At 70.9% G+C, this 57,671-nt stretch carries 49 protein-coding genes and 1 tRNA gene (2 of these 50 cut by a window edge); 15 read left to right on the top strand and 35 right to left on the bottom strand.

Annotated elements, in window-relative coordinates:
* The 12 genes from N5875_RS31150 to N5875_RS31095 all read right to left on the bottom strand — a co-directional run.
* Positions 1-509: the beginning of a cytochrome P450 gene (locus N5875_RS31150; RefSeq protein ID WP_338497505.1), read on the bottom strand. Its footprint begins 832 nt before the window's first position; only the first 509 of its 1,341 coding nucleotides appear in the window; it begins with the start codon at positions 507-509; the stop codon falls past the left edge of the window.
* 275 nt (positions 510-784) lie between these two features.
* Entirely contained in the window at positions 785-3,613 is a 2,829-nt protein-coding gene (locus N5875_RS31145) for a DEAD/DEAH box helicase (protein WP_318206891.1), read from the bottom strand.
* 120 nt (positions 3,614-3,733) lie between these two features.
* A complete protein-coding gene (gene tatC / locus N5875_RS31140) occupies positions 3,734-4,636 on the bottom strand; it encodes a twin-arginine translocase subunit TatC (protein WP_318207365.1) in 903 nt (300 codons plus the stop codon).
* Between the two features lie 105 nt (positions 4,637-4,741).
* The gene (tatA, locus tag N5875_RS31135; protein WP_318206892.1) at positions 4,742-5,035 is read right to left on the bottom strand and encodes a Sec-independent protein translocase subunit TatA; all 294 of its coding nucleotides are present in this window, start codon (positions 5,033-5,035) and stop codon (positions 4,742-4,744) included.
* Positions 5,036-5,221: 186 nt separating this feature from the next.
* Positions 5,222-5,419, bottom strand: coding sequence for a hypothetical protein (locus tag N5875_RS31130; protein WP_055598399.1), 198 nt, complete (start codon positions 5,417-5,419; stop codon positions 5,222-5,224).
* Positions 5,420-5,470: 51 nt separating this feature from the next.
* Entirely contained in the window at positions 5,471-5,734 is a 264-nt protein-coding gene (locus tag N5875_RS31125; protein WP_318206893.1) for a hypothetical protein, read from the bottom strand.
* A 169-nt stretch (positions 5,735-5,903) separates the two neighbouring features.
* Positions 5,904-6,857, bottom strand: coding sequence for a WYL domain-containing protein (locus tag N5875_RS31120; RefSeq protein ID WP_187622743.1), 954 nt, complete (start codon positions 6,855-6,857; stop codon positions 5,904-5,906).
* Between the two features lie 16 nt (positions 6,858-6,873).
* Positions 6,874-7,830: a WYL domain-containing protein gene (locus N5875_RS31115; protein ID WP_318206894.1), complete on the bottom strand. Its 957-nt coding sequence runs from the start codon at positions 7,828-7,830 to the stop codon at positions 6,874-6,876.
* 177 nt (positions 7,831-8,007) lie between these two features.
* On the bottom strand, positions 8,008-8,388 hold the full coding sequence (locus N5875_RS31110) for an FKBP-type peptidyl-prolyl cis-trans isomerase (RefSeq protein WP_338497501.1): 381 nt from the start codon (positions 8,386-8,388) through the stop codon (positions 8,008-8,010).
* 43 nt (positions 8,389-8,431) lie between these two features.
* Positions 8,432-9,373, bottom strand: a complete 942-nt coding sequence (locus N5875_RS31105; protein WP_318206896.1) for an FKBP-type peptidyl-prolyl cis-trans isomerase — start codon at positions 9,371-9,373, stop codon at positions 8,432-8,434.
* 117 nt (positions 9,374-9,490) lie between these two features.
* Positions 9,491-10,852, bottom strand: a complete 1,362-nt coding sequence (pafA, locus tag N5875_RS31100) for a Pup--protein ligase (protein WP_056566373.1) — start codon at positions 10,850-10,852, stop codon at positions 9,491-9,493.
* Positions 10,853-10,921: 69 nt separating this feature from the next.
* The gene (locus tag N5875_RS31095; protein ID WP_318206897.1) at positions 10,922-12,202 is read right to left on the bottom strand and encodes an MFS transporter; all 1,281 of its coding nucleotides are present in this window, start codon (positions 12,200-12,202) and stop codon (positions 10,922-10,924) included.
* Between the two features lie 135 nt (positions 12,203-12,337).
* Between N5875_RS31095 and N5875_RS31090 the strand changes: the two genes are divergently transcribed.
* Positions 12,338-13,357, top strand: a complete 1,020-nt coding sequence (locus tag N5875_RS31090; protein WP_318206898.1) for a LacI family DNA-binding transcriptional regulator — start codon at positions 12,338-12,340, stop codon at positions 13,355-13,357.
* A gap of 64 nt (positions 13,358-13,421) precedes the next feature.
* Here the strand turns inward: N5875_RS31090 and prcA are convergent, their stop codons facing one another.
* The 5 genes from prcA to arc all read right to left on the bottom strand — a co-directional run bounded on the left by prcA (position 13,422) and on the right by arc (position 19,052).
* Complete coding sequence (gene prcA, locus N5875_RS31085; protein WP_318206899.1) at positions 13,422-14,174, bottom strand: proteasome subunit alpha; 753 nt, start codon at positions 14,172-14,174, stop codon at positions 13,422-13,424.
* A gap of 46 nt (positions 14,175-14,220) precedes the next feature.
* Positions 14,221-15,060: a proteasome subunit beta gene (gene prcB / locus N5875_RS31080; RefSeq protein ID WP_318206900.1), complete on the bottom strand. Its 840-nt coding sequence runs from the start codon at positions 15,058-15,060 to the stop codon at positions 14,221-14,223.
* Positions 15,061-15,220: 160 nt separating this feature from the next.
* Positions 15,221-15,433 carry a ubiquitin-like protein Pup gene (locus tag N5875_RS31075; protein ID WP_315895804.1) on the bottom strand — a complete coding sequence of 71 codons (213 nt, stop codon included), beginning with the start codon at positions 15,431-15,433 and terminating at the stop codon, positions 15,221-15,223.
* A 159-nt stretch (positions 15,434-15,592) separates the two neighbouring features.
* Positions 15,593-17,104, bottom strand: coding sequence for a depupylase/deamidase Dop (dop, locus tag N5875_RS31070; RefSeq protein ID WP_338497495.1), 1,512 nt, complete (start codon positions 17,102-17,104; stop codon positions 15,593-15,595).
* A gap of 181 nt (positions 17,105-17,285) precedes the next feature.
* Positions 17,286-19,052, bottom strand: a complete 1,767-nt coding sequence (gene arc, locus N5875_RS31065) for a proteasome ATPase (protein ID WP_338497494.1) — start codon at positions 19,050-19,052, stop codon at positions 17,286-17,288.
* 275 nt (positions 19,053-19,327) lie between these two features.
* On the opposite strand from arc, the gene N5875_RS31060 reads away from it, so the two are divergent.
* The gene (locus N5875_RS31060) at positions 19,328-19,639 is read left to right on the top strand and encodes a ferredoxin (RefSeq protein WP_030315991.1); all 312 of its coding nucleotides are present in this window, start codon (positions 19,328-19,330) and stop codon (positions 19,637-19,639) included.
* Between the two features lie 4 nt (positions 19,640-19,643).
* Here N5875_RS31060 and N5875_RS31055 read toward each other — a convergent pair whose 3' ends face one another.
* The 3 genes from N5875_RS31055 to N5875_RS31045 form a co-directional block, all read right to left on the bottom strand.
* Positions 19,644-20,222 carry a hypothetical protein gene (locus N5875_RS31055; RefSeq protein ID WP_338497491.1) on the bottom strand — a complete coding sequence of 193 codons (579 nt, stop codon included), beginning with the start codon at positions 20,220-20,222 and terminating at the stop codon, positions 19,644-19,646.
* Between the two features lie 196 nt (positions 20,223-20,418).
* Positions 20,419-21,306 (bottom strand): tRNA (adenine-N1)-methyltransferase, encoded by an 888-nt coding sequence (locus N5875_RS31050; protein ID WP_015032448.1) that lies wholly within the window; start codon positions 21,304-21,306, stop codon positions 20,419-20,421.
* 18 nt (positions 21,307-21,324) lie between these two features.
* Positions 21,325-22,458: a site-2 protease family protein gene (locus tag N5875_RS31045; RefSeq protein ID WP_318207366.1), complete on the bottom strand. Its 1,134-nt coding sequence runs from the start codon at positions 22,456-22,458 to the stop codon at positions 21,325-21,327.
* A 180-nt stretch (positions 22,459-22,638) separates the two neighbouring features.
* Here N5875_RS31045 and N5875_RS31040 point away from each other — a divergent pair, with 180 nt between their 5' ends.
* Positions 22,639-23,541: a PD-(D/E)XK nuclease family protein gene (locus tag N5875_RS31040; protein WP_338497482.1), complete on the top strand. Its 903-nt coding sequence runs from the start codon at positions 22,639-22,641 to the stop codon at positions 23,539-23,541.
* A gap of 42 nt (positions 23,542-23,583) precedes the next feature.
* Positions 23,584-24,261, top strand: a complete 678-nt coding sequence (locus N5875_RS31035) for a response regulator transcription factor (RefSeq protein WP_318206905.1) — start codon at positions 23,584-23,586, stop codon at positions 24,259-24,261.
* Between the two features lie 133 nt (positions 24,262-24,394).
* Here the strand turns inward: N5875_RS31035 and N5875_RS31030 are convergent, their stop codons facing one another.
* From N5875_RS31030 to metH, 4 genes are all read right to left on the bottom strand, one after another.
* On the bottom strand, positions 24,395-25,975 hold the full coding sequence (locus tag N5875_RS31030) for an ABC transporter substrate-binding protein (protein WP_338497480.1): 1,581 nt from the start codon (positions 25,973-25,975) through the stop codon (positions 24,395-24,397).
* Between the two features lie 77 nt (positions 25,976-26,052).
* The gene (locus tag N5875_RS31025; RefSeq protein WP_338497478.1) at positions 26,053-27,642 is read right to left on the bottom strand and encodes an ABC transporter substrate-binding protein; all 1,590 of its coding nucleotides are present in this window, start codon (positions 27,640-27,642) and stop codon (positions 26,053-26,055) included.
* 546 nt (positions 27,643-28,188) lie between these two features.
* Positions 28,189-28,887 carry an HAD family phosphatase gene (locus N5875_RS31020; RefSeq protein WP_318206908.1) on the bottom strand — a complete coding sequence of 233 codons (699 nt, stop codon included), beginning with the start codon at positions 28,885-28,887 and terminating at the stop codon, positions 28,189-28,191.
* Between the two features lie 159 nt (positions 28,888-29,046).
* Positions 29,047-32,556 carry a methionine synthase gene (metH, locus tag N5875_RS31015; protein ID WP_338497476.1) on the bottom strand — a complete coding sequence of 1,170 codons (3,510 nt, stop codon included), beginning with the start codon at positions 32,554-32,556 and terminating at the stop codon, positions 29,047-29,049.
* Positions 32,557-32,799: 243 nt separating this feature from the next.
* On the opposite strand from metH, the gene N5875_RS31010 reads away from it, so the two are divergent.
* The 5 genes from N5875_RS31010 to N5875_RS30990 all read left to right on the top strand — a co-directional run bounded on the left by N5875_RS31010 (position 32,800) and on the right by N5875_RS30990 (position 39,156).
* On the top strand, positions 32,800-33,564 hold the full coding sequence (locus N5875_RS31010; RefSeq protein ID WP_318206910.1) for an IclR family transcriptional regulator: 765 nt from the start codon (positions 32,800-32,802) through the stop codon (positions 33,562-33,564).
* A 267-nt stretch (positions 33,565-33,831) separates the two neighbouring features.
* Positions 33,832-34,590 (top strand): MIP/aquaporin family protein, encoded by a 759-nt coding sequence (locus tag N5875_RS31005; protein ID WP_318206911.1) that lies wholly within the window; start codon positions 33,832-33,834, stop codon positions 34,588-34,590.
* A gap of 35 nt (positions 34,591-34,625) precedes the next feature.
* The gene (glpK, locus tag N5875_RS31000) at positions 34,626-36,152 is read left to right on the top strand and encodes a glycerol kinase GlpK (RefSeq protein WP_318206912.1); all 1,527 of its coding nucleotides are present in this window, start codon (positions 34,626-34,628) and stop codon (positions 36,150-36,152) included.
* A gap of 6 nt (positions 36,153-36,158) precedes the next feature.
* The gene (locus tag N5875_RS30995) at positions 36,159-37,763 is read left to right on the top strand and encodes a glycerol-3-phosphate dehydrogenase/oxidase (RefSeq protein ID WP_318206913.1); all 1,605 of its coding nucleotides are present in this window, start codon (positions 36,159-36,161) and stop codon (positions 37,761-37,763) included.
* 220 nt (positions 37,764-37,983) lie between these two features.
* Entirely contained in the window at positions 37,984-39,156 is a 1,173-nt protein-coding gene (locus N5875_RS30990; protein WP_338497473.1) for a PAC2 family protein, read from the top strand.
* An 89-nt stretch (positions 39,157-39,245) separates the two neighbouring features.
* Here the strand turns inward: N5875_RS30990 and N5875_RS30985 are convergent, their stop codons facing one another.
* From N5875_RS30985 to N5875_RS30965, 5 genes are all read right to left on the bottom strand, one after another.
* Positions 39,246-42,341, bottom strand: a complete 3,096-nt coding sequence (locus tag N5875_RS30985) for an NPCBM/NEW2 domain-containing protein (protein ID WP_338497472.1) — start codon at positions 42,339-42,341, stop codon at positions 39,246-39,248.
* Positions 42,342-42,458: 117 nt separating this feature from the next.
* Positions 42,459-43,688, bottom strand: coding sequence for a cysteine--1-D-myo-inosityl 2-amino-2-deoxy-alpha-D-glucopyranoside ligase (mshC, locus tag N5875_RS30980; protein ID WP_338497471.1), 1,230 nt, complete (start codon positions 43,686-43,688; stop codon positions 42,459-42,461).
* Between the two features lie 159 nt (positions 43,689-43,847).
* The gene (locus tag N5875_RS30975) at positions 43,848-44,654 is read right to left on the bottom strand and encodes an SCO1664 family protein (protein ID WP_318206917.1); all 807 of its coding nucleotides are present in this window, start codon (positions 44,652-44,654) and stop codon (positions 43,848-43,850) included.
* The gene (locus tag N5875_RS30970) at positions 44,651-45,241 is read right to left on the bottom strand and encodes a DUF3090 domain-containing protein (protein WP_030315944.1); all 591 of its coding nucleotides are present in this window, start codon (positions 45,239-45,241) and stop codon (positions 44,651-44,653) included. The genes N5875_RS30975 and N5875_RS30970 overlap by 4 nt, the downstream gene beginning before the upstream one ends.
* A 68-nt stretch (positions 45,242-45,309) precedes the next feature.
* Entirely contained in the window at positions 45,310-45,999 is a 690-nt protein-coding gene (locus N5875_RS30965) for a histidine phosphatase family protein (protein ID WP_318206918.1), read from the bottom strand.
* 129 nt (positions 46,000-46,128) lie between these two features.
* Between N5875_RS30965 and N5875_RS30960 the strand changes: the two genes are divergently transcribed.
* Complete coding sequence (locus N5875_RS30960; protein WP_338499317.1) at positions 46,129-47,121, top strand: magnesium and cobalt transport protein CorA; 993 nt, start codon at positions 46,129-46,131, stop codon at positions 47,119-47,121.
* A gap of 21 nt (positions 47,122-47,142) precedes the next feature.
* Here the strand turns inward: N5875_RS30960 and N5875_RS30955 are convergent, their stop codons facing one another.
* Positions 47,143-47,928 (bottom strand): ferritin-like domain-containing protein, encoded by a 786-nt coding sequence (locus tag N5875_RS30955; RefSeq protein ID WP_318207368.1) that lies wholly within the window; start codon positions 47,926-47,928, stop codon positions 47,143-47,145.
* A gap of 234 nt (positions 47,929-48,162) precedes the next feature.
* Complete coding sequence (locus N5875_RS30950; RefSeq protein ID WP_030315937.1) at positions 48,163-49,212, bottom strand: LLM class F420-dependent oxidoreductase; 1,050 nt, start codon at positions 49,210-49,212, stop codon at positions 48,163-48,165.
* A 130-nt stretch (positions 49,213-49,342) separates the two neighbouring features.
* Between N5875_RS30950 and N5875_RS30945 the strand changes: the two genes are divergently transcribed.
* Both N5875_RS30945 and N5875_RS30940 read left to right on the top strand, forming a co-directional pair.
* The gene (locus N5875_RS30945) at positions 49,343-50,320 is read left to right on the top strand and encodes an aldo/keto reductase (protein ID WP_318206919.1); all 978 of its coding nucleotides are present in this window, start codon (positions 49,343-49,345) and stop codon (positions 50,318-50,320) included.
* Positions 50,317-52,698, top strand: a complete 2,382-nt coding sequence (locus N5875_RS30940) for a helix-hairpin-helix domain-containing protein (protein ID WP_338497469.1) — start codon at positions 50,317-50,319, stop codon at positions 52,696-52,698. Before N5875_RS30945 ends, N5875_RS30940 begins: the two co-directional genes overlap by 4 nt.
* Before the next feature lie 113 nt (positions 52,699-52,811).
* Here the strand turns inward: N5875_RS30940 and N5875_RS30935 are convergent, their stop codons facing one another.
* On the bottom strand, positions 52,812-53,504 hold the full coding sequence (locus N5875_RS30935; protein ID WP_338497467.1) for a hypothetical protein: 693 nt from the start codon (positions 53,502-53,504) through the stop codon (positions 52,812-52,814).
* A gap of 47 nt (positions 53,505-53,551) precedes the next feature.
* Between N5875_RS30935 and N5875_RS30930 the strand changes: the two genes are divergently transcribed.
* Positions 53,552-53,740, top strand: a complete 189-nt coding sequence (locus N5875_RS30930) for a DUF5703 family protein (RefSeq protein ID WP_015032473.1) — start codon at positions 53,552-53,554, stop codon at positions 53,738-53,740.
* A 63-nt stretch (positions 53,741-53,803) separates the two neighbouring features.
* Here the strand turns inward: N5875_RS30930 and N5875_RS30925 are convergent, their stop codons facing one another.
* The 3 genes from N5875_RS30925 to N5875_RS30915 form a co-directional block, all read right to left on the bottom strand.
* Complete coding sequence (locus N5875_RS30925; RefSeq protein WP_318206922.1) at positions 53,804-54,613, bottom strand: chaplin; 810 nt, start codon at positions 54,611-54,613, stop codon at positions 53,804-53,806.
* Positions 54,614-54,752: 139 nt separating this feature from the next.
* Positions 54,753-54,986, bottom strand: coding sequence for a chaplin ChpH (gene chpH, locus N5875_RS30920; protein WP_318206923.1), 234 nt, complete (start codon positions 54,984-54,986; stop codon positions 54,753-54,755).
* A 144-nt stretch (positions 54,987-55,130) separates the two neighbouring features.
* Positions 55,131-56,456, bottom strand: coding sequence for a M20/M25/M40 family metallo-hydrolase (locus N5875_RS30915; RefSeq protein WP_318206924.1), 1,326 nt, complete (start codon positions 56,454-56,456; stop codon positions 55,131-55,133).
* Positions 56,457-56,664: 208 nt separating this feature from the next.
* Between N5875_RS30915 and N5875_RS30910 the strand changes: the two genes are divergently transcribed.
* Positions 56,665-56,752 (top strand) — tRNA-Leu (locus N5875_RS30910).
* A gap of 87 nt (positions 56,753-56,839) precedes the next feature.
* Positions 56,840-57,671, top strand: partial view of a pseudouridine synthase gene (locus tag N5875_RS30905; RefSeq protein ID WP_318206925.1) — the 5' portion only. The gene runs 95 nt beyond the window's last position; the window shows 832 of its 927 coding nt (coding positions 1-832); its start codon is at positions 56,840-56,842; its stop codon lies beyond the right edge, outside the window.

Here is a 57,671-nt window from a genome sequence, read left to right as displayed (position 1 = left end):
GCGACGTCCATCGCCTGTCCGATGGCTTCGGCGTCGGCGGCGGTGTCGACGCCGAAGATGGTGCGGACGGCGACGAGTTGGGTGAGGGCTGCCATCTCCTTCTTGATGTCGATGTGCTGCCCGTCGGCCCACCGGTCGGCGAGGGCGACGGCGCACTCGGACATGGTCGCCGCGTAGGAACGGACCTGTTTCGGCCGGACGGAGGGCTGCACGAGGGAGCGCTTGCGGCGCCAGTCGGCTCCCTTGGAGACGATCACGCCGTTGCCGAGGAGGGTGCGGAAGGCGATGCCAAGGTCGGGCTGGTCGAAGGTGCGCTCGACCTCGGTGAGGAGTTCGCCGACGGTGTCGGGGTGGGCGATGAAGAGGGAGGGTTTGCGGCCGAAGCGCCAGCGGACGATGTCGCCGCGGTCCCGGAGCTGTTCGAAGAAGGCCAAAGGGTTCTTCCCGAAGGCGGGCAGGCTGCCGAGGAGGGGAACGCCTCGTGGTCCGTCGACGACAACCGGAGTCACGGCCGGAGCCGACGGCCGTGCCCCTGCCGTCGCCCCCTCCTCCTGCGTCCCCGCGTGCGAATGACCGGCTTGCGTGGTCATAGGTGTCCCCTCCCCAACTGACCTTCTCTGCTTGCGAGTCCATGCAATCGGAACGGCCGCGCCCGCGCCACCCCTGTGGACAACGACCTGTGGACAACCATCCGAGTACGACGATCGGACGTCCGGAAAAGGCCGAGTGCCCGTGGCGCGATCGCCACGGGCACTCGGTCGTGCACAAGAAGGACGCGGGACCGTCAGCCCACCGAGCTGTACGCCACGACACCCCGCAGCAGCGCGTCCACGGCCTTGCGGGCGTTCTTGGCGACGGTGCTGTTCTCCCTGGGCGCCGCCGCCGCGATCTGTCCGAGGACGTCGATGACCTGCTTGCACCAGCGGACGAAGTCGCCGGCGGGCATCTCGGCCTCGCGCAGCACCTCGTCGAGGCTCTTGTCGGAGGCCCACTGGTAGGCGGCCCAGGCGAATCCGAGGTCGGGTTCGCGCTGGCCGACCCCCTCCGCCTGGTTGATCTTGAATTCCTCTTCGAGGGCGTCGAGCCTGCCCCAGATCCTGACCATCTCGCCGAGCGCCGCCTTGGCGTTGCCCGCGGGCAGCTTGGGTGCGACGGCGTCGTCGGACTGTCGCGCCTCGAACACCAACGCCGAGACACAGGCGGCCAGTTCGGCCGGGGTCAGGCCCTCCCAGACGCGGTCGCGGAGGCATTCGCTGGCGAGCAGGTCGAGTTCGCCGTAGAGCCGGGCGAGCCGCTTGCCGTTCTCCGTGACCTCGTTGCCCCGCAGGTAGTCGAGCTCGGTGAGGAGCGCGACGATCCGGTCGAAGGTGCGCGCGATGGTGTTGGTGCGACCCTCGATGCGCCGCTCCAGCTGCTGGGTGTCGCGCTGGAGACGGTGGTAGCGCTCGGCCCAGCGGGCGTGGTCCTCGCGCTCGTCGCAGCCGTGGCAGGGATGGGCGCGGATCTCGGTGCGCAGCCGGGCGATCTCGCGGTCGTCGGCGGCGGCGGAGCGCTGCTTGTGGTGGCGCTCGGGGTTGATGTGTCCGGCCTTGCTCCGCAGGGCGGAGGCGAGGTCGCGACGGGACTGCGGGGAGCGCGGGTTGAAGGACTTGGGGATCCTCATCCGCTCCAGGGCCTCGACCGGGACGGGGAAGTCGATGGAGGCGAGCCTCTTGACCTGCCGCTCGGCGGTGAGGACGAGGGGGCGGGGCCCGTCGTGGTGCTCGAAGCCGCGGTGGCCGTTGGTGCGGCCGGCCGGGATGCCCGGGTCGAGGACGAGGGCGAGTCCGGCGAACTTGCCGGTGGGGACGTGGATGACGTCGCCGGGCTTGAGCTTCTCCAGGGCGCCGGCGGCCTGGGCGCGACGCTGGGCGGCGCCCTGGCGGGCCAGTTCGGTCTCGCGGTCCTTGAGGTCGCGGCGGAGCCGTGCGTACTCCTCGAAGTCCCCGAGGTGGCACGTCATGCCCTCGCGGTAGCCCTCGAGGCCCTCCTCGTTCTTCTGCACCTGCCGGGAGATGCCGACGACGGAGCGGTCGGCCTGGAACTGGGCGAAGGAGGTTTCGAGGAGTTCGCGGGAGCGGTGCCGGCCGAAGCCTTCGACGAGGTTGACCGCCATGTTGTACGAGGGCTTGAAGCTGGAGCGCAGCGGGTAGGTGCGCGTGCCGGCGAGTCCGGCCAGGTGGTCCGGGTCGAGACCGCGCTGCCAGAGGACGACGGCGTGGCCCTCGACGTCGATGCCGCGGCGGCCGGCCCGCCCGGTGAGCTGGGTGTACTCGCCGGGGGTGATGTCGGCGTGCTGCTCGCCGTTCCACTTGACGAGCTTCTCCAGGATGACGGTGCGCGCGGGCATGTTGATGCCCAGGGCGAGCGTCTCGGTGGCGAAGACGGCCTTGACGAGGCCCTTGACGAAGAGGTCCTCGACGACCTCCTTGAAGGTCGGGAGCATGCCGGCGTGGTGGGCGGCGATGCCGCGCTCCAGCGCTTCGAGCCATTCGTAGTAGCCGAGGACGTGCAGGTCCTCGGTGGGGATGGCGGCGGTGCGCTCCTCGACGATCTCGCGGACGCGGCGGCGTCCGTCGTCGTCGTTGAGCCGGAGTCCGGCGTAGAGGCACTGCTGGACGGCGGCCTCGCAGCCGGCACGGCTGAAGATGAAGGTGATGGCGGGCAGGAGCCCTTCGGCGTCGAGACGCTCGATGACCTCGGGGCGGCCCGGGGTCCAGATGCGGGAGCGCTGGCGGCGCTCGCGCTCGCGGTCGGCCTCGCGGACCATCTTGCCGCGCCGCCGGTCGCGCGGGTTGTACGTGCGCGTGTTCTCGGTGCGGGCGAGGCGCTGGAGGTCGGGGTTGACCTCGCGGCGGGAGGCGCCGCGGCCGCCGTGGTCGGTCTCCTCCTCGAAGAGGTCGTACATCCGGCGTCCGGCGAGGACGTGCTGCCAGAGGGGGACGGGGCGGCTCTCGGAGACGATGACCTCGGTGTCGCCGCGGACGGTGTCGAGCCAGTCGCCGAATTCCTCGGCGTTGGACACGGTCGCGGAGAGTGAGACGAGGGTGACCGATTCGGGGAGGTGGATGATCACTTCCTCCCAGACGGCGCCGCGGAAGCGGTCGGAGAGGTAGTGGACCTCGTCCATGACCACGTAGCCGAGACCGGAGAGGGCCTGGGATCCCGCGTACAGCATGTTGCGGAGGACTTCGGTGGTCATGACCACGATCGGCGCATCGCCGTTGACGCTGTTGTCACCGGTGAGCAGGCCGACCTTGTCGTTGCCGTACCGCCTGACGAGGTCGGCGTACTTCTGGTTCGACAGCGCCTTGATCGGGGTCGTGTAGAAGCACTTGCGGCCCTGGTTGAGGGCGAGGTGGACGGCGAACTCGCCGACGATGGTCTTGCCGGAGCCCGTGGGCGCGGCGACGAGTACGCCCTTGCCCGCTTCGAGGGCCCGGCATGCCTCGATCTGGAAGGGGTCCAGACCGAACTCGTACATCTCGCGGAAGGGGGCCAGCGCGGTGGCCGCATCGGCGTTGCGGGCTTTCGCGGCCGCGTACGCCTCGGCTGGTGTGAGGTCCTCTGTCATCTTGTTCTCGAGCCTACCCGCCCCCTGTGACAGTGACGCGATCTTTATCGAGGGGATGTGGAAGGCCCCACTCCGGGCGTGCGAAAGCCCCCCGGACCGAGTCCGGGGGACCCCGCACGATCAGGTGATGTCGTCGTAACCGTTCGCGCGCTGCACGCCGGCCCCGCCCGTCTCTCCGGTGGCCTGCTCGGGCAGGGCCCGGGAGGCGCCGACGGGCTCGATGGCGCCGACGGCCTGCGGGGTCAGGTCCAGCTCCGAGGCCTCGTCGTCGTCGAGCTCGGCGTCGGGGTTGTTGCGCTTGCGCCGCCGGTCGTTGAGGAGGGAGAAGCCGACGGCCCCGAAGTACAGGACGGTGATGGGTCCGGCCAGGGCGACCATGCCGACGGGGTCGGTGGTGGGGGTGATGATGGCGCCGAAGACGAAGACGCCCATGATCACGCCGCGCCACCAGCCGGCCATCCGGCGACCGGTGAGGACACCCGTGAGGTTGAGCATCACCAGGACCAGCGGCAGCTCGAAGGCCAGGCCGAAGACGAGCACCATACGCAGGGTGAAGTCGAGGACGTCACCGAGCGAGAGGATGTTCGCGGAGCCGCTGGGCGTGAGGCTGATGAGGACCTTCACGCTGATCGGGAGGATCAGGTACGCGAGGTAGGCGCCGGCGGAGAAGAGCGGCACGGCGGCACCGACGAAGGCGTACGTGTACTTCTTCTCGCTCTTGTGCAGTCCGGGCGCGACGAAGGCCCACAGCTGGTAGAGCCAGACGGGGCTCGCGACGACGAGGCCGGCCGTCAGCGACAGCTGGATCGTGGTGCTGAACGGCGCCATGAGCGTGTTGAAGGAGACGATCGCGCAGTTTCCGCCGTCACTGGTGACGCCCGGTGGGCACGTGGGCACCGATTGCGTCAGGAACTGCATCAGCTCCTCGCTGTACACGAGGGCCACGATCGTCACCGCGGCGATGGCGAGGAGACCCTTCGCCAGTCGGTTGCGGAGTTCACGCAGGTGCTCCACGAGGGGCATCCGACCCTCGGGATCCTTCTCCTGCTTGCGGGCAGACTTGGGCAACCCACGTCCTCATCTCATGCGGCAGGCCGCCGCCCGGTGCGGCGGCCGCGGCGGACCGGGTCAGCGCTTGGTGGTGTCCGAGGGCTCGGTCACGGGACGCGCGCTGGTCACGTCACCGGGAGCGGCCTGGATGGTGCGCGGGGCGGGCTCCTGGGCAGCGGTGCCGTTGCCGGCCTGCGGCGGGTCGGCGGGGGCGCTCTGCTGGTCGTCCGACTTCATCGCCTTGGCCTCGCTCTTGAGGATGCGGGCGGACTTGCCGAGCGAGCGCGCCATGTCCGGAAGCTTCTTGGCGCCGAACAGCAGGATGATGACGACGAGAATGAGAATGATCTCGGTGGGGCCGAGCCTACCCATAGCTGTTTACCTTCTTCACCGAGGCGACATGGAGTGCGGTGCCCGGCGGGTCGGACAAGCGTCCGGCCACCGCGCTGTCTGCGATCGTAACCCGCAGGAGTAAACGCAGGGCAATGCCCTTGCATACTCCCGATTGCGTCCCGCGTGCCCGTTTCAGGGCCTCTTCACGCAGCGTACGGCACGGACTCAGCGCAGGGACTCGCCCGTTCGGGCCAGTCCGACGGCGGCCGTTTCGAGGTCTTCGGCCGCCTGGCTGATCCGCTGTGTGGTGTGGGCCACTTGACGGCCGAGGCGCTGGACCTCGAGGAAGACCCGGACGGCGAGGACGCCGAGGACGGCGATGCCGAGGAAGCCGAGGGCGATGGCGAGCATGGGCCAGAACATGTGCTGAGCCTAGACGTTGGGCGCGGCGGGCCGAGCGGCCGGGCCGCGGGCTCAGACGGTCGTGTGGAGCCGCAGGGTCCGGACGCCGCCGCCGGTGAGGAGTTCGACGATGCGCTCGCCGGCGGGCTTGCGGACGGAGCTGCCGCACTCGGGGCAGGTGAAGGAGTAGAAGGTGGTGCGGCGGCTGGCCCCGATGGCGAGGCGCAGGGCGCTCGCGGAGAGTTCGAAGCGGGAGCGGCAGTCGGGGCAGGCGGCCTTGAAGAGGACCGGGGCCATCGTCGCCGTAAAACCGTGCATCACGGACATTTCCCTCATCTCTCGACTCCCGTACCTCACACCCCGCGTGCCGCGCGGAGCGCAGCACGTACGTCCGCACCCGCCTCGGCGCGCCGTATCCGCCACCATGCCGGTCATCACGTCGGTCACGGCGCCAGGCACCGCGCCGGGCACCACGTCAGTAACAGCGTCCCCCGGGCGGGGAACGTCACTCGCCCTCGTACGCGGCGAGCGCGGCGGCCGCCGCCGTCCTGGCGTTGTCGGCGAGATCCTGGGGCGCGACGATCCGCCCGTCGCTGCCCAGGCGCAGCGCCAGTCGGCGCAGCGAGGCCGGGTCCGGCGTCCGCAGGGTGATCCGCAGCCCGCCGTCAGGCAGCTCCTCGGCCCGGTCGTGTGGGTAGTACTCGGCGACCCAGCGCCCGCCGGGACCGACCTCGACGACCACCTCGGGGTCGTCGGCGGAGGGCTGGACCAGACCCGCGGAGAGGTCACGCAGCTCCAGCTCCGGCGGTGCCGCGTGCTCGTCGAGGATGCGGATCTCGGCCACGCGGTCGAGCCGGAAGGTGCGGCGCGCCTCGGAGAGCCGGCACCACGCCTCCATATAGGTGTGGCCGACGGCGAAGAGCCGGATCGGGTCGACCTCGCGCTCGGTGAGCTCGTCGCGGGCGGGCGAGTAGTAGCGCACCCAGAGGCGGCGGCGCTCGGAGATCGCGCGGTCGACCTCGGCGAAGACACCGCCCTCGGACTCGAAGGTCACCGAGAGCCGGGAGCTGGCGCCGGCGGCCTCGCCGGCGGCGGCCTCCAGCTTGGCGGTGGCGCGCAGCAGCGCCTCACGGTCGCTCTCCCGGAGCCCGGGGAGCGTGGCGACGGCGCGGGCGGCGACCAGGAGGGCGGTCGCCTCGTCGGCGGCGAGCCGCAGCGGCGCGGCGACATCGTCCGGGTTGTGCCACCAGATCCGGTCCCCGTCGGTGTCGATGTCGAGGAGGTCTCCGCCGCGGAAGCTGGTGCCGCACATGGGCAGCACGTCCAGGTCGGAGATCAGCTCGTCCTCGGTGATCCCGAAGGCACGCGCGACATCGGCGACGTGGGCGCCGGGGCGCTCACGGAGATAGGTGACGAGCGAGAGCATCCGCCTCGTCTGGTCGATCGCGTTGGCAGCCATGCGGTACGTCTCCCCCTCAGCCCTTGGCCACGGCGCGCAGCCGGTCCACCACGTCGGCCCGCAGATCGGCCGGTTCCAGTACGACGACATCGGGGCCGAACTCGACGAGCCAGGCGTCGAGGCCGTGCCCGTACGGGATCTCCAGCTCGTCCCAGCCGTCGGCGCCCTCGCTCACGGACTGGGCGCGGGCGCGCAGCGGGTAGCCGCAGCCCGTGCGCAGCCGGATCCGGGCGGAGCGGGTGGCGGTCTCGCCGGCCCAGCTCTCCACGGTCTCGCGGACGGTGACGACGTCGGGCACGGGCGCGGTGAAGGCGCCGGCCCGGGAGCGGACCTTGCCGGTGATGCGGGAGAGCCGGAAGACGCGCTCGGCGCCGCGGTCGCGGTCCCAGCCGGCCAGGTACCAGTGGCCGCGCCAGCATTCGAGGGTCCAGGGCTCGACCTGGCGGGCCTCGGGGCGGGCGGCGTTGGCCTTGCGGTAGTCGAAGGCGACGGGCCGGCGGTCGCGGCAGGCCAGCATCAGCGGTTCGAAGGCGGCCTCGTGGACGGGGATCCGCGGTTCGAGGGCGCTGGGCTGGGTGTCGTACGAGTCCTCCGCCTCCGGCATGCCGGCGGCGCGGAGCTTCTGCAGGGCGCCGCTGGCGGCCCCGGCGAGGCGGGCCTGCTGCCAGACCTTGGCGGCGAGGCCGAGCGCGGCGGCCTCCTCGGCGTCCAGGGTGATGGCCGGCAGCCGGTTGGAGTCGCGGCGGGCGAGGTAGCCGGTCTCGCCCTCCAGGTTCTCGACGGTCTCGATGACGAGGCCGAGCTCGCGGAGATCGTCCTTGTCGCGCTCGAACATGCGGTTGAAGGCGTCGTCGCCGCTCGCTTCGAGGTAGGCCTCGATGGAGCCGCGGAGCTCCCGCTTGCTCAGCGGGCGGCGTGTCCCGAGCAGGCACAGCGCGAGATTCATCAGCCGCTCGGACTTGGCAATCGCCATCGACGCCCCGCACCCCTTCGCCGGATCCACTTCTCGGACGTCCGACCGTACCGCCCCGGGGTGTCGGGACCAAAGTGGGGACCGAACCCGGACCGGAGCCCGACCACGGCCGAGGGCCCCCGCCCTGGATGGCGGGGGCCCTCGGAGCGACCGGAATCCGGTCGAGGTGTGCGGGGGTCAGCGCTTGGCGACGCCCACGAGGTCGCAGACGAAGATCAGCGTCTCGCCCGGGGCGATCTTGCCGCCGGCGCCGCGGTCGCCGTAGGCGAGGTGTGCGGGGATGACCAACTGGCGGCGACCGCCGACCTTCATTCCCTGCACGCCCTCGTCCCAGCCCTTGATGACCTGGCCGGCACCGAGGTGGAAGTCGAGCGGGGCGCCGCGGTTCCAGGAGGCGTCGAATTCCTCGCCGGATTCGAAGGACACACCGACGTAGTGGACCTTCACGAAGTCACCGGCTTCGGCGAGGTCGCCGTCGCCCTCCCAGATGTCCTTGATCTCCAGGTCCTTCGGCGGCTCGCCACCCGGGAAGTCGATCTCGGGCTTCTCGATGCTCACTGAACTGCTCCTCATACTGATGAACTGCGTGATCGGGACAGTCTTACATCTTCGTCAGGATGTCCACGGCGAACACCAGCGTGGAGTTCTTCGGAATGCCCTGCTGCTCCTTGTCGCCGAACGCCTCGGACGGCGGGGCGACGATGAGGACGCGGCTGCCGACCGTCTTGCCGACGAGACCGTCCTTGAGGCCCTTCAGCGTGAGCTGCGCGAGCGGGAAGTTCGCGGGCTTGCCCGAGGTGTACGTCGAGTCGAAGACCTTGCCGTCCTTCCACAGGGCGGCGACGTAGTTCACGACGACCGTGTCGGTGGCCTTCACGGCCTCGCCCTTGGCCTCGAGCACGTAGTTCGAGACGAGCTTGGTCGGCGGGTCGACCTTGGGGACGGTCAGCGTGGGCGCCTTGCCGTCGGTGTTCGTCCCGACCTTCGGCAGGTCCTTGTTGTCCTGCGCGACCGGGGTGCCGGTGGCGGACTTGGGGATCGTGACGGACTTCAGGATGTCCACGACGAAGACGAGGGTGGCGTTGGGCTTGATGCTCGGCGGCGAGCCCTTCTCGCCGTAGCCGAGCTCCGGCGGAATGCCGACCTCGATGCGGCTGCCGACCTTCTGGCCTTCGAGGGCCTGCTCCCAGCCCTTGATGACCTGGCCCTCGCCCAGCGTCACGCTGAAGGGCTCGCCGCGGTCGAAGCTGTTGTCGAAGGGGGTGGTGGAGTCCCAGGCCTGACCCAGGTAGTTCACCGAGAGCGCGTCGCCCTTCTTCGTCACCGCGCCCTTGCCCTCGCTGATGACGTTGACCTTGAGTTCCTTGGGCGGGTCGCCCTCGCCCTTGGCGAGGGTCGGCTTCTCGCCGAACTTGGCCCCCGCGGTGATGGCGGGCAGCCCGTTCGTCATCGAAGCGGAATCGGAGCCCTTGTCGTCGCTGCCGCAGGCCGCTGTGGAGAGCAGCAGCAGCGGGACGACGAGAAGGCCGGCAAGTCGGCGCACGTGTTCCTCAGATCTCAGACGGCACAGTAGTTGTCCCGACACTCTAGGGGACCCTTCTGTCACGTCGAGGGCCCCGCACGCCAAACGTGCGGGGCCCACAGCGCCGGTGCGGCCGGCCTACATTCCGGCGATCAGCTTTTCGACGCGGTCGTCGACGGAGCGGAACGGGTCCTTGCACAACACCGTGCGCTGCGCCTGGTCGTTCAGCTTGAGGTGCACCCAGTCGACGGTGAAGTCCCGTCGCTGCTCCTGGGCGCGGCGGATGAAGTCGCCGCGGAGCCGGGCCCGAGTGGTCTGCGGGGGCACCGACTTGCCCTCGAAGATCTTCAGGTCGTTGCAGATCCGGGCCGCCTGACCGTTCTTCTGCAGCAGGTAGTACAGCCCACGACGGCGGTGGATGTCGTGGTAGGCGAGGTCTATCTGCGCGACCCTCGGGTTCGACATGGTCATGTTGTGCTTGGCCCGGTAGCGCTCGATGAGCCGGTGCTTCATGACCCAGTCGATCTCGGTCTCGATCCGGTCGAGCCGCTCGCTCTCGATCGCGTCGAGCGTACGGCCCCACAGTTCCAGGACCTGGGCGACGGTGCCGTTCCGGATCCCGCGGCGGTCGACGAAGTCGACGGCCTTCTCGTAGTACTCGCGCTGGACCTCCAGGGCGGAGGCCTCGCGGCCGCTGGCGAGCCGGACCTTGCGCTGCCCGGTGATGTCGTGGCTGACCTCGCGGATGGCCCGGATCGGGTTCTCCAGGGTCAGGTCGCGCATCACCGTGCCGGCCTCGATCATGCGGAGCACCAGGTCGGTGGCGCCGACCTTGAGCAGCATGGTCGTCTCGGACATGTTCGAGTCGCCGACGATGACGTGCAGCCGGCGGTAGCGCTCGGCGTCCGCGTGCGGCTCGTCACGGGTGTTGATGATGGGGCGTGAGCGGGTGGTCGCGGAGCTGACGCCCTCCCAGATGTGCTCGGCGCGCTGGGAGACGCAGAACACCGCGCCGCGCGGGGTCTGGAGGACCTTTCCCGCGCCGCAGATGAGCTGCCGGGTTACCAGGAACGGAATGAGGATGTCCGCGAGCCGGGAGAACTCTCCGTGGCGGGCGACGAGATAGTTCTCGTGGCAGCCGTAGGAGTTTCCGGCCGAGTCGGTGTTGTTCTTGAAGAGGTAGACGTCGCCCGCGATTCCCTCCTCGTGCAGGCGGCGTTCGGCGTCGACGAGCAGGCCCTCGAGAATGCGCTCACCGGCCTTGTCGTGGGTGACCAGTTCGGTCACGTTGTCGCATTCCGGTGTGGCGTATTCCGGATGCGATCCCACGTCCAGGTACAGGCGGGCGCCGTTCCGCAGGAAGACATTGCTGCTGCGGCCCCATGACACGACACGGCGGAAGAGGTAGCGCGCCACTTCGTCAGGAGACAGTCGGCGCTGTCCCCTGAACGTGCACGTGACGCCGTACTCGTTCTCCAGCCCGAAAATGCGGCGGTCCATGTCTGAACATTACGCCTGACGGCCTGTGCTGAAACCGGGTTGGACGTTCCCGTTTCGATCATTTTCCGATCAGTGCGTGTTCTTTTCCGTGTGTACGGAGGTGGGGGCGCCCGCACCGACGGCGTGTCGCGGCTCGGCACCGGGGGTTTCGGGGGCCTCGGGCACCTGGAGGACACGGCCGGTGACGAGCAGGACGAGGAGGGCGATCAGGCCGCCCGCCCCAGCGACGGCGAATCCGGCGACGGTCCCGGCGAGTTCGACGGCGGGGCCCGCCACGGCGGAGCCGAGGGCCGAACCGACGCCGAAGGTGGTGACGAGCCAGGAGAAGGCCTCGGTGACCGTGCCCCGCGGCGCGTGCCGGTCCACGACGATGAACGCGCAGGCGAGGACGGGCGCCAGGAAGACACCGGCGAGGGCCGCGAGACCGGCCATGGCGACCGGACCGGGGGTGAGCACCAGCGGCAGGTAGCAGACGGCGAGGAGGAGCACGAGGACGCGCAGTCGCCGTTCGGGGGCTCCGGACCACTGCCGGGCGCCGTAGGTGACACCGCCGAGGAGTGCGCCGAGGCCCAGCGCGGCCATCAGCCAGCCGTAGACGGACGGGGTGCCCCGGTCGTCGGCGTAGGCGACGGCGGCGACGGTGATGGAGCCGAGCGCGAGGCCGACGAAGAAGAACGACCCGAGGAGCGCGAGGAGGCCCGGGGAGCGCAGGGCGCCCAGCCAGTGGGCCTCCCGGGGCGCGGAGCGCCAGGTGCGGGAGGGCTCTGAGAGGACGACGGCGAGGGCGCCGAGGACGCCGAGGAGGTTGATGACGAGGAGCGCGGCGGCGGGCGACCAGAGGGAGACCAGGAGGGTCAGCAGCAGCGGGCCGACGGTGAACATGACCTCCTGTGCGACCGCGTCCATGGCGTACGCGCGGTGGACCCGGTCCTCGCGGCCGAGGACGCTCGGCCACAGGGCCCGCAGCCCGCCCTCCAGGGGCGGTGTGAAGAGCCCGGCGACGACGACGGCCGCGTAGGCGAGGCCGAGGTGGCCGGTGCCGGTGAGGGCGAGCAGGGCCATGCCGAGGGCGGAGAGGACCGCGGCGGGCAGCTGGACGCGGGGCTGGCCCTTGAGGTCGACGGCGCGGCCGAGGAGGGGCTGGCCGATGGCGGTGGCGACGCCGTAGGCGGCGATGAGGCCGCCGGCGAGGGTGTAGCTGCCGCCCTGGTCGCGGACGAAGAGGGTGATGGCGATGGGGCCGACGCCGTTGGGCAGGCGCCCCACGAGGGTGCCGGCGAGCAGCCGGGCCGCGTGCGGCGCCCGGAGTATGTCGAGATAGCCGCCTCGCGCCGGGGCCTCGGTGGCCATGTGGTCTCCCCTCACCTCGGACCGCGCCGAGGTTTTACGTATAACGTGCGTCGTCATACGTACCATGTCGGCAGCGCGCGGGTCCACCCCGCGCGCAGAGACCCGGTCCGTGGACCGCCCGACGCGGAGGCATGTGTGCAGACCCCGGAGCCGCTCGGCGGCACCCGCCCCACCAGCCGGGACGTCGCCCGGACCGCGGGCGTCTCCCAGGCCACCGTCTCCCTCGTCCTCGGCGACAAATGGCGCGGCCGGGTGTCGGAACGCACCGCCGAGGCGGTGCGCGGGGCCGCGCGGGAGCTCGGCTACCGGCCCAACCTGGCCGCCCGCAACCTGCGCCTCGGCCGCACCCGCACCGCCATGCTCGTCGTCCCGGCCCTCACCAACGAGTTCTTCGCGCACGTCTACACGGGAGCGGCCGCCGCGGCGGCCCGGCACGGCTTCGGCGTGGTCCTCTACCCCTCCCCCGACGGCCTGGGACCCGCGCGGGACCCCTTCGCCTCGGCGCAGGCCGCCCTCGATGGGGTGATCGCCTCCTCGATGGCGACCGGCGCCCTGGAGGCCTTCCGGGACACCGACCTCCCGCTCGTCATGCTCGACAGCGACCCGGCCGGCCCCGGGGCCGCCGCCCATGTGAACCTCGACGTGGCCGACGGCATGCGTCTCGTGACCGACCACCTGCTCGGCCTCGGCCACCGCAGCTTCCTGCACCTGGCCTCCGCGGCCCCGTCCTGGACCTTCGACGTGCGGGCCGCCACCCTCGCCCACGCCCTGCGCGGCACGGAGGTGCGGACCACGCGGTCGCCGCTGAACGTCGCGGACGCGTGGGAGGTCGCGGGCCGGGCCCTCGCCGCCCCCGGGCCCCGTCCCACGGCGGTGATCTGCGACGACGACATCCTCGCGGTCGGCGTCTGCAAAGCCGCGCGCCGGCTCGGACTGCGGGTCCCCGGGGACCTGTCGGTGACCGGCTTCGACGACATGGCCCTGGCGACGGTGGTCGATCCGGAACTCACCACCGTGCGGCTGCCCGCCGAGGAGTTCGGCCGGCGGGGCATGGAGGCCCTCCTCGCCGTCCTCGCGGGCGAACGGCCCCGGCCGGACACCCTTCCCGTCTCCCTGGTCCCCCGGGGCTCCTCGGGGCCCGCACCGGCCGCCTGAGGGCGGACACGCCGGAGGGGCCCCGCCCGCGCAAGCGGACCGGGGCCCCTCCGGGCCGTGCCGACTACTCCTCGGGAGCCTCGTCCGAGGGCTCGTCCGTCTTCGTCACCGCCGCGTTGTCCGCCTCCAGGAGGCGTGACAGCTGACGGCCGACGATCCGCTTGAACTTGCGCTGCTGCGGCCGCGTACGGTCCAGGACCGCCACCTCCAGGCGCTCCGCGGGGATCTCCCGCTCGCTGCCGTTGGTGTCCCGCGAGAGCGCCTGCACGGCCAGCCTCAGGGCCTCGGCCAGGGACATGCCGTCCCGGTGCCGCTGGTCCAGGAAGGAGCCGATCTGCTCGGCGTTCCCGCCGACCGCGACCGAGCCGTGCTCGTCCACGATCGAGCCGTCGTGCGGCAGCCGGTAGATCTGGTCGCCCGACGGCTCGGTGCCGACCTCGGCGACGACGAGCTCCACCTCGTACGGCTTCTCCCCCGCGCTGGAGAAGATCGTGCCGAGCGTCTGGGCGTAGACGTTGGCCAGGCCGCGCGCGGTGACGTCGTCCCGGTCGTAGGTGTAGCCCCGCAGGTCGGCGTAGCGCACACCGCCGATGCGGAGGTTCTCGTACTCGTTGTACTTGCCGGCGGCCGCGAAGCCGATCCGGTCGTAGATCTCGCTGAACTTGTGCAGTGCGCGGGACGGGTTCTCACCGACGAAGACGATCCCGTCGGTGTACTGGAGGACGACAAGACTGCGGCCTCGGGCGATGCCCTTGCGGGCGTACTCCGCCCGGTCGGCCATGGCCTGCTGGGGTGAGACGTAGAACGGAGTGGACACCGGCGGTCCGTCCCTTTCTTCTGGGCTTCAGTCGGGCGACGAGTGGTCAGAGCAGGGCGGCGCGGGGCCCGTCGGGCTCCTCGAGGCGCCGCTCGGTGACCGACCGGGCCAGCGCGGAGGACTCGTCCTCCGTGAGCCTGCGGTAGCCCTCGTCCGTGATGACCGTGACGATCGGGAAGATCCGGCGCGCCATGTCCGGACCCCCGGTCGCCGAGTCGTCGTCCGCCGCGTCGTAGAGCGCCTGCACGACCAGCGTGGTGGCCTGCTGCTCGGTCAGGTCGGCACGGTAGAGCTTCTTCATCGAGCCGCGCGCGAAGATCGAACCGGAGCCGGTGGCGGCGTACCCGTGCTCCTCGGAGCGGCCGCCGGTCACGTCGTAGGAGAAGATCCGGCCCTTCTCCTTGCCCTCGTCCCAGCCCGCGAAGAGCGGCACGACGGCGAGTCCCTGCATGGCCATGCCGAGGTTGCCCCGGATCATGGTGGAGAGGCGGTTCGCCTTGCCCTCCAGGGAGAGCGTGACGCCCTCCACCTTCTCGAAGTGCTCCAGCTCCAGCTGGAACAGCTTGACCATCTCCACGGCGAGACCGGCGGTGCCGGCGATGCCGACGGCGGAGTACTCGTCGGCAGGGAAGACCTTCTCGATGTCCCGCTGCGCGATCATGTTGCCCATGGTGGCCCGCCGGTCACCGGCGAGCACGACCCCGCCGGGGAACGTGGCCGCCACGATGGTCGTCCCGTGCGGGGCCTCGACGACCCCGTCGGGCAGCTTCCGCCCGCCCGGCAGCATCTCCGGCGAGTGGTCCGCCAGGAAGTCGAGGAAAGAGGACGAGCCCGGCGTCAGGAAGGCCGCCGGCAGACGCCCGGTGCTACGAGGGTTGGCTTCCACGCGATTCCTTCCGGGTGGGAGAGTCGGCCCGCCGTGGGAAGCGCCGGCCGATCTTGCTTGCTGTGCACGGACCTTACCCGTGCCACCGCTTGTCATCCGTCCCCGGGCCCACGGCTTTCGCCGGGGCTCCGGGGACGGGGACGACAGACGCGCCGTGCGGCTACTGGCCGCCCTTTTGCACAAATGACCGAACGAAGTCCTCAGCATTTTCCTCGAGCACGTCGTCGATCTCGTCCAGGACGGAGTCCACGTCGTCGCTCAGCTTCTCCTGGCGCTCCTGGAGGTCGGAGCTCGCCTCCGTGGTGGTCTCCTCGACCTCCTCCGTGGATCGCGTCGCCTTCTGCTGTCCGCCGCCGGTGTCCTTGGTCGCCATATCCCTCACCCCGCTCGAATCGGCCCGCTCGGTTGAGTCCGTACAAGATCAGACCCTATAGGGCGGGTCCGACTTCGGCCCCGCAGTTTCGACAACGCCCGGGCACTGCTTCCATGATTCCCAGTGCCGGGGTATTTCAGGCCCCTGTCGGGGCTCCGATCAGCCGCCGGACAGGACCCGCACCAGTTCCTCGGCGGTCCTGCAGCGGTCCAGGAGCGACTTCACGTGGGCTTTGGTGCCCCGCAGCGGCTCCAGGGTGGGCACGCGCTGGAGCGAGTCCCGGCCGGGCAGGTCGAAGATCACCGAGTCCCAGGAGGCCGCCGCGACGTCGTCGGCGTACTGCTCCAGGCACCGGCCCCGGAAATAGGCCCTGGTGTCCTCCGGAGGCGCCGTCTCGGCCCGCTCCACCTCGGTCTCGTCCAGAAGCCGCTTCATGCGCCCGCGGGCCGCCAGACGGTTGTAGAGGCCCTTCTCGGGGCGTACGTCCGCGTACTGGAGGTCCACCAGGTGCAGCCGGGCCGCGTCCCAGTCCAGTTTGTCCCGGCGCCGGTAGCCCTCCATGAGCTCCCGCTTGGCGATCCAGTCGAGCTCGCCGGCCAGGCTCATGGGGTCGTTCTCGAGCCGGTTGAGCGTGTCCTCCCAGCGGATCAGGACGTCCTTGGTCTGCTCGTCGGCGTCCGCCCCGTACCGCTCCTCCACGTACTTCCTGGCCAGCTCGAAGTACTCCATCTGAAGCTGCACCGCGGTGAGTGTCCGGCCGCTGCGGAGCGTGACCAGGTACTGGAGGGTCGGGTCGTGCGAGACCTGGTGGAGGGTGCGCACCGGCTGGTCGACGGCGAGGTCGACGGTGATGAACCCGTCCTCGATCATGGAGAGGACCAGGGCGGTGGTGCCCAGTTTGAGGTAGGTGGAGATCTCCGAGAGGTTCGCGTCGCCGATGATCACGTGCAGGCGGCGGTACCTCTCGGCGTCGGCGTGCGGCTCGTCCCGGGTGTTGATGATGGGCCGCTTGAGGGTGGTCTCCAGACCGACCTCGACCTCGAAGTAGTCGGCGCGCTGGCTGATCTGGAAGCCGTTCTTCCGGCCGTCCTGGCCGATGCCGACCCGTCCCGCGCCGGTCACGACCTGGCGGGAGACGAAGAAGGGGGTGAGGTGGCGCACGATGTCCGAGAAGGGGGTCTCCCGCTTCATCAGGTAGTTCTCGTGCGTGCCGTAGGAGGCGCCCTTGTTGTCGGTGTTGTTCTTGTAGAGGTGGATCGGCTGGGCCCCGGGGAGCTGGGCGGCGCGCTCGGCGGCCTCCGCCATGATCCGCTCGCCGGCCTTGTCCCAGAGGACGGCGTCGAGCGGGTTGGTGACCTCGGGCGAGCTGTACTCGGGGTGGGCGTGGTCCACGTAGAGGCGTGCCCCGTTGGTGAGGATCACGTTGGCCAGGCCGATGTCCTCGTCGGTGAGCTGGCTGGAGTCGGCGGCCTCGCGGGCGAGGTCGAAGCCGCGGGCGTCCCGCAGCGGGTTCTCCTCCTCGAAGTCCCAGCGGGCGCGGCGCGCCCGGTGCATCGCCGCCGCGTAGGCGTTGACGATCTGGGACGAGGTGAGCATGGCATTGGCGTTCGGGTGTCCCGGGACGGAGATCCCGTACTCCGTCTCGATGCCCATTACTCGCCGTACGGTCATGCGGCCCTCCTTGCCCGGCGGCGCTCACTGTGCGCGACTCGGCGGTACCGATGAGCCTAGAGCGGCTCCGCGCTGGTGGGGAGATCAGTTGCGTATTTCCCTGTGATGCCGGGGGAAATGCTGGATGGAATGCGTCGGCTGCGGATGCCCGGTTTCCGGACATCCGCAGCCGGTGGGCGTTTTACAGGTACTGACCGGTATTGGCCACCGTGTCGATGGAGCGCCCGGTGTCCGCGCCCTGCTTTCCGGTGACGAGGGTGCGGATGAACACGATCCGCTCGCCCTTCTTCCCGGAGATTCGGGCCCAGTCGTCGGGGTTGGTGGTGTTGGGCAGGTCCTCGTTCTCCTTGAACTCGTCCACGCACGCCTGGAGGAGGTGGGAGACCCGGATGCCCTTCTGGTTGTGGTCGAGGAAGGCCTTGATGGCCATCTTCTTGGCCCGGTCGACGATGTTCTGGATCATCGCGCCGGAGTTGAAGTCCTTGAAGTAGAGGACTTCCTTGTCGCCGTTGGCGTACGTGACTTCGAGGAAGCGGTTCTCCTCGGATTCGGCGTACATCTGCTCGACCACGGACTGGATCATTCCGTGGGCGGCGGCGGCCTTGGAGCCACTGTGCTCGGAGATGTCGTCCGAGTGGAGCGGCAGGGTGGCGGTGAGGTACTTCGCGAAGATGTCCTTCGCGGCCTCGGCGTCCGGGCGCTCGATCTTGATCTTGACGTCGAGCCGGCCGGGTCGCAGGATCGCGGGGTCGATCATGTCCTCGCGGTTGGAGGCGCCGATGACGATGACGTTCTCCAGGCCCTCCACACCGTCGATCTCGGCGAGCAGCTGGGGGACGATGGTGTTCTCCACGTCCGAGCTGACACCGGAGCCGCGGGTGCGGAAGAGGGATTCCATCTCGTCGAAGAAGACGATGACGGGGGTGCCCTCGCTCGCCTTCTCCCGGGCACGCTGGAAGACGAGGCGGATGTGCCGCTCGGTCTCACCGACGTACTTGTTGAGGAGTTCGGGGCCCTTGATGTTGAGGAAGTAGGACTTCCCCGCGGGCTGTCCGGTCACCTCGGCGACCTTCTTGGCCAGGGAGTTGGCCACGGCCTTCGCGATCAGCGTCTTGCCGCAGCCGGGCGGGCCGTAGAGCAGGATGCCCTTGGGCGGCCGCAGTTCGTGCTCCTTGAAGAGGTCCGGGTAGAGGTAGGGGAGCTCGACCGCGTCCCGGATCAGCTCGATCTGGTTGCCCAGGCCGCCGATCTTGGTGTAGTCGACGTCCGGGACCTCTTCCAGAACGAGCTCTTCGACCTCGCTCTTGGGGACCACCTCGTACACGTAGCCGGACCTGGAGTCGAGCAGCAGGGCGTCGCCGGCGCGGATGGTGACGTCCAGCAGAGGCTCGGCGAGCCTCACCACCCGCTCCTCGTCGGTGTGCCCGACCACCAGGGCGCGCTCGCCGTCCTCGAGGATCTCCTTGAGGGTGACGATGTCCCCGGCGCGCTCGAACTCCATGGCCTCGACCACGTTGAGCGCTTCGTTGAGCATGACTTCCTGGCCGCGCTTGAGCTCTTCGAGCTCGATGCTCGGGCTGACGTTCACCCGGAGCTTGCGGCCCCCGGTGAAGATGTCGCACGTACCGTCCTCGTTGGCCTGCAGGAAGACACCGAAGCCGGCCGGCGGCTGCGCGAGCCGGTCGACTTCCTCCTTGAGGGCCACGATCTGGTCGCGGGCCTCACGGAGCGTGTTCGCCAGTCGTTCGTTCTGCGCGGACACGCCGGCCAGGCTGGTCTGCAGCTCGACGATCCGCTCTTCGAGAATCCTCGTGTGTCGCGGAGAGTCGGCGAGCTTGCGGCGCAGGACGGCGATTTCCTGCTCGAGATAGGCAACCTGACCGGCGGGGTCTTCAGACCCCCGCCCCGGCCGGATGCCGCGGTTGATGTCGTCGTCGTGGGCTGCCACGGTCCTCACCTCCTCCAAGGGGAGCTGGACGCTTCCTGACCCTACCTGCGTGGGTGGTGATTGAAACCCCTAGATCAAAAAGACTCCGAGGTGTGTCCGATCTTCACCCTTGCGCTTCCCCTGTCGACAGGGGAATACCCACCCTTCGCGGCTTGAAAGCGGGCGGTTGTATCGTCGTCATGGGTCAACACCCGTCAGAGGTGGCCCGACTTACCCGCGAGAAGCGACACGCCTCCCCGCGAGCAGCGACACGAGAAGCAGAAACGGCAGGAGATATGACCGTGCAGCACGAGGCTCCGTCCACGGGCGCCGCAGAGGCGCTGGAGGTCTGGATCGACCAGGACCTGTGCACCGGGGACGGGATCTGCGCGCAGTACGCTCCCGAGGTCTTCGAGCTGGACATCGACGGGCTCGCTTATGTGAAGAGCGCCGACGACGAGCTGCTCCAGGACACCGGTGCCACGACGCCGGTCCCGCTGACGCTGCTCCAGGACGTGGTGGACTCCGCGAAGGAGTGCCCGGGCGACTGCATCCATGTGCGCCGGGTCACGGACAAGGTCGAGGTGTACGGCCCCGACGCGGAGTGACGGGTCAGGCGCCGCGCGCTTCGGCCTGGCCGGTGCGTACGAAGGCGCCGCCCTTCCAGCGCCAGCTGACCTGCTCCTTCTCGTCGGGGCAGCAGCTGGGGACGTCGGGGGACGAGTAGCCGAGCAGGGTGGCGTGCACCGCTCCGTCGCGTACGGAGAAGTCGGTGACGCTCTTGAGGAGCTCGGGTGCGACGAGGGTGGCCACCACGCGCGCGGGTGCGTCGGCCTGCTTGCCCCGGGTGAGGACGTAGACGCCGCTCGGCGGCGTGCCGGAGCCCGCTTCGCAGTGCACGACCGCAACGGTCTCGGGGTTCCCGTCTCCGTCGAGGTCTCCGGAGGCCCGCTGGGCGACCTTGTGCGGCGCTCCCCCGCAGTCCAGGGGGTAGGCGGCGCCCGCGGCCTCGGGAGCCGGGGCGGGGAGCGGTGCCGCGGCCGGGGTCGCGGTGGCTCCGGCGGGGCCGGGCTGGAGCAGGCCCGCGAGGGCGACGACCGCGGCGGTCGCGGTGGCGGTGGCGAGCCAGTGGGCCGGCCGGGCGTGGGTGTGTGCGAGGTCCGCGAGGTCCGGGGCGGCGGAGGGCTGCACGCGAGACGTCTCCTGTGGGGGTGGTGCGGCGGGTTTCCGGCATCGTGCCACACGTCACAGGGGGACGGAACAGTCGGGGTCGGCCTCGGGGGAGGCCGGTGGGCCGCCGGGGCGCCCGCCGAACATGGGTGCGCCGCCGTCGAGTTCCCTCGCGTGGCGGGGAACTCGACGGCGGCGCACCGTGGGTGTCGGGACGTCAGCCCTTGTTGGGGCCTTCGTAGTCCTCGCCGTAGGCGCCCTTGGCGGGGCGGCGGCGGCGCATCGGGGGCTCGACGCCGTCCGCGAGGCGGCGGGCGGTGACGAGGAAGCCGGTGTGGCCGATCATGCGGTGATCGGGGCGGACGGCGAGGCCCTCGACGTGCCAGTTGCGGATCATGGACTCCCAGGGCTGCGGCTCGGCGTAGCAGCCGAACTCGCGGATGGATTCCACGGTGCGGGCGAGCTGGGTGGTGGTCGCCACGTAGCAGCAGAGGATGCCGCCGGGGACGAGCGCCTTGGAGACGGCCTCCAGGCACTCCCAGGGGGCGAGCATGTCCAGGATGACGCGGTCGACGTCGGTGTCGGACAGGTTGTCCTGGAGGTCGCCGACGGTCAGCTGCCACGCGGGGTGGGGGCCGCCGAAGTAGCGTTCGACGTTGCCCTTCGCGATCTCGGCGAAGTCCTCGCGGCGCTCGTAGGAGTGCAGCATGCCGCTGTCTCCGATGGCGCGCAGGAGGAAGCTGCTCAGCGAGCCCGAGCCCACTCCCGCTTCCACGACGCGGGCGCCGGGGAAGATGTCGGCGAAGGCCAGGATCTGCCCCGCGTCCTTGGGGTAGACCACGGCGGCGCCGCGGGGCATGGACAGGACGTAGTCGGGGAGCAGGGGGCGCAGCGCGAGGTAGGCGACGTTTCCGGTGGTGCGGACAACGCTGCCCTCGGGGGCGCCGATCAGTTCGTCGTGCGGGAAAGAACCCTTGTGGGTGTGGAAGTTCTTTCCCTCTTCGAGCGTGAACGTGTAGTGACGGCCCTTGGGGTCGGTCAGCTGAACCTGGTCCCCGACCTTGAAGGGCCCGCGTCGGCGGGCGGCACCGGTCGGTTCGGACATGTGACCAGAGTACAAGGACTACGAGGAGGGTCGTGCCATGGCCTGGACGAAGGCGCGCTCGACGTCGGTGGTGGAGAGGACTCCGTAGATCTCGCCGGTCTCCTCGACGACGAGGTACTCGGTGGCCGGGCTGGCGCGGAGGTGGTCGAGGAGGGGCTGGCCGGTGAGTTCGGCGGGGACGCGCATGCCGTCGGTGAGGTCCTGGACGAGGGTGCTGACGGCGACCCAGGGGCGGCGGTGTTCGGGGACGGCGGCGATGGCGGTCTCGCGGACGATGCCGGTGGGTTCGCCGTTCCCGTCGACGGCGACGAGGGCGCGGGCGCCCGCCTCGTTGGCGCGGCGGAGGGCTTCGGAGAGGGGGGTGGCGGGTTCGACGGGGATGGCGCGGCGGGTGAGGCTGCGGGCGCGGAGCTCGGGGAGGTGTTCGCGGAGCCGGGCCATGCGGAGGCTGTTGCCGGCGCCGGTCCAGATGATGGCGGCGAGGATCGCGGCGAGCAGGGCGTCGGTGACGGTGTCGAGGCCGCTGATCTCGTCGGTGGAGTTGCCGAGGAGGCCGGTGCGGGTGAGCAGGGGCAGTCCGACGAGGACGAGGACGGCGAGGGCGCGGCCGACCCAGGCGGCGGCGATGGTGCCGCTCATGGGCTTGCCGGTGATCTTCCAGACGATGGCGCGGAGCATGCGGCCGCCGTCGAGGGGGAGCCCGGGGAGCAGGTTGAAGATCGCGACGATCAGGTTGGAGATCATCAGGCCGGCGAGGAGGACGCCGGGGACGGTGCCGGGCTCGACGGCGTACATCGAGAGATAGAACACGCCGGCGAGGACGAGGGAGAGGAGGGGGCCGACGAAGGCGAGGACGAATTCGCGGCCGGGGGTCTCGGTCTCCTTCTCGATCTCGGAGACGCCGCCGAAGAACTGGAGCTGGATGCGGCGCACCGGGAGTTTGAAGCGGAGCGCGGCGATGGTGTGCGCCAGTTCGTGGACGAGTACGGAGGCGTAGAAGGCGACGGCGAAGAAGAGGGAGACGAGGTAGCGGGCGGCGCCGAGTTCGGGCAGGACGCGCTCGATCTGGTCGCCGAAGACCCAGGTGATGAGGGCGGCGACGAGGAACCAGCTGGGGGCGACGTAGACGGGCACGCCGAAGGGGCGGCCCATGAGGATCCCGCCGCCGGGCTCCTCGGTCCGCTGCGGCTTGGGCTCGTCCTGGTTCACGGGTTCCTTTCGTCGCGGAGGGTGACCCACGTCGGTGTGTCACGGTTCGATCATGCAGTGCGACGCGGTCCCAGGTCGATGGTATTCCGCTCGCTGTCGGTGGCGGGTCGTAGGGTCTTCGTCATGAGTACGAGCGAGCAGGTGCCGGCGGAGCCCCGGGCGCCCATGTCGTTGTCGCCGTCGCGGGCGAGCGATTTCATGCAGTGTCCGCTGCTGTACCGGTTCCGGGTGATCGACCGGCTGCCGGAGAAGCCGAGCGAGGCGGCGACGCGGGGGACGCTCGTGCACGCGGTGCTGGAGCGGCTCTTCGACGATCCGGCGGTGGAGCGGACGGCTCCGCGGGCGCGGGCGATGGTTCCGGGGCAGTGGGACCGGCTCCTGGAGTCGAAGCCGGAGCTGGGCGAACTGTTCGCGGAGGATCCGGAGGGCGAGCGGCTCGCGGGCTGGCTGGGTGAGGCGGAGCGGCTGGTCGAGCGGTGGTTCACGCTGGAGGATCCGACGCGTCTGGAGCCTGCCGAGCGGGAGCTGTTCGTGGAGACGGAGCTGGATTCGGGGCTGCGGCTGCGCGGGGTGATCGACCGGATCGATGTGGCGCCCTCGGGCGACGTGCGGATCGTGGACTACAAGACGGGCAAGGCGCCGCGGCCCGAGTACCGGGACGGTGCGCTGTTCCAGATGACGTTCTACGCGCTGGTGGTGTGGCGGCTGCGGCAGGTGATCCCGCGGCGGCTGCAGCTGGTCTATCTGGGCAGCGGGGAGGTGCTGACGTACGACCCGGTGGAGGCGGATCTGCTGCGGGTCGAGCGGAGGCTGCTGGCGCTGTGGGACGCGATCCGGCTGGCGACGGAGACGGGTGACTGGCGGCCGCGGCCGACGAAGCTGTGCGGCTGGTGTGATCATCAGGCGGTCTGTCCGGAGTTCGGGGGGACTCCCCCGGTCTATCCGCTGAAGATCGTTTCCGTGCGCCCGCCGGAGTCGGGCGATTCGGGGCAGGGCAGAATGGACCTGGCCCCGCCGGCGCCGTAGTGCCGGTGTACCTCGTGAGCTCAGCCCCGTGAAGGAGCCCTTGTGACGATCCGCGTCCTCTTGGTCGACGATCAGCCGCTGCTGCGCACCGGCTTCCGGATGATTCTGGAGGCGGAGCAGGACATCGCGGTGGTGGGTGAGGCCGGGGACGGTCTCCAGGCGCAGGATCAGGTGCGGGCGCTGCAGCCGGACGTGGTGCTGATGGACATCCGGATGCCGCGGATGGACGGGGTGGAGGCGACCCGGCAGATCACGGGTCCGGGCCGGGACGGTCCGGCGAAGGTGCTGGTGCTGACGACCTTCGACCTCGACGAGTACGTGGTGGAGGCGCTGCGGGCGGGGGCGAGCGGTTTCCTCCTGAAGGACGCCCCGGCGATCGAGCTGGTGCAGGCGATCCGGGTGGTGGCGGCCGGTGAGGCGATGCTGGCGCCGTCGATCACGCGCCGGCTGCTCGACAAGTACTCGGCGCATCTGCCGACGGGCGAGGAGCAGATGCCGGACACGCTGAACACCTTGACGGACCGTGAGGTCGAGGTGCTGAAGCTGGTGGCACGGGGCCTGTCGAACGCGGAGATCGCGGCGGATCTGTTCGTCAGCGAGACCACGGTGAAGACGCACGTGGGTCACGTACTGACGAAGCTGGGCCTGCGGGACCGGGTGCAGGCCGCGGTGTACGCGTACGAGAGCGGTCTGGTGCGGCCGGGCGCCAACGGGCAGTAGCCCCCGCGGGTACGACGGGAGCGGATACCTCGGCACCGGGTACGGCGGGAGCGGGTACGACCGGAGCAGATACGACGGGAGGGGCCCGGTGCGCGTGGTGCGCGCCGGGCCCCTCCCGTGTGTCCGGGTCGGGTCAGCCCTTGCGGATCTCCCAGAAGCGGAAGACCGTCGAGGCGTCGAGGGTCCATTCGAGGCCCGTGACGCCCTGGCGGGCGACGGCGTACTGCTTGCCCTGCCAGAGCGGCAGGAGCGGCAGCTGCTCGGCGACGAGGTCCTGGAGCTTGCCGTACTCGTCGGCGGTGGCGGCGCGGTCCGGGGCGGCGGCCGTCTTGGGGAGGAGGCTGCCGGTGATGGTGGCGTTCTCGTAGCGGTTGCCGAGGACGTTGCCCTCGCCGAAGAACGGGGTGGTGAAGTTGTCGGCGTCGGGGTAGTCGGGGACCCAGCCCTTGACGTAGACGCCGTACTTGCCGGCCGCGATGTCCTTCTCGTACTGGTCGTAGGCGACCGACTGGACGTCGGCGTCGAAGAGGCCGCTGGCGTTGAGCTGCTCGGCGATCGCCTTGAGCTCCTGGTCGGTGGACGGGCCGTAGCGGCTGGGCGTGGACCAGAGGGTGAGCTTCACCTTGTCGGTGATGCCGGCGGCGCGAAGCGCCTTCTTCGCCTTCGCCTTGTCGGGGGAACCGTAGGTGTCGTAGAAGGCGGTGTTGTGTCCGGCGATGCCGGCCGGGACGATCGAGTACAGCGGCGTGGCCGTCGACTTGTAGACGCCTTCGACGAGGGCCTCGCGGTCGACGAGGTGGGCGATGGCCTGGCGGACGCCGAGCTTGCCGGCGACCGGGTCCTTCATGTTGAAGACGAGGTGCTGGACCTCGGCGCTGCTGCCCTGGACGACCTCGATGCCCTTGTCGTCCGTGGTCTCGGAGGTCTCGAGGGTCGCGATGTCCTCGGCGGAGAGGCCTCGGTAGGCGACGTCTATGTCTCCGTCGGTGAATGCCTTGGAGAGGGCGGAGCGGTCGCCGCCGTAGAGCTTGAGGGTGACGGCGTCGTTCTGGGGCCGTGCGGTGCCCTTGTAGCCGGGGTTGGCGGAGAAGGTGGCCTCGGTGGCGCTGAAGGAGTCCAGCTTGTAGGGGCCGGAGCCGGAGGCCTTGCCGTCGGTGCGCAGGGCGTCGGCGGGGTACTCACGGTGGTCGACGATGGAGCCGGCGCCGGAGGCGATCTTGCTGGGGAAGGTGGCGTCGGGGACCTTGAGGCGGAAGACGACGGTCTTCTCGTCCGGGGTCTCGATGCTCTTGATGGTGGCGAGCAGGGGCGCGGGACCCGAGGGGTCGGCGATCTTGAGGGCGCGCTCGAAGGAGAACTTGACGTCCTTCGAGGTGAGCTTGTTGCCGTTGGAGAAGGTGAGGCCGTCGCGCAGGGTGCAGCTGTACACCGTGCTGCCGGAGGAGAAGCCGCACTTGTCGGCGGCCTCGGGCTCCGGCTCGGAGCCGCCCTTGGGGAAGGCCAGGAGGGACTGGAAGACGTTGTTGAACAGCAGCCAGGAGCCGGGGTCGTAGCCGGCCGCCGGGTCGGTGGCGACGATCTCGTCGGACATGCCGACGCGTATGCCGTTGCCGGAGTCGCCCGAGCCGCTCTGCTCGGTGCCGCAGCCGCTGAGGAGGGCGGCGGCCAGACCGGCGGCGAGGGGGGCCGTCAGCCACTTGTTGTGCGTCTTCACAGAACGTGCCTCGTGATCTCTTGTCAGGCCGGCCGCGCGCGGGTGCGCGGCCGGTGTAACCGATCCAGTCGACGGGGTTATGCGGTACCGCGGCCCAGTTCCCAGAGCAGGAGGTCGGAGGACGTGTTGAGGGCGTACTCGACTCCGTTGAGGTCGTCGCGCGCGGCGACGTACTGCTTGCCCTGCCACAGGGGCAGGACGGGTACGTCCTCGGCGACGATCTTCTGGATCTGGTTGAAGACGGGGCTCGCGGCGGTGCGGTCGGCCTGGCGGCGCGAGCGCGGGATGAGCTGGTCGCGGACGACCTTGTTCACGTACGGGGTGTTGAGGAAGTTGTCGCTGTCGAGGAACGGCGCGATGTAGTTGTCCGGGTCCGGGTAGTCCGGGAACCAGCCGAGTCCGTAGACGGCGTAGTCGCCGCGCTTCTGGGCGGTGCGGAACGTCGACCACTCGGCGCCCTGGACGGTGACGTCGAAGAGCTCGCTGGAGACGAGCTGCTTCTTGAGCGCCTCGAACTCCTCGGCGGTCTCGGCGCCGTAGTGGTCGGTGGTGTAGTTCAGGGTGAGCTTGACGGGGGTCTTGACGCCGGCGTCCTCGAGGAGCTTGGCGGCGCGGGCCTGGTCGGGCTCGCCGTACGTGTCGAAGAAGGGGGTGGCGTGGCCGGTGATGCTGGAGGGGATCAGCGAGTACAGCGGCTCGGCGGTGGTGCCGTAGACCCGGTTGACGAGGGCGCCGCGGTCGACGACGGCGGCCATGGCCTGGCGGACGGCCTTCTCCTGGACGGCGGGGGCCTTGGTGTTGAAGCCGAGGTAGCGGATCTCGAGGCCGGGGACCTCGATGACCTCGATGCCGTCCTTGGGCGTCTCGGTGAGGTCCTTGATCTGCTGCCGGGACAGGGAGCGGGCCATCATGTCGATGTCGTCGCTCTCCAGGGCCCGGCCCATGGTGCTCGCGTCGGCGTAGGGGCGCAGCTCGACCTTGTCGTTGCGCAGGGTGATGTCGCCCTTGTAGGACGGGTTCTTGGTGAAGACGAAGCGGGTGGCCCTGTCGCCGTCGAGCTCGACCTTCATGGTGTACGGGCCCGAGCCGTCGACGTCGAAGCCGTCGCGGAGCTTTCCGGCCTCGTACTTGTCCTTGCTGAGGATGCCCGCGACCGGGGTGGAGAGCTTGTACGGGAAGGTGGCGTCGGGCGTCTTCAGGTGGAAGACGACCTCGTCGGTGCCCTTGGTCTCGATGGTGTCGATGTTCGAGAGGAGGGCGGCGGTGCCGTTGTCCGACTTGATCTTCAGCACGCGCTCGATGGAGAACTTGACGTCCTCGGCGGTGATCGGGGTGCCGTCGGCGAAGGTGAGGCCGGCCCGGAGCTTGCAGCGGTAGCTCTCGCTGGCCTTGTCGGAGAATCCGCAGTTCTGGGCGGCTTCGGGGACGGGCTCGCCGCTGTCCCGGGGCACGTGCATCAGGGTCTGCACGGTCTGCCGCAGGATGTTCCACGCGCCGGTGTCGTAGGCGAAGGCGGGGTCGAGCGGCGCGGGGGCGTCCGCGGTGGCGATGAACTGGTCCGTGGTGCCGACGACGATCGCTCCGCCTTCGTCCGCGCCGCCGCAGGCGACGAGCAGGGGGGCGAGCAGTCCGGCCACGGCCGGCAGCACCAGGGTCTTGCGGTTCATCAGGGACAGATCTCCTCATCCGGCACTGGGATACAGCGGTCAGTGGAACTCCGCCGCCGGCCGCCCGGTCTGGGCGGGAGCGATCGGGCCGGGTGTTGCGATCGGTCCTGTGTTCACGGCGACTTGGGTGTGTGCCGGTGCACGCGGGTTATGCGGCGAAGTACTCGCGAAAGATTAGTGGGCGGCGTCGCTATTGCCTGACCACGGGCGGCGCCGGGAGTAATCGCACAGTGATCATGAATGCGGGGGCCTCGATAGTCATGCGACGGATGATGCGGACGGTGGCCATCGAATCGGGACACATGGGGACGCCGAAACACCCACCAATCGGGCATGGAACGCACGAAGGCCACCCACCGTCCGGCACTCTGCGTGACCAAGGTCACGGAGGGGCCTTTTCGGTGAATGGCCTGATCGTTTTCCCGGGGCGGTCCCTGGGTGCACCCGAGGTGTCCGCGAGCTGCCGCCCGGAGGGGATCCCGGAAGTGATCCCCGGGGTAACCCCCGGGCGAAATCGCATTCCGCCCGGGAAAGCTCAGATAAAGCTCAGATTCCGGTGATCAACGTGCGGAGGAAGGGCACGTCGACCTCTTCGAGGGAGCGGACGACGACCCGGCCCGGGGAGGCCGCGATCGGCGCGACCGAGGGCACCGCGACGACCCGGCAGCCGGCCGCCTCGGCGGCCGCCACGCCGGTCGCCGTGTCCTCCACGACGGCGCACAGCGCGGGGTCGGCCCCGACGCCGCGGGCGGCCGCCAGATACGGCTCGGGGTGCGGCTTGGTCCGTACGACCTCGTCGCCGGCGACGGTGAGGCTGAAGCGGTCGCGGCCGAGCGAGTGGAGCACCTTGTCGATGATCCGCCGGTGCGAGGCGGAGACCAGCGCGGTCGGGATGGAGTGCCGGGCCAGTTCGGCCAGGAGCCGCTCGGCGCCGGGCATGAGGGGCACGCCGCGCGCGATGCGCTGCTCGAACTTCTCGTTGAGCAGGACGGTCAGCTCGGGCAGGGTGATGTCGGCGCCGGTGGACTCGATGAGGTAGCCCGCGCTGCGCGTCATCGGGCCTCCGACGACGACGTCGCGCCAGGCCTCGTCCAGCCGGTGTCCGAGGTCGGCGAAGACCTCGACCTCCGCGTCCCACCAGAAGCCCTCCGTGTCGACGAGGGTCCCGTCCATGTCGAGGAAGACCGCCTGCAGGGCGGAGCTTCCGTTCGTACGGATCAGGGACGCGGGGACCGTACTGGTCATCCGGCACACCTCCATGGAGGGACGAGAAGGCCGGCCCCCTCCCCGGTACGGGGAGGATGACCGGCCTGCACTGGACCGACAAGTGTACGTCCGGATCACCGAAACGGCGTGGATTTGCCGTGGGGGTCCCCCCGGACGGCGTCCGGGGGGACCGCTCGGTCACCGAGCGTTGAAGTACTTCGCCTCGGGGTGATGGATCACGATGGCGTCGGTGGACTGCTCGGGGTGGAGCTGGAACTCCTCGGAGAGGTGTACGCCGATCCGCTCCGGACGCAGCAGCTCCGCGATCTTCGCGCGGTCCTCCAGGTCGGGGCAGGCACCGTAGCCGAGCGAGAAGCGCGCGCCGCGGTACTTGAGGTCGAACATGTCCTCGACCGCGTCCGGGTCCTCGCCGCCGAAGCCGAGCTCGGCGCGGACGCGGGCGTGCCAGTACTCGGCCATGGCCTCGGCCAGCTGGACCGAGAGGCCGTGCAGCTCCAGGTACTCGCGGTACGAGTCGGACTCGAACAGCTTGGCGGTGGCCTCGCCGATCTTCGAGCCGACGGTGACGACCTGCAGGCCGACCACGTCGGTCTCGCCGGACTCCTCCGGGCGGAAGAAGTCCGCGAGGCAGAGGCGGCGGCCGCGGCGCTGGCGCGGGAAGGTGAAGCGGGTCCGCTCGTTGCCCCCCTCGTCCAGGATGATCAGGTCGTCGCCCTTGGAGACGCACGGGAAGTATCCGTAGACCACGGCCGCTTCGAGGAGGTTCTCGGTGTGCAGCCGCTCCAGGAGGCCGCGCAGCCGCGGCCGGCCCTCGCTCTCGACGAGCTCCTCGTACGTGGCGCCGCCGACGCGGGCCTGCTTGAGGCCCCACTGGCCCTTGAAGAGGGCGCCCTCGTCGAGCCAGGAGGCGTAGTCCTTGAGCGGGATGCCCTTGACGACGCGGGTGCCCCAGAACGGCGGGGTGGGGACGGGGTTGTCGACGGAGACGTCGGAACGGCCGCCCGGCTCGTCCGCCTCCTCCACCTGGACCGGGGTGTCCCGCTTGGCGACGCGGCGCTGCTTGAGTTCGGGGAGCGTGGCGCCGGGGACGCCGCGCTTGACGGCGACGAGGGCGTCCATGAGGCGCAGGCCCTCGAAGGCGTCGCGGGCGTAGCGGACCTCGCCCTGGTAGATCTCGTGCAGGTCCTGTTCGACGTACGCCCTGGTGAGGGCGGCGCCGCCGAGGATCACGGGGTACGTGGCGGCCAGCTCGCGCTGGTTCAGCTCCTCCAGGTTCTCCTTCATGATCACGGTGGACTTCACGAGGAGGCCGGACATGCCGATGACGTCGGCCCGGTGCTGCTCCGCCGCCTCCAGGATCGCGGAGACCGGCTGCTTGATGCCGATGTTGACGACGTTGTAGCCGTTGTTGGAGAGGATGATGTCGACGAGGTTCTTGCCGATGTCGTGGACGTCGCCGCGGACGGTGGCGAGGACGATCGTGCCCTTGCCGTCGGCGTCCGTCTTCTCCATGTGGGGTTCGAGGTACGCCACCGCGGTCTTCATGACCTCGGCGGACTGGAGGACGAACGGCAGCTGCATCTGGCCCGAGCCGAACAGCTCGCCCACCGTCTTCATGCCGTCGAGCAGGATCTCGTTGACGATCTCCAGGGCCGGGCGGATCGTCAGGGCCTCGTCGAGGTCGGCCTCCAGGCCGTTCTTCTCGCCGTCGACGATCCGGCGCTTGAGCCGCTCGTCGAGCGGCAGCGCGAGGAGCTCCTCGGTCTTGCCGGCCTTCAGCGACTTGGTGTTGACGCCCTCGAAGAGGGCCATCAGCTTCTGCAGCGGGTCATAGCCCTCGGCGCGCCGGTCGTAGATCAGGTCGAGCGCGGTGGTGACCTGCTCGTCGTCGAAGCGGGCGATCGGCAGGATCTTCGAGGCGTGGACGATCGCCGAGTCGAGGCCGGCCTTGACGCACTCGTCGAGGAAGACCGAGTTGAGGAGGATCCGCGCGGCCGGGTTCAGGCCGAACGAGATGTTGGACAGACCCAGGGTCGTCTGGACGTCCGGGTGGCGGCGCTTCAGCTCGCGGATCGCCTCGATCGTGGCGATGCCGTCCTTGCGCGACTCCTCCTGACCGGTGCAGATGGTGAAGGTCAGGGTGTCGATGAGGATGTCGGACTCGTGGATGCCCCAGTTGCCGGTGAGGTCCTCGATGAGCCGCTCGGCGATGGCGACCTTGTGCTCGGGCGTACGGGCCTGGCCCTCCTCGTCGATGGTGAGGGCGATGAGCGCGGCGCCGTGCTCCTGGGCCAGCCGGGTGACCTTGGCGAAGCGGGACTCGGGGCCGTCGCCGTCCTCGTAGTTGACGGAGTTGATGACGGCCCGGCCGCCGAGCTTCTCCAGACCGGCCTGCAGGACGTTCACCTCGGTGGAGTCGAGGACGATCGGCAGGGTGGAGGCGGTGGCGAAGCGGCCGGCGAGCTCCTGCATGTCGGCGACGCCGTCGCGGCCCACGTAGTCGACGCAGAGGTCGAGCATGTGCGCGCCCTCGCGGATCTGGTCGCGGGCCATCTCGACGCAGTCGTCCCAGCGGGCCTCCAGCATGGCCTCGCGGAACTTCTTCGAGCCGTTGGCGTTGGTGCGCTCGCCGATCGCCATGTACGCGGTGTCCTGCCGGAACGGCACGGTCTGGTAGAGCGAGGCGGCGCCGGGCTCGGGATTCGGCTCGCGCACGGCGGGGGTGAGGTCCCGGACGCGCTCGACGACCTGGCGCAGGTGCTCGGGGGTCGAGCCGCAGCAGCCGCCGACCAGCGAGAGGCCGTAGTCGCGGACGAAGTTCTCCTGCGCGTCGGCCATCTCGGGCGCCGTGAGCGGGAAGTAGGCGCCGTCCTTGGTCAGGATGGGCAGGCCGGCGTTGGGCATGCACATGAGCGGCGTACGGGAGTGGCGGGCGAGGTAGCGCAGGTGCTCGCTCATCTCGGCCGGGCCGGTGGAGCAGTTCAGGCCGATCAGGTCGATGCCGAGGGGCTCCAGGGCGGTCAGCGCCGCGCCGATCTCGGAGCCGAGCAGCATGACGCCGGTGGTCTCGAAGGCGAGCGAACAGATCAGGGGTACGTCGAGCCCGAAGGCTTCCATGGCGCGGCGGGCGCCGATGAGGCTCGCCTTGGTCTGCAGCAGGTCCTGGGTGGTCTCGACGATCAGGGCGTCGGCGCCGCCGGCGAGCAGGCCCTCGGCGTTCTGCTGGTAGCCGTCGCGCAGGACGCCGTACCCGATGTGGCCGAGCGACGGCAGCTTGGTGCCGGGGCCGATCGAGCCGAGCACCCAGCGCTGGCGGCCGTCCTGGGCGCCGAACTCGTCGGCGACCTCGCGGGCGATCCGGGCGCCGGCCTCGGACAGCTCGAAGATCCGGTCGGCGATGTCGTACTCGCCCGCCGCCGAATGGTTGGATCCGAAGGTGTTGGTCTCGACGCAGTCGACGCCGGCCTCGAAGTACTCGCGGTGCACCGAGCGGACGATGTCCGGCCGGGTGACGTTCAGGATCTCGTTGCAGCCTTCGAGGTTCTGGAAGTCCTCGAGGGTGGGGTCCTGTGCCTGGAGCATGGTGCCCATGGCGCCGTCGGCGACGACGACTCGGCTGGCGAGTGCTTCGCGGAGGGCTGCGGCGCGGTTCCGGCTGTCTGCGGAAGGGGTCGGCAACGAGGCCATGGATGAGCTCCCAGGGATGCGACGGCTGTCGGCTTTGCACCTTCGGAGGAGGGTGCACGGGGCCAGCGTAACCGCGCTCCGGCCGGGGTGGACACGGCGTCTCGCGGGCCGGACGGCATCCTGTGTGCGGGGGCTCCCGGTTCTGCCCGTTCTTGGCTGACACTGTCATGTGTAACGCAAGGTCGGCATCGACCGATAGTGTTCAGCATTGTCGAACGGCGTGAGAGGGAGAAGGGTCGCGCGATGGCGAAGAACATCCAGTCGCTTGAACGGGCGGCGGCCATGCTGCGACTGCTCGCGGGCGGCGAGCGCCGGCTGGGCCTGTCCGACATCGCGTCCTCGCTGGGACTCGCCAAGGGCACCGCCCACGGCATCCTGCGCACGCTCCAGTCGGAGGGCTTCGTGGAGCAGGAGGCGGCCTCGGGCCGCTATCAGCTCGGCGCGGAGCTGCTGCGGCTCGGCAACAGCTACCTCGACGTGCACGAGCTGCGCGCGCGGGCCCTTGTCTGGACGGACGACCTGGCGCGGTCCAGCGGCGAGAGCGTGCACCTGGGGGTGCTGCACCAGCAGGGCGTCCTGATCGTGCACCACGTCTTCCGGCCGGACGACAGCCGCCAGGTCCTGGAGGTGGGGGCCATGCAGCCGCTGCACTCCACGGCCCTCGGCAAGGTCCTCTCGGCGTACGACCCGGTGGCGCACAGCGAGGTCCTGGAGGTCGAGCGGGAGGCGCTCACGCCCCGGACGACCACGGTCCTGGCGGACTTCGAGTCGCTGCTGGACATGACGCGGGCCCGCGGCTGGGCGGCGGACGTGGAGGAGACCTGGGAGGGGGTCGCCTCGGTGGCGGCGCCGATCCACGACCGGCGGCGGATGCCGGTGGGCGCGGTGGCGGTGACGGGCGCCGTGGAGCGGCTGTGTCCGGCCGGGGAACTGCGCCCCGAACTCGTCGCGGCGGTACGGGACTGCGCCCGAGCGGTCTCCCGGGATCTGGGAGCCGGGCGCTTCTGACCCTGGGGCCCACGCGCCCGCGACATGACTGAACCCGCCGGTAACGATCGCGTTATCGGCGGGTTTTTCACTTCCGGAGGCCTTGACGTGCTGTTAACCCGGGGGCAAAACTTCCGTTCACCGGTCGGCATTGTCGAACACCTAACGGCAATACACGCTAAGGTATGGCAGTGCCAAGGGCCGGAAACAGCCCTCACACGAGGGTGCGGACCTCCGGAGGGACCCGGGGTCCGCCGTTCCCCTGGACGAAGGACAAAGGAGTCGCGGGTGTCCAGCTCCGACATCTTCCTCGGCGAGACCATCGGTACCGCCGTTCTGATTCTGCTCGGCGGCGGTGTGTGCGCCGCCGTCACGCTCAAGGGCTCCAAGGCCCGCAACGCGGGCTGGCTCGCGATCACCTTCGGGTGGGGCTTCGCCGTCATGACGGCCGTCTACATGACGGCTTCCCTCTCCGGCGCCCATCTGAACCCCGCCGTCACCGTCGGAATCGCGATCAAGGACGGGGAGTGGGGCGACGTCCCCGTCTACGTCGCCGGCCAGATGCTCGGCGCCATGATCGGCGCGGCGCTGGTCTGGGTGGCCTACTACGGCCAGTTCCAGGCCCACCTCGCCGACCCCGAGGCCTCGGGCAAGAAGCCGATCGAGGGCCCCGGCCCGGTGCTCGGCATCTTCTCCACCGGCCCCGAGATCCGGAACACCTGGCAGAACCTGGCCACCGAGATCATCGGCACCGTCGTACTCGTCCTGGCCGTGCTCACCCAGGGCCTCAACGACAGCGGCAAGGGCCTCGGCGTCATAGGCGCCCTGATCACCGCGTTCGTCGTGGTGTCCATCGGCCTCTCGCTCGGCGGCCCGACCGGCTACGCGATCAACCCGGCCCGTGACCTCGGCCCGCGCATCGTGCACGCCCTGCTCCCGCTGAAGCACAAGGGCGGCTCCGACTGGAGCTACTCCTGGATCCCGGTCGTCGGACCGCTGATCGGTGGAGCCATCGCCGCGGGTATCTACAACATCGCGTTCGCCTGAGCCGTCCTTCTTCCAGACCTCCCATGGAGCACACCGTGACCGACGCACACACCTCCGGCCCGTTCATCGCGGCCATCGACCAGGGCACCACCTCCTCCCGCTGCATCGTCTTCGACAAGGACGGCCGGATCGTCTCGGTCGACCAGAAGGAGCACGAGCAGATCTTCCCGAAGCCGGGCTGGGTCGAGCACGACGCCGCCGAGATCTGGACCAACGTCCAGGAGGTCGTCGCCGGCGCCCTGACGAAGGGCGGCATCGCCGCCTCCGACGTCAAGGCCATCGGCATCACCAACCAGCGCGAGACCACGCTGCTCTGGGACAAGAACACCGGTGAGCCCGTCCACAACGCCCTCGTCTGGCAGGACACCCGCACCGACGCCCTCTGCAAGGAGCTCGGCCGCAACGTCGGCCAGGACCGCTTCCGCCGCGAGACCGGCCTGCCGCTGGCGAGCTACTTCGCCGGCCCGAAGATCCGCTGGATGCTCGACAACGTCGAGGGCCTGCGCGAGCGCGCCGAGGCCGGCGACATCCTCTTCGGCACCATGGACTCGTGGGTCATCTGGAACCTCACGGGTGGCACCGACGGCGGCGTGCACGTCACCGACGTCACCAACGCCTCGCGCACCATGCTGATGAACCTGCACACCCTCGCCTGGGACGAGAAGATCGCGGAGTCGATGGGGGTCCCCCTCAACGTCCTCCCCGAGATCCGGTCGTCCGCCGAGGTCTACGGCCACGTCAAGGACGGCGTCCTCGCCGGTGTCCCGGTCGCCTCGGCGCTCGGCGACCAGCAGGCCGCCCTGTTCGGCCAGACCTGTTTCGCCGAGGGCGAGGCCAAGTCCACGTACGGCACCGGCACCTTCATGCTGATGAACACCGGCGACAAGATCATCAACTCCTACAGCGGCCTGCTGACCACGGTCGGCTACCAGATCGGCGAGCAGAAGCCGGTCTACGCCCTGGAGGGCTCGATCGCCGTCACCGGTTCGCTGGTGCAGTGGATGCGCGACCAGATGGGCCTCATCAAGTCCGCCGCCGAGATCGAGACCCTCGCGTCCTCGGTCGAGGACAACGGCGGCGCCTACTTCGTGCCGGCCTTCTCCGGCCTCTTCGCCCCGTACTGGCGCTCCGACGCCCGCGGTGTGATCGCCGGCCTCACCCGGTACGTCACCAAGGCGCACATCGCCCGCGCCGTCCTGGAGGCCACCGCCTGGCAGACCCGCGAGATCACCGACGCCATGACGAAGGACTCCGGCGTCGAGCTGACCGCGCTCAAGGTCGACGGCGGCATGACCTCCAACAACCTGCTGATGCAGACCCTCTCGGACTTCCTGGACGCGCCCGTCGTGCGTCCGATGGTCGCCGAGACCACCTGCCTCGGTGCCGCCTACGCCGCCGGCCTGGCCGTCGGCTTCTGGCCGGACACCGACGCCCTGCGCGCCAACTGGCGCCGCGCGGCGGAATGGACCCCTCGCATGGACGCCGACAGGCGTGACAGCGAGTACAAGAGCTGGCTCAAGGCCGTCGAGCGGACCATGGGCTGGATCGAGGACGAGGAGTAGATCGACATGACCACCCTGCAGAGCGTCCCTGCCCTTGGGACGCACCCGGCGTCCGGCTCCCTCCCGAGCCGCGCCGAGACCCGGGAACAGCTTTCCAAGGCGACGTACGACCTCCTGGTGATCGGCGGCGGCATCCTGGGCATCTCCACCGCCTGGCACGCCGCGCAGTCGGGCCTGCGGGTGGCCCTGGTGGACGCCGGCGACTTCGCCGGCGCCACCTCCTCCGCCTCCTCGAAGCTGCTCCACGGCGGTCTGCGCTACCTGCAGACCGGCGCGGTGAAGCTCGTCGCGGAGAACCACTTCGAGCGGCGTGCGGTCTCCCGTCAGGTGGCACCGCACCTCGCCAACCCCCTCACCTTCTACCTGCCCGTCTACAAGGGCGGCCCGCACGGCGCCGCCAAGCTCGGCGCCGGCGTCTTCGCGTACTCCGCCCTGTCGGCCTTCGGCGACGGCGTCGGGCACCTGCTCTCCCCCGCCAAGGCCGCGCAGGACGTGCCGGAGCTGCGCACCGACAACCTCAAGGCCGTGGCCGTCTACGGCGACGACCAGATGAACGACGCCCGCATGGCGCTGATGACGGTCCGCGCGGCGGTCGACGCCGGTGCCACCGTCCTCAACCACGCCGAGGTCACCGGGCTGCGCTTCACCAAGGGCCGGGTCACCGGCGCCGAACTCAAGGACCGCACCAGCGGCGACGAGTTCGGCGTCACCGCCCGCCTGGTGCTGAACGCGACCGGCCCGTGGGTCGACCACCTGCGCAAGATGGAGGACCCGAACGCGGCCCCCTCCATCCGCCTCTCCAAGGGCGCCCACCTGGTCCTCAAGCGGACCTCGCCGTGGAAGGCCGCCCTGGCCACCCCGATCGACAAGTACCGCATCACCTTCGCCCTCCCCTGGGAGGACATGCTGCTGCTGGGCACCACCGACGAGGAGTACGAGGGCGACCCCGGCCAGGTCGAGGTCACCGAGAAGGACACCGCCCAGATCCTGGACGAGGCCGCCTTCTCCATCCGCGACCAGCAGCTGTCGCGCGATCTGATCACCTACGCCTTCGCCGGTCTGCGGGTGCTCCCGGGCGGTCCCGGCGACACCTCGAAGGCCAAGCGCGAGACGGTCGTCACCGAGGGCCGCGGCGGCATGCTGTCGGTGGCCGGCGGCAAGTGGACGACCTTCCGCCACATCGGCCGTACGGTGATGAAGAAGCTGGAGCAGCTCCCCGGCCACCCGCTCGGCGAGGACTACGAGTCGGTGTCGACGCTGCCGAAGCGGCTGCCGCTGCCCGGTATCGCCAACCCGAACGCCGTCGCGCACCGGCTGCTCGTCGACGGTCCGGCGCCCGGCCCGCGGATGGCCGCCGACACCGCCAAGCACCTGGCGACGCACTACGGCTCGCTCTCCTTCGACATCGCCCGCATGGCGAACGAGAACCCCGAGCTGGCGCAGCGGATACACCCCGACGCGCCGGAGATCTGGGCGCAGGTCGCCTACGCCCGCGACCACGAGTGGGCCGAGACGGCGGACGACGTACTGCGCCGCCGTACGACGCTGACCATCCGCGGCCTCGCCACGGACGAGATCCGCGCGGACGTCGAGAAGATGCTGAACAAGTAGCACCGGGACACGACTCCCGTACGCGCAGGGGCGGTTCCTCTTCCGAGGGCCGCCCCTGAGACGTGCCGCACGCCGTCCACACCGCCGTGTGCGGAGGCGGGTTCCTGGGTAGTCGATCAAGGCCGCACGGGTTTTCGGGGACGTCCGGGGGCTGCGGACGGACCTGGAGAAAGCCGTAAGGTTGGTCCGTACGACAGGAACTTCGAAAAGGAGGCGCTGGGTGATCGAGCTCGAGGGGGTACCCGAGCTGATCGACCCGGTCATGGTGGCCGCGTTCGAAGGCTGGAACGACGCCGGCGACGCCGCCTCCACCGCGGTCGCCCATCTGGACCGGGAATGGAAGGGCGAGGTGTTCGCGGCGCTCGACGCCGAGGACTACTACGACTTCCAGGTCAACCGGCCCACGGTCTTCCTGGACAACGGCGTCCGGAAGATCACCTGGCCCACGACCCGGCTCTCCGTGGTCCGGGTCGGCGGCGACAAACCCCGTGACCTGGTGCTCGTGCGCGGGATCGAGCCGTCGATGCGCTGGCGCTCCTTCTGCAACGAGATCCTCGCCTTCGCCCACGAGCTGGGCGTGGAGATGGTCGTGATCCTGGGCGCGCTGCTCGGGGACACCCCGCACACCCGGCCGGTCCCGGTCAGCGGCGTGACCTCCGACCCGGACCTGGCGCGCACGATGGACCTGGAGGAGACCCGGTACGAGGGCCCGACGGGCATCGTGGGCATCCTCCAGGAGGCGTGCACCCACGCGGGCGTGCCGGCGGTGAGCCTGTGGGCGGCGGTGCCGCACTATGTGTCGCAGCCGCCGAACCCGAAGGCGACGCTCGCGCTCCTCAACCGTCTTGAGGACCTGATCGGGCTGCGCATCCCGCTGGGCGAGCTGCCCGAGGACGCGCGGGCCTGGCAGGTGGGCGTGGACCAGCTGGCCGCCGAGGACAGCGAGGTCGCCGAGTACGTGCAGACGCTGGAGGAGGCCCGGGACACGGCGGAGCTGCCGGAGGCCTCGGGCGAGGCGATCGCCCGCGAGTTCGAGCGGTATCTGCGGCGGCGCGAGCCGGGCACGGGTCCGGGCGGCGGCCCCGGGGTGGCGATGGAGGGCGGCGACACGCCGTTCCTGCGGGAGACCGGCAGCGGTCGTACGCGTCCTCCGAAGCCGGAGCAGCCGGGACCGGAGGCGGTCCCGGGTGCGGAGGCCGCCGAGGGGGAGTCGGAGGAGTCGGACGCTCCCGAGGCGCCGGAGGGGTCCGCCGACGGCTCACCGGACACGGGGCCGGAGACGAACGCGGACACGGGCCCGGAGACGAGCACGGAGACGAGCACGGACACCGACGTGGACGGCGACACGGACAGCGACTCGGACGGCGAGTCGGACGGCGAGTCCGGCAAGTAGCCGTACCCGCCGGGGAGTCGGGACGGAACGGGAGGGGTGCCCGAGGGCGCCCCTCCCGTCGTCGTGTCAGCCGGGGATCAGATCACGCGTCAGGCGCAGTCGAACCGGGCCGCCGCCCAGTCCCCGTGGTCGCCGCTCTTGGACCCGTTGGTGTCCGTGATCCGCAGCCGGACGTGCCGCGCCCCGGTCACGTCGACGTTCACGGGCAGGGTCGCGGAGGCGCCGGTGAGCCGGGGTGAGGTCCACAGGACCTTGCCGTCGGCCTCGACGGAGAAGGCCACGTCACCGTAGCCGTTGATCTCGTCGTCGATGCCGACGTCGGCGGTGAAGGTGGTGCAGCGGCCGCCGAGGTAGACCTCGATGTCGGAGTCGGCGTGGGCACCGATGCCCTTCTCGTAGGTCGTGCCGGCCAGGGTGAGGGTCCGGCCGTCGGCGGCGCCGGACTCGCCGTTGGAGCGGTCGCGTTCGGGCGGTCCCCAGCCGTTGGTGGAGCGCAGCCAGACGAGGTCGCTCGCCCAGGCGTCGCCGGTCGGCGGCGGGGGCATCACGCCGACCGCGAACCGCTGGGTGGCGGTGCGGTCGGTGCCCGCGGCGCGGTGCCGGGCGGTGGCGGTGAGGGTGGCCTCGCCGGGCTTGGCGTCCGGGGCGGGGGTGACGGTGACCTCGACCCGGCGGGTCGTGCCGGCCGGGACGCGGTCGAGCGGTGCGGCCGGGGTGACCTGCCAGCCGGCCGGTGCGTCCAGGGAGACCCGTACGTCGGTGGCGTCGCGGGTGCCCGCGGTGACGTCCACGGCGACGGTGCCGGGTGCCCCGGCCCCCAGCTCCTGCCCCGAGGCGGCGGCGAGGGTCGCGGAGGCGCCCGGTACGGCGCCGCCGACCGCGCTGGTGTCGCTCAGCCTCAGCTCGACGTCGCGCGCGGTGGAGAGGGCGGCCGTCTTGACCCGGACCACTCCCCCGAGCTTGTCGCGGTCGTACCACCAGCCCTGGGAGGCGGCGTCGAAGGCGGCACGGGAGGAGAGGGCGGGCAGGTTGCGCCCGTCGAGCTTCACTTGGCCGGGGGCGTCGCCGGTGTGGACGGTGAAGGCGTACGGCCGGGCGGCCGGCTTGCCGGTGTACGTGCCCTTGCTGGCCCCGATGCGGACGGTGACGTCGCCGGGACCGCCGTCGGGGGCGCGGACCTCGGCGCGCTGGGTGGCGTAGCGGCCGGTGCGGTGCTCGCGGGTGACGCCGTCGTCCTCGTACAGCTCGAAGGAGGAGCTGCCCTTGGGGTAGATGTCCCAGGCGATCGGGTCGCCGGGGGCGCGGTCGGTGTACGAGCGGATGTCGCCGGGCCACATCGGGACGGTCGCCCCGGCCCGTACGAACAGGGGCAGGGTGTCGAGGGGGGCGCTGTAGTCGTCGACCGTGACGGGGCCCTCGAAGGTGCGGCCGGTCCAGTAGTCGATCCAGGTGCCCTTCGGGAGATAGATGCCGTCGCGCTCCACGGCGTCCTGGTACACCGGCGCCACGAGGAAGTCCTCGCCGCTGAGGAACTCGTACTTGGCGGCGTCGGTGGATGCCTTGGGGTCGTCCGGGTACTCCAGGGCGAGTGGCCGGGCGAGGCCGACGCCGGTCTTCGTGGCCCGGTGGGCGTGGCTGTAGATGTACGGGAGCAGGGCCTCGTGGAGCTTGAGGGAGGCGCGGTTGATGCTGGTGTAGGGCTCTCCGTAGCGGAAGGGCTGCTTGTCGTTGGCGGCCCAGCCGTCCATGGTCATGGTGACCGGCAGGAAGGTCTTCCACTGGAGGTCGCGGGTGTACGTCTTGGCGCTGCCGCCGAAGATGCCGTCGACGTCGCCGGTGGTGTAGGCGAGTCCGGACATGGACGCGCCCGCGTAGGTCGGGATCTGCCAGCGGATGTACTCCCAGGTGCCGGACTGGTCGCCGGACCACTGGACGCCGCAGCGCTGGGCGCCGGACCAGCTCTCGGGGGCCCAGGTGAAGCCGCGGGCGTCGCTGTGGGCCTCGATGCCGGCGTGGGCGTCCTTGCAGCCGTCGAGGGCGAACTTGTAGCCCTCGCCGACCCAGGCGACGTCGAGTTTGGCGACCCGCTGGCCGGCCTTGACCTGCTCTTCGAGCTTGTCGATGCCGTCCTCGGTCCACAGTCCGAGCTTCATGCCGCGTTCGCCGAGTCCGGCGGAGGCCTCGGCGAGGTTCTCGTAGCCGCAGCCGTAGCCGTCGTTGACGAGCATCCAGCCGTTGGGCATGTCGTTCTCGACGTAGCCGTCGGCGACCTTCAGGGCGTCGAGGGTGCGGCGCTCGCCCCGGTTGGCGTTGTGGAGGTAGCAGTCGGCGTCGCCGATCTCCAGGCCGTACACGGGCGGCAGGAAGGGCTTGCCGGTGAGCCGGGTGTACTGGCCGATGACGTCCTTGGCGGCGTCGGAGCCGGTGCCGGCGAAGTAGTAGGCGTCGAAGCGCCGTTCCTCGGCGCTGGTGGTGACGGGCTCGGTGAAGGCGTAGGTGTTCGGCGCGTAGGTGTTGCGGTAGACGCCGTATCCGGCGGAGGAGAGGTAGAACGGAACGGAGTTGGGGTGGCCGCCGTCGTTCCAGTTGTAGTCGACGCCGACCTCGACGGTCTTGTCGCGGTGGGAGGTGTTGCCGCGGCCGTTCTGCATGCCGGCGCCGTAGAACTGCTCGGCGGCGCCGCGGGCGAGGGTCTGGGTGGTGCGGTCGGCGGTCCAGCTGAGGCCGCGGGACTCGCTCCAGAGCGGGGTGCCGTCGGCGCGCAGGGCGGCGAAGCGGAGCGGTGACTTGTAGGCGCGCAGGGTCACCTTGGCGCTGCTCAGTTCGTAGCGGTCGCCCAGGTCGCGCCAGCGGGTGGCCGGGGGCGGGCCCTGGGGCAGCGTGATGTCGCTGCCGGTGGGGTCGGTGAACGTGCCGTCGGGGGCGAGTTCGATGCGGAAGGTGTCGGCGGTGACGAAGCTGACCCGGGCCTGGGCCTGACCGGCGGTCAGCCGGTAGACGGACCCGTCGGCGGCGAACCCGGTGAGGTCGCCGACCGTGGTGGCGGGCTCCTGTGCCGTGGCGCCGGCCTGGTCGGTGCTGTCGGTGGGGGTGGCCGACGCGGTGGTGCCGGGTCCCGCGAAGGCCGCGAGGAGCCCGAGGACGGCTCCGGCGAGTGCAACTTTCATGCGTGATGATGATTGCATGGAGCTTATTTAGCGCAGGAACGAGCATTCCCGCCAGGACAAAACGGAACCGCCCTCGGACTTCGGCGAGAAGTCCAAGGGCGGTTGCCTGAAAGGGGAGTTGCGCGGTCCTGCGCGTTACAGGGCCACACCGAGCAGTGCGTCGACGGCGCGGGAGACGAGACCGGGAGCGGAGTCGTCGGTGCCACCCTCGGCCGCCTGGAGCGCGGCCCAGCGGTCGACCGCGGCGAGCGCGGTGGGGGTGTCGAGGTCGTCGGACAGGGCCTCGCGGAGCTCCTCGACGAGCGCGTCGGCGGACGGGCCGTCGGGGCGCGACACGGCGGCGCGCCACCGGCCGAGACGCTCCATCGCGTCCTGGAGGACCTGGTCGGTCCACTCCCAGTCGTCGCGGTAGCGGTGGGAGAGCAGCGCGAGCCGGATGGCGGCCGGGTCGACGCCGTCCCGGCGGAGCTTCGAGACGAAGACCAGGTTGCCCCGGGACTTGGACATCTTCTCGCCGTCGAGGGCGACCATGCCGGCGTGGACGTACGCCTTCGCCATGGGGAACTCGCCGGTGAGGGTCTGGGCGTGGGAGGCGCCCATCTCGTGGTGCGGGAAGATCAGGTCGGAGCCGCCGCCCTGCACGTCGAAGCCCATGCCGAGGTGGTCGAGGGCGATGGCGACGCACTCGATGTGCCAGCCGGGGCGGCCGGGGCCGAGGCTCGCGCCGTCCCAGCTCGGCTCGCCCTCACGGGCGGCCATCCAGAGCATCGGGTCGAGCGGGTTCTTCTTGCCCGGACGGTCCGGGTCCCCGCCGCGCTCGGCGGAGAGGTGGCGCATCAGCTCGGTGGTGTAGTTCGAGACCTGCCCGAAGTGCGGGTCGGCGTCGACGGAGAAGTAGATGTCGCCTTCGAGCTCGTAGGCGGCTCCGGAGTCCCGGAGGCGCTCGACGAGCGGGACGATGCCGGGTATGGCTTCGACGGCGCCGATGTAGTGCTGCGGGGGCAGCATCCGCAGGGCGGTCATGTCCTCGCGGAAGAGGGCGGTCTCCCGCTCGGCGAGGCCGACCCAGTCGATGCCGTCGCGGATCGCGCGCTCCAGGAGCGGGTCGTCCACGTCCGTGACGTTCTGGACGTAGTGCACCTGCCGCTTGGTGTCGAGCCACACGCGCTGAACGAGGTCGAACGCGTTGTAGGTCGCCGCGTGACCCATGTGGGTCGCGTCGTACGGCGTGATGCCGCAGACGTAGATACGGGCGACGGGGCCGGGGGCGAGGGTCACTCGTCCACCGGTCGCGGTGTCGTGGATCCGGAGGTCGCGGCCCTTGCCGGGAAGGGCGGGGACCTCAGAAGCGGGCCAGGCATGCATGACCCGAGCGTAACCGGACAGGTGTTCCGGATACGAACCGGATCCGGGATCTTGACCTATTAGGCGCTCTTGCGGGTCGGAGGCGTGCATGTATACCCCCCAGGGGTGCATGCCCCCGGGGTGACCGTCCACAGGGATGGCCGAAACCTTTCGGTCCGGTCAGACGGGCGGCCAGGGGATCGCCGGCCACTGACCCGAGGGCTCCGGGTGCCGTCCCGTGGTCCGCAGCGCCTCCACGCGGGCGCGTACGGCCGTCACCTCGGCATCCGTGAGCAGGTCCGCCAGACGGGCGGCGAGCGGCTCTCCCGGGGCCAGGGAGCGGCCGAGGGCGTCGAGCACCCCGGCCGCCTCCGCGGGCAGCTCCTCGCCCGCCCAGCCCCACAGGAGGGTGCGCAGCTTGTCGTCGACGTGGAAGGTGACCCCGTGGTCGATGCCGTAGAGGTGTCCGCCGGGGACGGGCAGCAGGTGTCCGCCCTTCCGGTCGCCGTTGTTGATGACGGCGTCCAGGACGGCGAGCCGCCGCAGTTCGGGGGTGTCCGCGTGGACGAGGAGCGCGGTGCGGTCCTCGTCGACCTGGGCGGGCCCGACGGCCCTCCAGCCCTCGCCCGCCTCGTCGTCCTCGGTCAGGGCGAGCAGTCGTGCCTCGGGGTCGGCCTCGATCCACAGCTGGACCATGCCCTCCCCGTACGGCCCGTCGCGGAGCACGGTCGGCGGGACCAGGCCCCAGCCGGTGGCCTCGGAGATCTCGTACGCGGCGACCTCGCGCTGGGCGAGCGTGCCGTCGGGGAAGTCCCACAGCGGCTGCTCCCCCGCGACCGGCTTGTAGACGCAGGCCTCTTCCCGTCCCTCGTACGCGACGGAGCAGTAGAGCACGGCGTTGGAGGCCTCGCGGACCTGGCCCCGCACGGTCAGCTCACCGTGGGCGAGCAGCTCGGCGTCCTGGGGCGTCGGGCGGCTGCTGCTCATGCTCCGCGGCGGTATCCGTTCTGGCGCGGGCAGACATGGCCCTCGGGGTCGAGCGGCAGGCTGCACAGCGGGCACGGCGGACGGCCGGCGTTGACGACGTCCAGGGCCCGCTTCGCGAAGGCGCGGGCCTGGGCACCGCTGAGGCGGACCCGGAGCATCGGCGGGCCGTTCTCCTCGTCCTGGAGCAGCCGCTCCTCGGCCTCGGCGAGGTCCTCCTCGGATTCCACGTCGAGTTCGACGAGCGCCTGCGCCTCGACGATCATGCGCTGCTCCTCGCCGTCCCAGGCGAGCGCCATGGTGCCGACCCGGAACTCCTCCTCGACGGGTACGTCGAGGGGGGCCGTGTCGGCGACCTCGGCGGGCGCGACGGCGGGGACCGGGGCGTTGCCCCCGGTGCGGCGGACGACCTCGTCGAGGAGTTCGTCCATGCGCTCGGCGAGGGCGGCGACCTGTGTCTTCTCCAGGGCGACGCTGGTGACCCGGCCGGCGGCGGACGCCTGGAGGAAGAACGTACGGCGGCCAGGCAGCCCGACCGTACCGGCCACGAAACGCTCCGGTGGGTCGTAGAGGAACACCTGACGGGACACGTTTCCCGGCTCCCTTGCGTCTCGACAGTCGTACTACAGCGGCGCGTCCACCCTACTGCGCGAGGGGATCACGGTGCGCCCGCACCGCCCCCGACCTCAGCGGTCCCGCTGCTGTCCGGGTGCTCGCGCGGCGCGAATCCGGCGAAGTCGCCGGTGTCGCCGAGGCGGACGAGGAAGGGACGCAGGCGCGTGTAGCGGATGACGGTGACCGAGCACGGGTCGACGTGGACGCGCTGGAAGAGGTCGAGGTGGAGGCCGAGCGCGTCCGCCACGATCGACTTGACGATGTCGCCGTGCGAGCACATGACGTAGGCGGCGTCCTCGCCGTGCTCGGCCTCGATCCGCGCGTTCCAGTCGTGGACGGCGTCGACGGCGCGGGCCTGCATCGCGCGCATGGACTCGCCGCCGGGGAAGGCCGCGGCGGAGGCGTGCGCCTGGACGACCTCCATCAGGGGTTCGTCGTTGAGCTCGGCCAGCTTCCGGCCGGACCAGTCACCGTAGTCGCACTCGTTGATCCGGTCCTCGACGTGCAGCGGGAGGTCCGGACGGGCGTCGAGGAGGGGCCGTACGGTCTCCCGGCAGCGCTGGAGGGGGCTGGAGACGACGGCGGCGAGCGGGACGTCCGCGAGGCGCCCGGGGAGCGCGGCGGCCTGCGCGGCGCCCCGCTCGTCGAGGGAGATCCCGGGGGTGCGCCCGGCGAGGACCCCGGAGGTGTTGGCGGTGGAGCGTCCGTGCCGGACGAGGATCAGCGTGGCCATGGCGGCCAGCCTAGGCGGTGCCCCGGCGCTGCCGGGCGGTGCCCAGCAGTGCCCGGCGGTGCCCGGCCTCGTGGGGCCGACGGCCTCCGGGCGGATCCACGCGTGCGTCGCGAGGCCGATCGATGGAGAATACGGCGCGTGATCGTGGACTCAGCCATCTACCGGGACGGGCGCCGTACGGACGGCCCCGCCGACCTCTCCGACGCGCTCGACGAGGCGCGGGCCACCGGGGACGCCTTTCTGTGGGTGGGGCTCCACGAACCCACCGAGGCGGAATTCGACCATGTCGCCTCGGAGTTCGCGCTGCACCCGCTGGCCGTCGAGGACGCCCTCAAGGCCCACCAGCGACCCAAGCTGGAGGTCTACGACGACTCGCTGTTCGCGGTGCTCAAGCCGATCGTCTACGAGCCGGAGAGCGACCGGGTCTCCTCGGGCGAACTGATGCTCTTCATGGGCGACTCCTTCGTGGTGACCGTCCGGCACGGCGAGGGCGCTCCGCTCGCGCAGGTGCGCCGACGGCTGGAAGCCGACCCCGAGGTGCTGAAGCACGGGCCGACGGCGGTGCTGTACGCGGTGAGCGACGCGATCGTGGACCACTACCTCGATGTGGCCGGAGAGCTCCAGGTGGACCTGGAGGAGCTGGAGGCGGACGTCTTCGCGCCCACCGGCGGCAATCCGGCGAACACGGCGGAGCGGATCTACACGGCGAAGCGGCAGGTCCTGGAGTTCCGGCGGGCCAGCAGTCCGCTCGCCGGGCCGATGGCCCGGCTCACGGCCGGATCGGTGCCGTTCGTGAACGAGCTGTCACAGCCCTTCTTCCGGGACGTCAACGACCATCTGCTGCGCGCCAACGAGCAGGTGGAGGGGCTCGACCGGCTCCTGTCGGACGTGCTGTCCGCCCATCTCGCGCAGATGGGGGTGCGGCAGAACGACGACATGCGGAAGATCTCCGCCTGGGCGGCCATGGCCGCGGTCCCGACGATGGTCGCGGGCATCTACGGCATGAACTCCGACCACATGCCGGAGCTGCGCTGGGTGGGGTCGTACCCGGTGGTGGTCGTGGTGATGGCGGGCATCGTCATGACCCTGTACCGGATGTTCAAGCGGCGCGGCTGGATGTGAGCCTCGGCCCGCCGGTGCGGGTCAGAAGGCCGGTGCCGGGGTCGCGGGCCCGCCGAGGGCGTCGCGTCGCTCGGGCATCTTCAGGCCGACCATCCGGTGCCAGCCCGCGGCGCGCTCGTACGCGTACATCCCGCGGATGCCGGCGGCGAGGACGGCGGCCTTCGGGCGGGGCCAGCCCAGGATCCGTCCCATGTGCCCCATCACGGCGAGGCTGACGTCGCGGTAGACCTGGATCTCGACGAGGGCGGACTCGCGCAGGGTCCGCTGGATGAGCCGGCCGTGTCCCGCGCGCGCGAGGCGCAGCAGTTCCTCGTGGCAGTAGGCGAGGTGGTTGGCCTCGTCGTCGTCGATCATGTGGATGGCCTTGCCGAGTTCGGGGTGGTCCCCGAAGTACGTGACCAGCATGTCCATCTGGTCGGCGGCCCGTTGCTCGGTGACCCGGCTGTGGGCGAGGTAGACGACGATGTCCTGCTCGTTCAGCGGCTCGTCGCGGCGCAGCTTGTCGTGCGCGAGGCCGATGCCGCGCTGTTCGAGCAGCATCGTGTAGTCGGTGTCGGGCGGCACCGGGACGGGTTCGAGGCCGCGCTTCTTCATCAACGCGTTGAAGATCCGGCCGTGCTTGTCCTCGTCGGCTCCGTGCCGGGTGATCTTGGGGGTGAGATCCCTCATGCCGGGGGCGACGAGTGCCGCGATCCGGGCGTTCTCCCAGCCGCCCTGGGACTCTCCGCTCGCCGCGATCGAGCAGAAGAGCGCGAAGGACTCGTCGTTGTCGATGATTTCCTGGAACAGGCCCTTGGCCGTGAGCATCGCCGCCACCTCCGTGCGCATGTCCGCACTCCGTCCGGCCCCCGGGAGAACGAGTCAAGTGCGGTCCGCGGCGAGGGGCAACAGGAGGGCCGGACGACTCGGCCGAAAGAGTGAGTCCCGAGGGCGTAACCGAGGGCCCCGTGAAGCCGTTGTGCAGCGTGACGGCCGTGGCGGGGAAGACCCCCGAGCCCCCACCACGGCCGCAGAACCTCTCCCTGACGGCGCCCCCCGGGGTCACGCCAGTCCGGCTCGTTCCATCGCCTCGACGCCCGCTCGCAGCGCCGCCACCCGCTCGTCCAGGGTGAAGCCGGCCGGGGCGAGGGTCAGCGTGGTGACGCCGGCCTCCGCGTAGGCCGTCATCCGCTCGGCGATCCGCTCGACGGAGCCGAGCAGCGAGGTCTGGTCGATCAGGCTCTGCGGTACGGCCGCGGCGGCACCCGCCTTGTCACCGGCCAGGTACTTGTCCTGGATCTCGGCGGCCTCCTTCTCGTACCCCATGCGCTGTGCGAGCTGGTTGTAGAAGTTCTGCTTGCGGCTGCCCATGCCGCCGACGTAGAGCGCGGTGTACGGGCGGAACACGTCGGCGAGGGCGTCGACGTCGTCCCCCAGGGCGAGCGGCACGGTCGGACAGACGTCGAAGCCGTCCATCGTCAGACCGGCCTTCTCGCGGCCCGCGCGGATGTGCCGGAGCGCGGTCTCCTCCAGGTGGGCGGCGGAGGGGAAGATCAGCAGGGCGCCGTCGGCGATCTCGCCGGTCTGCTCCAGGTTCTTCGGGCCGATCGCGGCGATGTAGAGCGGGATGTGCTCGCGCTCCGGGTGCACGGTGAGCTTGATCGGCTTGCCGGGGCCGCCGGGGAGCGGCAGGGTCCAGTGCTCGCCCTCGTAGCTGAGGCGCTCCCGGGTCATCGCCTTGCGGACGATCTCGACGTACTCGCGGGTCCGGGCGAGCGGCTTGTCGAACTTCACGCCGTACCAGCCCTCGGAGACCTGCGGTCCGGAGACGCCGAGGCCGAGGCGGAAGCGGCCGCCGGTGAGCGAGTCGAGGGTGGCGGCTGTCATGGCCGTCATCGCGGGCTGCCGGGCCGGGATCTGCATGATCGCGGAGCCGACGTCGATCCGCTCCGTCTTCGCCGCGACCCAGGCGAGCACGGTGGGCGCGTCGGAGCCGTAGGCCTCGGCGGCCCAGCAGACGTCGTAGCCGAGGCGGTCCGCCTCCTGGGCGACGGCGAGGTTGTCGCCGTCCATGCCCGCACCCCAGTAGCCGAGGTTGATGCCGAGCCGCATGTCCACGCACCCCTTACCCATCGGTAACGTCCTTGTGGGCGGGACTCTAGCGCGCGGTCGCGGCATCCGTCAGGACGCGGTTGTCCACAGGCTCTCTCCGCGTGGTGCCCTGGCCAGTAATCTCGCGCCCATGGAGCAGAGGCATCTCGGACGTACCGGCCTGCGCGTGTCGCGCATCGGACTCGGCACCCTGACCTGGGGCCGGGACACCGACGAGCACGACGCCGCCGAGCAGTTGAAGTCGTTCTGGGACGCGGGCGGCACGCTCGTGGACACCGCCGACGTGTACGGCGGGGGCGAGGCGGAGTATCTGCTCGGCCGTCTCATGGAGCGGCTCGTGTCCCGGCAGGACCTGGTCCTGTCGACCAAGGCGGGCAGCGTGCCCGACCCCGACCGGCGTACGGACGGCTCGCGCGGGCATCTGCTCGCCGCGCTCGACGCCTCCCTCGCCCGGCTCGGCACCGACCACGTGGACCTGTGGCAGCTGCACGCCTTCGACCCGTACACACCGCTGGAGGAGTCGCTCCAGGCGCTCGACATCGCGGTACGCAGCGGGCGGGCGCGGTACGCGGGCGTGGCGAACTTCTGCGGCTGGCAGCTCGCCAAGGCGGGCACCTGGCAGCTCGGCGGGGACCGGACCCGGCTCGCGGGGGCGCAGCTGGAGTACTCGCTGCTCCAGCGGGGCGTGGAGCGCGAGGTGCTGCCGGCGGCGCAGGACCTCGGGATAGGCCTGCTGCCCTCGTCCCCGCTGGGGCGCGGGGTCCTGACGGGCAAGTACCGCAGCGGGACCCCGTCCGACTCGCGCGGCGCCTCCGAGACGATGGCGCCGTTCGTGGAGCCGTACCTGGACGAGGCCGCGAGCAGGATCGTGGACGCGGTCACGACGGCGGCCGACGGCCTCGCGACGACCCCGCTGCACGTGGCGCTCGCCTGGGTCCGCGACCGGCCCGGGGTGACCGCGCCGATCGTCGGCGCGCGCACGGCGCGCCAGCTCACGGCCGCGTTGTCGGTGGAGACCCTTAGTCTTCCTGACGAGATCTGTCGGGCGCTGGACGATGTGTCGGCGCCCGTGCACCGCTATCCGGATCACGACTGGAGCACCTTGTGACCGAGCCTTCCGGGGAGACCGCGCCCGAGGCACCCGAGGACGTGGCACCCACCGAGGACGTCCAGGAGGACGTACGGCAGGGAGCCGCCGAGCCGGAGGAGCCGGGGACGGCCGAGGAGTCGGCGTCGGCCGAGGGGCCCGCGACCGACGAGGAGCCGCCGCCGGCCGAGGAGCCAGGCGGGGCAGAGGAGCCGGACGAGCCCGCCGCGGACGGCGCGGCAGAGGAGCCGGACGAGCCCGCCGCGACCGACGACGCGACCGAGGAGTCGGCTGAGCCCGCTGGGGCCGACGCGTCTCCGGAGTCCACTGACGCCGAGGCCGCCGAAGCGGCCGACGCGGCATCCGGGGCGTCCGAGGAGCCCGGCGCGGGCGGCGACGCCGTCGCCAAGGCCTCCGACACGCCCGAGTTGAGCGACGCGCAGGCCGAGCTCGCCGCGCAGCGGGAGCTGCGGGCGAAGATCGAGGCGCGGAAGGCCGAGAAGGAAGGGCCCCTGGCGAGCGGCGCCAAGCTGAGCGGCACGGCCGCCGATCTGCTCGCGGCCGTCCGGGCCGTGGAGGGCGGCGCGGCCTCCGGCAGCGCGTTCTACGAGGCCCCGGAGCCCGCACCCCGTCGGCCCACCCCCGAAGCGGCCCCCGCCATGACGGTGCGGCCTCCCGTACCGGCGCAGGGGTCCGCCCCGGCACCCGGCACCACCGCCGCCGTGCGGGAGGTCCTGGCCAAGGGCGGCGCCCCCGAGGCGCTGGCCGGCCAGGTCGCCGCCGCGCTCGGCGAGGGCGCGCACCAGGCCCTGCTCGACGACCCCTGGCAGCTGCTCGCGGTCTCCGGGGTGCGCCCCGAGCAGGCCGACGGCTTCGCGCGGGCGCTGCTCGGCGCCGCGTGCGGCCCTGACGACCCGCGCCGGACGGTCGCCCTGACGGTGTGGCTCCTGGAGCGGGCCGCGCTCCAGGGACACACGGCGCTGGAGATCGACACCGTGCGCGCCGGACTCGCCGGGCACGCGGTGCCCGATCCCGGGTCGGCCGTCGAGGAGGCGGTGTCCGCGGGCGCGGTCCTCGTCTTCCAGGAGGAGGAGACGGCCGAGGAGGAGCCCGAAGAGGACGAGGAGTCGCCGGAGGCCGCGGAGGCCGCCGCCGAGGAGCCGGCCTCGCCCGTGCTGCTCGGGCTCGACCGGTACGCGCTCGCGGAGGAGAGCCTCGCGGACGGCCTCGCCCGGCTGGTCAGGACGGCGACAGCCGACGCCTGGGAGGGCTCCGAGCTCGCACGGGCCGCCGGGGCCCACGGCCTCGTCCTGCACACGGGCGGCGAGGCCTCCCGCGCCGAGCCGGTCGCCCTCGCCGCGGCCGCCCGCGAGCGCGGGCTGCGCACCCTGGTCGCCGTCCACGCGGACGGCGGGCGGCGCGCGCTCGGCACCGCCGGGGCGGACGCGGTGACGGTCGCAGCGCTGCTCTCCGGAGCGGCCGGGCCCGGCCGCGACGAGGAGGGTGCCTTCGCCCTGGACCTCCTGGTGGTGCTCGACGCGCCGCAGTTGGACGTGGAGACCGCCGCGATGCTCGTCGAGTCGCTGCCCGACGGCTGCCGGCTGGTGCTGAGCGGCGACCCGGCGGTTCTCGGCGCGCCGGGTGCCGGCCAGGTCTTCGGCGACGTGCTCGCGGCCCGGGTGTGCCCGCGGATCGCCTCGCGCGTGCCCGACCCGGGCCCGCTCGGCGAGCTGGTCTCGGGCGTCGGCGCCGGCGAACTGAACCAGGTCGAGGCCCCCGGCAAGGAGATCGTGATCGTCCCCGTGCGGGACGCCGGCGAGGCCGTGCACCGCACCGTCCAGCTGGTGGCCGACTCGGTGCCGCGGGCGATCGGGGTGCCGGCCGAGCAGACGCAGGTCGTCACGGTCGGCCACGGCGGCTCGGCCGGTACGCGTGCGCTGAACGCCGCGCTCAAGCAACGGCTGAACCCCGGTCCCGGCCGGTTCGGCGGTTTCGACCCCGGGGACCGGGTGGCGTACGCGGCCGTGCCGGGGCGGACGGTGACGGGCACGGTCCTGTCGGCCGACGCCGAGGGGCTGCGGCTGCGGTGCGGCGACGAGGAGCTCCTCGTACCGAAGGAGCGGGTGGAGTCGGCGCTGCGGCACGGCTGGGCGCTCACCGCGCACCAGGCGGCCGGGGCGCGGTGGCCCGCGGTGGTCGTGGTGCTGCCGGGCGACGCCGCCGGTGGGCTGAGCAGGCCGTGGGTGTACACGGCGTTCGGCCGCGCGGAGCGTCATCTGTCCGTCGTGCACGGCGTGGACCAGGCGCTGCCCCGCGCGGTGGCCGAGGGGGTGGCCCCGGAGCGTACGACGCGACTGCGGCCGCTCCTGGAAGCGCTGCTGGCCGTGCCCGAGGAGTAGGCGCGGGGCCCGGGGGCGCGGCCGGAACGCGGAACGGCGGAGGACCGGGACACCGATCGTGGTGTCCCGGCCCTCCGCCGTCTCCCCGCGTTTCGCGCTCCCCCGCGGCTCCTTCAGGAGGCGGCGCCGCCGGCCCCGCCGCCGCCGCCGTCGTCGCTGTCGCCGTCATCGCTGTCGTCGTGTTCGTCGTCGTCCTCGTCGAAGACGGAGCTGACGTCGAAGCGGCAGACGATCCGCTCCGGATCGGCGTGCTCGAAGGGGGCGTTGAGCCACTCCCCCGGTTCCGGGAGCTCCTCGGCGGCGGTGACCCACAGCGTGGAGTCGCCCTCCTCCAGGCCGAACTCCTTGTGCCGGGAGGCGATCTCGTCCGGTTCGTACTCGCCGAAGAGCACCCCGAGCGCGGCGAGCGGCGAGACCCCGGCACGGGCGCCGGGCCCGGTGGCGTCCGCCTCGCCGTCGATCTCGGCGATACGGCGGGCCTGGGCGAGGAGACGTTTCGGTTCCGCCACGGCGTAGTCGCGGCGGATCAGGAGGCTGAGTGCATGCGGTTCGTCGGGTCCGGCGTACGGCGGCAACGAACCGTCCGCTCCGGGGATCTCGAAGGGGGTGACCTCGTCGTAGCGGTCGTAGAGGAGTTCGTCGTACGCCTCGGCCGCCCCGGCGAGGGCGTTGAAGGCTTCGTAGACGTCCGGGTCGTCGTCACCCGTGCGGCGTTCGACCGCCGTGAGGTGACGGTCCAGTGCGGCCTTGACCGCCTCGGCGGCGGCACGTACCTCGGCAGCGGTGGGCTGCGCAGCATCAGACATGGGACGCACGCTATCCGTAGCGGGCCCATGCCCGCACAATAGATGCGATGCCGGAATACGAATTTGTCGACGTGTACGTGCCGCGCGGTGTCTCCCGCAAGGAGGCGACGCGGCTGCTGACCGACCATGCCGAGTACGGACACTGGGAGTTGGACCGTCTGAGCCTGCACCGGGACGGGAGCCGCAGAGTGCGGCTGAAGCGGCGGATCATCCGCCAGGTACGAGCGACCTGGTAGAGCGACGAGAAGGGGCCCCGCGGTCTGCGGGGCCCCTGTGCGTGGTGCGTCGTACGCCGCGGGTCAGGCTGCGGCGCGGGACCGGCGGTAGATCAGCGCACCGGCGAGCAGCAGACCGGCCCCGGCGGGGACGATCACGCCGAGCGGACCGGAACCGGTCTCGGCGAGCTCCTCGACGGCACGGGGCGGAGTGACGCTGTGCTCGCTCGGGGTGTTCGACCCACCGCCGTCACCGGGCCCGCCGGGAGTACCCGGGTTGCCGGGCGTACCCGGGGTTCCGGGAGTACCGGGCGTGCCCGGAGTGCCGGGCGTACCGGGGTTCCCAGGAGTCCCCGGGTTGCCAGGGTTCCCCGGATTACCGGGGTTGCCGGGGTTGCCGGGGTTCCCAGGATTCCCGGGGTTGCCCGGATTCCCGGGGTTCCCCGGATGCGTCGGCTCGATGCCGTTGCCGCAGTTGTTGCCCGCGGCGGCGTTGCCCAGGCCGATGCCCGTGATGCTGTTGCCGCACACGTTGACAGGGACGTCCACGGGCACCTGGACGTTGTTGCCGGAGCCGACGCCCGGAGAGTCGCTGGTGTGCCCGTCGGCGGAGGACCCGCCACCCGGTTTGCCGGGCTTGCCCGGGTTGGAGGTGTTGGCGCACTTGTTGCCCATCGCCGGATTGAGAAGTCCGACGACGTTGACGGTGTTTCCGCAGGCGTTCACCGGCACGTGCACCGGGACCTGGACGGAATTTCCGGACGCGACGCCCGGGGAATTCGTGGCGGCACCGTTGGCACCGGAATCGGCGTGCGCGTAACCGCCGCCTACGGCGGCGAAAACGCCGCCGGCTGCCGCAATGGTGACAAGACCCTTGCGTGTGACCTGTCGCATAGCTTGTTCCTGCCTGATCGGCTTCGAAAGAGCGCCACCGGGCGAAACGCCCGGGGCGGAAATGGCCACCGGCCCCGGAGTGCATGGCACGCACTCCGGGGCCGGACCGGCTCACACCCTCACGGGGCGAGGCTCAACGTCAGGCGTTGACGCAGGTGTTGCCGAAGGACGGGTTCAGCAGCCCGATCACGGAGACCGTGTTGCCGCACACGTTCACGGGGACGTGAACCGGCACCTGGACGACGTTGCCCGAGAGGACACCGGGGGAACCGATGGCCGCACCCTGGGCACCCGCGTCGGCAACGGCCATGCCCGCACCCGCGAGAACCAGACCGCCAGTGGCAGCCGCAGCAGCGACGACCTTCTTGATCATTATTCCTCCTAGTTGGAAATGCGGTCCCAGCCGCGGACCGCACCACCTGTAACGAGGGGGAATGGTGGGGGCTACGAGCCCCCGAGTTCATTCACTCTTTCCGGTCACACACAAACACCCGGACGAATTCCGCGTACGGCGCCGTCAGCAGGCGTCGATGAAGCGGTCGAGGACGCGGGCACCGAACTTCAGGCCGTCGACCGGGACCCGCTCGTCCACACCGTGGAACATGCCGGCGAAGTCGAGCTCCGGCGGCAGCTGGAGCGGGGCGAAGCCGAAGCAGCGGATGCCGAGGTCGTCGAAGGACTTCGCGTCGGTGCCGCCGGACAGCATGTACGGCACGGCGCGGGCGATCGGGTCCTCGGCGCGCAGCGCCAGCTGCATGGCGTCGACCAGGGCGCCGTCGAAGCTGGTCTCCAGGGCCTTGTCCCCGTGGACGTCCTCGCGCTTCACGTTCGGGCCGAGGATCCGGTCGAGGTCGGCGAGGAACTCCTGCTCGTAACCGGGCAGGAAGCGTCCGTCGACGTGCGCGGTGGCCTGGCCGGGGATCACGTTCACTTTGTAGCCGGCGCCGAGCATGGTCGGGGCGGCCGAGTTCCGCAGGGTGGCGCCGACCATCTTGGCGATGCCGCCGAGCTTGGCGAGGGTGCCGTCCATGTCCTCGGGGTCGAGGGGGGTGCCCAGCGCGTCGGAGAGCTCGTCCAGGAAGGAGCGGACGGTCTTGGTGACCCGTACCGGCCACTGGTGACGGCCGAGCCGGCCGACGGCCTCGCAGAGCTCGGTGATGGCGTTGTCGTCATTGGTCATCGAGCCGTGGCCGGCCGTGCCCTCGACGGTCAGGCGCATCCAGTGCATGCCCTTCTGGGCGGTCTCGACCAGGTAGAGCCGCAGGTTCTCGTTCACGGTGAAGGAGAAGCCGCCGACCTCGCCGATGGCCTCGGTGACCCCGTCGAAGAGGTCCCGGTGCTTGTCGACCAGGTGCCGGGCGCCGTAGGTGCCGCCGGCCTCCTCGTCGGCGAGGAAGGCGAGGACGATGTCGCGCGGGGGCTTGCGGCCGCTGCGCAGCCGGTCCCGTACGACCGCGAGGGTCATCGCGTCCATGTCCTTCATGTCGACGGCGCCACGGCCCCAGACGCAGCCGTCGGCGATCTCGCCCGAGAAGGGGTGGTGGGTCCAGTCCTCGGCGTTGGCCGGGACGACGTCGGTGTGGCCGTGGATGAGCAGGGCGGGCCGCGACGGGTCCTCACCCTCGATGCGGGCGACGGTGGAGGCCCGCCCCTGGTGCGACTCGATGACCTTGGGCTCGAGTCCGACCTCCGCGAGCTTCTCGGCGATGTACTCCGCCGCCGCCCGCTCCCCCGGGCCGGAGTGGTCGCCGTAGTTGCTGGTGTCGATGCGGATGAGGTCGCGACAGAGGTCCACGACCTCGTTCTCGGCGGTGATGCTTCGGCCCGTGTTCGACTCGCTCACGCTGCTTCCTCCCACTACGTGCCCCACGTGATTGCTTCGGTCCTCGCCCCATCCTCCCGCGTCGCCCCCTCCCGGCCCAAGGGCGGCCCTCGGCCGACATGCGGCCGTCACACGTCGGGGGCGCCCCGGGGTGGTGATCTGCCACCCCGAATGTTTGCTATGGTTTTCCTCGTCGGAAGGGCCCAGCGGCCAGGAAGACAGACACCTTGTCCGGGTGGCGGAATGGCAGACGCGCTAGCTTGAGGTGCTAGTGCCCTTTATCGGGCGTGGGGGTTCAAGTCCCCCCTCGGACACCACACGAAGTCCCGGTCGATCTCATCGACCGGGACTTTCGGCATGAGCATGTGTACGTGTACGTGTACGTGCGGTCACGAGGCGGAGCCGTGAGACGGAGAGCGAAGGCGCCGGTCGCGCCCTTGCCGCAGCGGGACGGGATCGATCCCGTGCGGCTGCGGCTGCCGGAGGACCCGGGTGGGGTCTGGGGGACCGTGCGGGAGCATCTGCTCGACCGGTACGGGGTGGCCGTCGGGTCCGGGCGGATCGAGGAGATGCTCGGCGAGGGCCGGTTCGTCGGGGTCGACGGGCCGGTGGCCGGGGACGATCCGTACACCGTGGGCCGGTATCTCTGGTTCCACCGGGACTTTCCCGTGGAGGAGCCGGTGCCGTTCCCGGTCGGGGTGGTGTACCGGGACGAGCGGATCGTCGTGGCCGACAAGCCGCATTTCCTGTCGACCATGCCCCGGGGGCGGCACGTCACGGAGACCGCGCTCGCGCGGCTGCGGCGGGAGCTGGGGCTCGCGCAGCTCCAGCCGGCGCACCGGCTCGACCGGCTGACGGCGGGGCTCGTGCTGTGCGTCGTACGGCCGGAGGACCGGGGGGCGTACCAGACGCTGTTCCGGGACCGGCTGGTGCGCAAGGAGTACGAGGCGGTGGCGCCGTACGAGCCGGGGGTGGAGCTGCCGGTGACGGTGCGCAGCCGGATCGAGAAGGAGCGCGGGGTGATGGCCGCCCGGGAGGTGCCGGGCGAGCCGAACGCCGAGAGCCGGATCGAGCTCGTCGGACACGCGGGAGGGCTCGGGCGGTACCGGCTGGTGCCCGTCACCGGGCGGACCCATCAGCTGCGGGTGCACATGAACGCCCTGGGGCTGCCGATCCTGGACGATCCGATCTATCCGGTGGTCCGTGAGGACGGGCCGGAGGACTTCCGGCGTCCGC

Source organism: Streptomyces sp. SJL17-4 (assembly GCF_036826855.1).
Classification (GTDB): domain Bacteria; phylum Actinomycetota; class Actinomycetes; order Streptomycetales; family Streptomycetaceae; genus Streptomyces.
Note: the sequence above shows the minus strand (reverse complement) of the source record. Positions and strands in the feature narration are given on the sequence as shown.

Coding starts and splice junctions, on each gene's coding strand:
- N5875_RS31145 (WP_318206891.1), bottom strand. CDS start 3,613: ATGACAGAGGACCTCACACCAGCCGAGGCGTACGCGGCCGCGAAAGCC.
- tatC (WP_318207365.1), bottom strand. CDS start 4,636: ATGCCCCTCGTGGAGCACCTGCGTGAACTCCGCAACCGACTGGCGAAG.
- tatA (WP_318206892.1), bottom strand. CDS start 5,035: ATGGGTAGGCTCGGCCCCACCGAGATCATTCTCATTCTCGTCGTCATC.
- N5875_RS31130 (WP_055598399.1), bottom strand. CDS start 5,419: ATGTTCTGGCCCATGCTCGCCATCGCCCTCGGCTTCCTCGGCATCGCC.
- N5875_RS31125 (WP_318206893.1), bottom strand. CDS start 5,734: ATGAGGGAAATGTCCGTGATGCACGGTTTTACGGCGACGATGGCCCCG.
- N5875_RS31120 (WP_187622743.1), bottom strand. CDS start 6,857: ATGGCTGCCAACGCGATCGACCAGACGAGGCGGATGCTCTCGCTCGTC.
- N5875_RS31115 (WP_318206894.1), bottom strand. CDS start 7,830: ATGGCGATTGCCAAGTCCGAGCGGCTGATGAATCTCGCGCTGTGCCTG.
- pafA (WP_056566373.1), bottom strand. CDS start 10,852: ATGGACCGCCGCATTTTCGGGCTGGAGAACGAGTACGGCGTCACGTGC.
- N5875_RS31095 (WP_318206897.1), bottom strand. CDS start 12,202: ATGGCCACCGAGGCCCCGGCGCGAGGCGGCTATCTCGACATACTCCGG.
- N5875_RS31075 (WP_315895804.1), bottom strand. CDS start 15,433: ATGGCGACCAAGGACACCGGCGGCGGACAGCAGAAGGCGACGCGATCC.
- dop (WP_338497495.1), bottom strand. CDS start 17,104: ATGACCGTACGGCGAGTAATGGGCATCGAGACGGAGTACGGGATCTCC.
- N5875_RS31060 (WP_030315991.1), top strand. CDS start 19,328: ATGACCGTGCAGCACGAGGCTCCGTCCACGGGCGCCGCAGAGGCGCTG.
- N5875_RS31050 (WP_015032448.1), bottom strand. CDS start 21,306: ATGTCCGAACCGACCGGTGCCGCCCGCCGACGCGGGCCCTTCAAGGTC.
- N5875_RS31045 (WP_318207366.1), bottom strand. CDS start 22,458: ATGGGCCGCCCCTTCGGCGTGCCCGTCTACGTCGCCCCCAGCTGGTTC.
- N5875_RS31040 (WP_338497482.1), top strand. CDS start 22,639: ATGAGTACGAGCGAGCAGGTGCCGGCGGAGCCCCGGGCGCCCATGTCG.
- N5875_RS31025 (WP_338497478.1), bottom strand. CDS start 27,642: ATGAACCGCAAGACCCTGGTGCTGCCGGCCGTGGCCGGACTGCTCGCC.
- N5875_RS31020 (WP_318206908.1), bottom strand. CDS start 28,887: ATGACCAGTACGGTCCCCGCGTCCCTGATCCGTACGAACGGAAGCTCC.
- metH (WP_338497476.1), bottom strand. CDS start 32,556: ATGGCCTCGTTGCCGACCCCTTCCGCAGACAGCCGGAACCGCGCCGCA.
- N5875_RS31010 (WP_318206910.1), top strand. CDS start 32,800: ATGGCGAAGAACATCCAGTCGCTTGAACGGGCGGCGGCCATGCTGCGA.
- N5875_RS30995 (WP_318206913.1), top strand. CDS start 36,159: ATGACCACCCTGCAGAGCGTCCCTGCCCTTGGGACGCACCCGGCGTCC.
- N5875_RS30985 (WP_338497472.1), bottom strand. CDS start 42,341: ATGCAATCATCATCACGCATGAAAGTTGCACTCGCCGGAGCCGTCCTC.
- mshC (WP_338497471.1), bottom strand. CDS start 43,688: ATGCATGCCTGGCCCGCTTCTGAGGTCCCCGCCCTTCCCGGCAAGGGC.
- N5875_RS30975 (WP_318206917.1), bottom strand. CDS start 44,654: ATGAGCAGCAGCCGCCCGACGCCCCAGGACGCCGAGCTGCTCGCCCAC.
- N5875_RS30965 (WP_318206918.1), bottom strand. CDS start 45,999: ATGGCCACGCTGATCCTCGTCCGGCACGGACGCTCCACCGCCAACACC.
- N5875_RS30955 (WP_318207368.1), bottom strand. CDS start 47,928: ATGCTCACGGCCAAGGGCCTGTTCCAGGAAATCATCGACAACGACGAG.
- N5875_RS30950 (WP_030315937.1), bottom strand. CDS start 49,212: ATGCGGCTCGGCATCAACCTCGGCTACTGGGGTGCGGGCATGGACGGC.
- N5875_RS30945 (WP_318206919.1), top strand. CDS start 49,343: ATGGAGCAGAGGCATCTCGGACGTACCGGCCTGCGCGTGTCGCGCATC.
- N5875_RS30935 (WP_338497467.1), bottom strand. CDS start 53,504: ATGTCTGATGCTGCGCAGCCCACCGCTGCCGAGGTACGTGCCGCCGCC.
- N5875_RS30930 (WP_015032473.1), top strand. CDS start 53,552: ATGCCGGAATACGAATTTGTCGACGTGTACGTGCCGCGCGGTGTCTCC.
- N5875_RS30925 (WP_318206922.1), bottom strand. CDS start 54,613: ATGCGACAGGTCACACGCAAGGGTCTTGTCACCATTGCGGCAGCCGGC.
- chpH (WP_318206923.1), bottom strand. CDS start 54,986: ATGATCAAGAAGGTCGTCGCTGCTGCGGCTGCCACTGGCGGTCTGGTT.